The 57,671-nt window shown below is 43.5% G+C and carries 52 protein-coding genes, 1 tRNA gene and 1 other RNA gene (1 of these 54 running past the window's edge); 23 read left to right on the forward strand and 31 right to left on the reverse strand.

Going from position 1 to position 57,671, the window contains the following annotated elements:
• Positions 1–212: 212 nt before the first annotated feature.
• Genes BTW00_RS11610 through BTW00_RS11625 form a run of 4 tightly spaced genes read right to left on the reverse strand, consistent with a single transcriptional unit; the run spans position 213 to position 2,253 of the window.
• Positions 213–533 (reverse strand): hypothetical protein, encoded by a 321-nt coding sequence (locus tag BTW00_RS11610; RefSeq protein WP_075107540.1) that lies wholly within the window; start codon positions 531–533, stop codon positions 213–215.
• Between the two features lie 10 nt (positions 534–543).
• Positions 544–834: a hypothetical protein gene (locus tag BTW00_RS11615; RefSeq protein ID WP_075107541.1), complete on the reverse strand. Its 291-nt coding sequence runs from the start codon at positions 832–834 to the stop codon at positions 544–546.
• A complete protein-coding gene (locus tag BTW00_RS11620; protein ID WP_075107542.1) occupies positions 821–2,026 on the reverse strand; it encodes an Arm DNA-binding domain-containing protein in 1,206 nt (401 codons plus the stop codon). Before BTW00_RS11620 ends, BTW00_RS11615 begins: the two co-directional genes overlap by 14 nt.
• An 11-nt stretch (positions 2,027–2,037) precedes the next feature.
• Positions 2,038–2,253 carry a hypothetical protein gene (locus BTW00_RS11625; RefSeq protein ID WP_075107543.1) on the reverse strand — a complete coding sequence of 72 codons (216 nt, stop codon included), beginning with the start codon at positions 2,251–2,253 and terminating at the stop codon, positions 2,038–2,040.
• Positions 2,254–2,370: 117 nt separating this feature from the next.
• On the opposite strand from BTW00_RS11625, the gene BTW00_RS11630 reads away from it, so the two are divergent.
• Positions 2,371–2,598 (forward strand): helix-turn-helix transcriptional regulator, encoded by a 228-nt coding sequence (locus tag BTW00_RS11630; protein WP_075107579.1) that lies wholly within the window; start codon positions 2,371–2,373, stop codon positions 2,596–2,598.
• 230 nt (positions 2,599–2,828) lie between these two features.
• On the opposite strand, the gene BTW00_RS11635 is transcribed toward BTW00_RS11630, so the two are convergent.
• Positions 2,829–2,905 (reverse strand) — tRNA-Val (locus BTW00_RS11635).
• A gap of 312 nt (positions 2,906–3,217) precedes the next feature.
• On the opposite strand from BTW00_RS11635, the gene BTW00_RS11640 reads away from it, so the two are divergent.
• Entirely contained in the window at positions 3,218–4,195 is a 978-nt protein-coding gene (locus BTW00_RS11640; protein ID WP_075107544.1) for a glutathione S-transferase family protein, read from the forward strand.
• A 123-nt stretch (positions 4,196–4,318) separates the two neighbouring features.
• Here the strand turns inward: BTW00_RS11640 and hemB are convergent, their stop codons facing one another.
• From hemB to BTW00_RS11665, 5 genes are all read right to left on the reverse strand, one after another.
• Complete coding sequence (hemB, locus tag BTW00_RS11645) at positions 4,319–5,326, reverse strand: porphobilinogen synthase (protein ID WP_075107545.1); 1,008 nt, start codon at positions 5,324–5,326, stop codon at positions 4,319–4,321.
• 251 nt (positions 5,327–5,577) lie between these two features.
• Positions 5,578–7,386, reverse strand: a complete 1,809-nt coding sequence (locus tag BTW00_RS11650; RefSeq protein ID WP_083603643.1) for an efflux transporter outer membrane subunit — start codon at positions 7,384–7,386, stop codon at positions 5,578–5,580.
• Complete coding sequence (locus BTW00_RS11655; RefSeq protein ID WP_075107546.1) at positions 7,386–10,613, reverse strand: efflux RND transporter permease subunit; 3,228 nt, start codon at positions 10,611–10,613, stop codon at positions 7,386–7,388. The genes BTW00_RS11650 and BTW00_RS11655 overlap by 1 nt, the downstream gene beginning before the upstream one ends.
• 35 nt (positions 10,614–10,648) lie before the next feature.
• Positions 10,649–12,049, reverse strand: a complete 1,401-nt coding sequence (locus tag BTW00_RS11660) for an efflux RND transporter periplasmic adaptor subunit (RefSeq protein WP_075107547.1) — start codon at positions 12,047–12,049, stop codon at positions 10,649–10,651.
• An 834-nt stretch (positions 12,050–12,883) separates the two neighbouring features.
• On the reverse strand, positions 12,884–13,909 hold the full coding sequence (locus tag BTW00_RS11665) for a polyprenyl synthetase family protein (RefSeq protein ID WP_075107548.1): 1,026 nt from the start codon (positions 13,907–13,909) through the stop codon (positions 12,884–12,886).
• A 568-nt stretch (positions 13,910–14,477) separates the two neighbouring features.
• Between BTW00_RS11665 and rplU the strand changes: the two genes are divergently transcribed.
• The 4 genes from rplU (at position 14,478) to lolA (ending at position 17,061) form a co-directional block, all read left to right on the forward strand.
• Complete coding sequence (rplU, locus tag BTW00_RS11670; RefSeq protein ID WP_058025937.1) at positions 14,478–14,789, forward strand: 50S ribosomal protein L21; 312 nt, start codon at positions 14,478–14,480, stop codon at positions 14,787–14,789.
• Between the two features lie 91 nt (positions 14,790–14,880).
• The gene (rpmA, locus tag BTW00_RS11675; protein WP_058025936.1) at positions 14,881–15,138 is read left to right on the forward strand and encodes a 50S ribosomal protein L27; all 258 of its coding nucleotides are present in this window, start codon (positions 14,881–14,883) and stop codon (positions 15,136–15,138) included.
• A 273-nt stretch (positions 15,139–15,411) separates the two neighbouring features.
• Positions 15,412–15,987: a hypothetical protein gene (locus BTW00_RS11680; RefSeq protein ID WP_075107549.1), complete on the forward strand. Its 576-nt coding sequence runs from the start codon at positions 15,412–15,414 to the stop codon at positions 15,985–15,987.
• A gap of 387 nt (positions 15,988–16,374) precedes the next feature.
• Positions 16,375–17,061: an outer membrane lipoprotein chaperone LolA gene (gene lolA, locus BTW00_RS11685; protein ID WP_075107550.1), complete on the forward strand. Its 687-nt coding sequence runs from the start codon at positions 16,375–16,377 to the stop codon at positions 17,059–17,061.
• 164 nt (positions 17,062–17,225) lie between these two features.
• On the opposite strand, the gene scpB is transcribed toward lolA, so the two are convergent.
• The 9 genes from scpB to mrdA all read right to left on the reverse strand — a co-directional run bounded on the left by scpB (position 17,226) and on the right by mrdA (position 25,948).
• Positions 17,226–17,837, reverse strand: coding sequence for an SMC-Scp complex subunit ScpB (scpB, locus tag BTW00_RS11690; RefSeq protein ID WP_075107551.1), 612 nt, complete (start codon positions 17,835–17,837; stop codon positions 17,226–17,228).
• 70 nt (positions 17,838–17,907) lie between these two features.
• Positions 17,908–18,747: a ScpA family protein gene (locus BTW00_RS11695; RefSeq protein ID WP_075107552.1), complete on the reverse strand. Its 840-nt coding sequence runs from the start codon at positions 18,745–18,747 to the stop codon at positions 17,908–17,910.
• A gap of 5 nt (positions 18,748–18,752) precedes the next feature.
• On the reverse strand, positions 18,753–19,328 hold the full coding sequence (locus BTW00_RS11700) for an O-methyltransferase (RefSeq protein ID WP_075107553.1): 576 nt from the start codon (positions 19,326–19,328) through the stop codon (positions 18,753–18,755).
• A gap of 49 nt (positions 19,329–19,377) precedes the next feature.
• On the reverse strand, positions 19,378–20,448 hold the full coding sequence (locus tag BTW00_RS11705; protein WP_075107554.1) for a tryptophan--tRNA ligase: 1,071 nt from the start codon (positions 20,446–20,448) through the stop codon (positions 19,378–19,380).
• Between the two features lie 108 nt (positions 20,449–20,556).
• Positions 20,557–21,645 carry a lipid A biosynthesis acyltransferase gene (locus tag BTW00_RS11710; protein ID WP_075107555.1) on the reverse strand — a complete coding sequence of 363 codons (1,089 nt, stop codon included), beginning with the start codon at positions 21,643–21,645 and terminating at the stop codon, positions 20,557–20,559.
• Between the two features lie 463 nt (positions 21,646–22,108).
• Entirely contained in the window at positions 22,109–22,495 is a 387-nt protein-coding gene (gene rpsI, locus BTW00_RS11715) for a 30S ribosomal protein S9 (protein ID WP_058025929.1), read from the reverse strand.
• 10 nt (positions 22,496–22,505) lie between these two features.
• Complete coding sequence (rplM, locus tag BTW00_RS11720; RefSeq protein ID WP_058025928.1) at positions 22,506–22,934, reverse strand: 50S ribosomal protein L13; 429 nt, start codon at positions 22,932–22,934, stop codon at positions 22,506–22,508.
• 252 nt (positions 22,935–23,186) lie between these two features.
• On the reverse strand, positions 23,187–23,867 hold the full coding sequence (gene rsmD / locus BTW00_RS11725; protein WP_075107556.1) for a 16S rRNA (guanine(966)-N(2))-methyltransferase RsmD: 681 nt from the start codon (positions 23,865–23,867) through the stop codon (positions 23,187–23,189).
• A gap of 89 nt (positions 23,868–23,956) precedes the next feature.
• Positions 23,957–25,948, reverse strand: coding sequence for a penicillin-binding protein 2 (gene mrdA / locus BTW00_RS11730; RefSeq protein WP_075107557.1), 1,992 nt, complete (start codon positions 25,946–25,948; stop codon positions 23,957–23,959).
• 493 nt (positions 25,949–26,441) lie between these two features.
• On the opposite strand from mrdA, the gene BTW00_RS11735 reads away from it, so the two are divergent.
• The 6 genes from BTW00_RS11735 (at position 26,442) to adk (ending at position 33,466) form a co-directional block, all read left to right on the forward strand.
• On the forward strand, positions 26,442–27,776 hold the full coding sequence (locus BTW00_RS11735) for a hypothetical protein (RefSeq protein WP_075107558.1): 1,335 nt from the start codon (positions 26,442–26,444) through the stop codon (positions 27,774–27,776).
• 303 nt (positions 27,777–28,079) lie between these two features.
• A complete protein-coding gene (locus tag BTW00_RS11740; RefSeq protein WP_075107559.1) occupies positions 28,080–30,110 on the forward strand; it encodes a heme lyase CcmF/NrfE family subunit in 2,031 nt (676 codons plus the stop codon).
• A 1-nt stretch (position 30,111) separates the two neighbouring features.
• On the forward strand, positions 30,112–30,762 hold the full coding sequence (locus tag BTW00_RS11745; protein WP_083603644.1) for a DsbE family thiol:disulfide interchange protein: 651 nt from the start codon (positions 30,112–30,114) through the stop codon (positions 30,760–30,762).
• Positions 30,763–30,827: 65 nt separating this feature from the next.
• The gene (locus BTW00_RS11750; RefSeq protein ID WP_371915074.1) at positions 30,828–31,316 is read left to right on the forward strand and encodes a cytochrome c-type biogenesis protein; all 489 of its coding nucleotides are present in this window, start codon (positions 30,828–30,830) and stop codon (positions 31,314–31,316) included.
• On the forward strand, positions 31,313–32,593 hold the full coding sequence (ccmI, locus tag BTW00_RS11755) for a c-type cytochrome biogenesis protein CcmI (RefSeq protein ID WP_075107560.1): 1,281 nt from the start codon (positions 31,313–31,315) through the stop codon (positions 32,591–32,593). The genes BTW00_RS11750 and ccmI overlap by 4 nt, the downstream gene beginning before the upstream one ends.
• A gap of 216 nt (positions 32,594–32,809) precedes the next feature.
• A complete protein-coding gene (gene adk / locus BTW00_RS11760) occupies positions 32,810–33,466 on the forward strand; it encodes an adenylate kinase (protein WP_071001977.1) in 657 nt (218 codons plus the stop codon).
• A gap of 242 nt (positions 33,467–33,708) precedes the next feature.
• Here the strand turns inward: adk and secB are convergent, their stop codons facing one another.
• From secB to rsgA, 4 genes are all read right to left on the reverse strand, one after another.
• Complete coding sequence (secB, locus tag BTW00_RS11765; RefSeq protein WP_058025921.1) at positions 33,709–34,161, reverse strand: protein-export chaperone SecB; 453 nt, start codon at positions 34,159–34,161, stop codon at positions 33,709–33,711.
• Between the two features lie 178 nt (positions 34,162–34,339).
• Positions 34,340–34,603 carry a glutaredoxin 3 gene (gene grxC / locus BTW00_RS11770; protein ID WP_058025920.1) on the reverse strand — a complete coding sequence of 88 codons (264 nt, stop codon included), beginning with the start codon at positions 34,601–34,603 and terminating at the stop codon, positions 34,340–34,342.
• Positions 34,604–34,899: 296 nt separating this feature from the next.
• Positions 34,900–35,355: a rhodanese-like domain-containing protein gene (locus tag BTW00_RS11775; protein ID WP_075107561.1), complete on the reverse strand. Its 456-nt coding sequence runs from the start codon at positions 35,353–35,355 to the stop codon at positions 34,900–34,902.
• 161 nt (positions 35,356–35,516) lie between these two features.
• Positions 35,517–36,620, reverse strand: coding sequence for a ribosome small subunit-dependent GTPase A (gene rsgA / locus BTW00_RS11780; RefSeq protein ID WP_075107562.1), 1,104 nt, complete (start codon positions 36,618–36,620; stop codon positions 35,517–35,519).
• Between the two features lie 217 nt (positions 36,621–36,837).
• Here rsgA and orn point away from each other — a divergent pair, with 217 nt between their 5' ends.
• Positions 36,838–37,425, forward strand: coding sequence for an oligoribonuclease (gene orn / locus BTW00_RS11785; RefSeq protein WP_075107563.1), 588 nt, complete (start codon positions 36,838–36,840; stop codon positions 37,423–37,425).
• A 145-nt stretch (positions 37,426–37,570) separates the two neighbouring features.
• Here the strand turns inward: orn and BTW00_RS11790 are convergent, their stop codons facing one another.
• Complete coding sequence (locus BTW00_RS11790) at positions 37,571–38,458, reverse strand: UDP-2,3-diacylglucosamine diphosphatase (protein WP_075107564.1); 888 nt, start codon at positions 38,456–38,458, stop codon at positions 37,571–37,573.
• Positions 38,459–38,581: 123 nt separating this feature from the next.
• Positions 38,582–39,097 carry a peptidylprolyl isomerase gene (locus BTW00_RS11795; protein WP_058025915.1) on the reverse strand — a complete coding sequence of 172 codons (516 nt, stop codon included), beginning with the start codon at positions 39,095–39,097 and terminating at the stop codon, positions 38,582–38,584.
• A 314-nt stretch (positions 39,098–39,411) separates the two neighbouring features.
• Between BTW00_RS11795 and BTW00_RS11800 the strand changes: the two genes are divergently transcribed.
• The 4 genes from BTW00_RS11800 (at position 39,412) to BTW00_RS11815 (ending at position 44,414) form a co-directional block, all read left to right on the forward strand.
• On the forward strand, positions 39,412–41,151 hold the full coding sequence (locus tag BTW00_RS11800) for a glutamine--tRNA ligase/YqeY domain fusion protein (RefSeq protein WP_075107565.1): 1,740 nt from the start codon (positions 39,412–39,414) through the stop codon (positions 41,149–41,151).
• A 431-nt stretch (positions 41,152–41,582) separates the two neighbouring features.
• Positions 41,583–42,221 carry a peroxiredoxin gene (locus tag BTW00_RS11805; protein WP_075107566.1) on the forward strand — a complete coding sequence of 213 codons (639 nt, stop codon included), beginning with the start codon at positions 41,583–41,585 and terminating at the stop codon, positions 42,219–42,221.
• Between the two features lie 257 nt (positions 42,222–42,478).
• On the forward strand, positions 42,479–43,141 hold the full coding sequence (locus BTW00_RS11810; protein WP_075107567.1) for a glutathione S-transferase family protein: 663 nt from the start codon (positions 42,479–42,481) through the stop codon (positions 43,139–43,141).
• A 334-nt stretch (positions 43,142–43,475) separates the two neighbouring features.
• On the forward strand, positions 43,476–44,414 hold the full coding sequence (locus BTW00_RS11815) for an META domain-containing protein (RefSeq protein ID WP_075107568.1): 939 nt from the start codon (positions 43,476–43,478) through the stop codon (positions 44,412–44,414).
• A 142-nt stretch (positions 44,415–44,556) separates the two neighbouring features.
• Here the strand turns inward: BTW00_RS11815 and ruvC are convergent, their stop codons facing one another.
• Positions 44,557–45,141: a crossover junction endodeoxyribonuclease RuvC gene (gene ruvC / locus BTW00_RS11820; RefSeq protein ID WP_071001968.1), complete on the reverse strand. Its 585-nt coding sequence runs from the start codon at positions 45,139–45,141 to the stop codon at positions 44,557–44,559.
• 153 nt (positions 45,142–45,294) lie between these two features.
• On the opposite strand from ruvC, the gene BTW00_RS11825 reads away from it, so the two are divergent.
• The gene (locus tag BTW00_RS11825; RefSeq protein ID WP_075107569.1) at positions 45,295–45,918 is read left to right on the forward strand and encodes an FxsA family protein; all 624 of its coding nucleotides are present in this window, start codon (positions 45,295–45,297) and stop codon (positions 45,916–45,918) included.
• Positions 45,919–46,031: 113 nt separating this feature from the next.
• On the opposite strand, the gene ssrS is transcribed toward BTW00_RS11825, so the two are convergent.
• A non-coding RNA gene (gene ssrS, locus BTW00_RS11830) (6S RNA) lies at positions 46,032–46,227 on the reverse strand.
• A 234-nt stretch (positions 46,228–46,461) separates the two neighbouring features.
• Here ssrS and gpmI point away from each other — a divergent pair.
• Together gpmI and BTW00_RS11840 are read left to right on the forward strand one after the other, a co-directional pair.
• The gene (gene gpmI / locus BTW00_RS11835; RefSeq protein ID WP_075107570.1) at positions 46,462–48,126 is read left to right on the forward strand and encodes a 2,3-bisphosphoglycerate-independent phosphoglycerate mutase; all 1,665 of its coding nucleotides are present in this window, start codon (positions 46,462–46,464) and stop codon (positions 48,124–48,126) included.
• Between the two features lie 232 nt (positions 48,127–48,358).
• Positions 48,359–49,834, forward strand: a complete 1,476-nt coding sequence (locus tag BTW00_RS11840) for a S41 family peptidase (protein WP_083603646.1) — start codon at positions 48,359–48,361, stop codon at positions 49,832–49,834.
• An 82-nt stretch (positions 49,835–49,916) separates the two neighbouring features.
• Here the strand turns inward: BTW00_RS11840 and BTW00_RS11845 are convergent, their stop codons facing one another.
• The 3 genes from BTW00_RS11845 to BTW00_RS11855 all read right to left on the reverse strand — a co-directional run bounded on the left by BTW00_RS11845 (position 49,917) and on the right by BTW00_RS11855 (position 54,215).
• Positions 49,917–51,623 (reverse strand): sigma-54 dependent transcriptional regulator, encoded by a 1,707-nt coding sequence (locus BTW00_RS11845; RefSeq protein WP_075107571.1) that lies wholly within the window; start codon positions 51,621–51,623, stop codon positions 49,917–49,919.
• 171 nt (positions 51,624–51,794) lie between these two features.
• A complete protein-coding gene (locus BTW00_RS11850) occupies positions 51,795–53,543 on the reverse strand; it encodes a PAS domain-containing sensor histidine kinase (protein WP_075107572.1) in 1,749 nt (582 codons plus the stop codon).
• Between the two features lie 36 nt (positions 53,544–53,579).
• Entirely contained in the window at positions 53,580–54,215 is a 636-nt protein-coding gene (locus BTW00_RS11855; RefSeq protein WP_058025905.1) for a response regulator, read from the reverse strand.
• 434 nt (positions 54,216–54,649) lie between these two features.
• Here BTW00_RS11855 and BTW00_RS11860 point away from each other — a divergent pair, with 434 nt between their 5' ends.
• Both BTW00_RS11860 and BTW00_RS11865 read left to right on the forward strand, forming a co-directional pair.
• A complete protein-coding gene (locus BTW00_RS11860) occupies positions 54,650–55,726 on the forward strand; it encodes a serine hydrolase (protein WP_075107573.1) in 1,077 nt (358 codons plus the stop codon).
• 87 nt (positions 55,727–55,813) lie between these two features.
• Positions 55,814–56,485, forward strand: coding sequence for a thiamine phosphate synthase (locus BTW00_RS11865; RefSeq protein WP_075107574.1), 672 nt, complete (start codon positions 55,814–55,816; stop codon positions 56,483–56,485).
• Positions 56,486–56,511: 26 nt separating this feature from the next.
• On the opposite strand, the gene BTW00_RS11870 is transcribed toward BTW00_RS11865, so the two are convergent.
• On the reverse strand, positions 56,512–56,841 hold the full coding sequence (locus BTW00_RS11870; RefSeq protein ID WP_075107575.1) for a TraR/DksA C4-type zinc finger protein: 330 nt from the start codon (positions 56,839–56,841) through the stop codon (positions 56,512–56,514).
• A gap of 442 nt (positions 56,842–57,283) precedes the next feature.
• On the opposite strand from BTW00_RS11870, the gene BTW00_RS11875 reads away from it, so the two are divergent.
• A protein-coding gene (locus BTW00_RS11875; protein ID WP_075107576.1) for a phosphoglycerate kinase crosses the window boundary here: on the forward strand, positions 57,284–57,671 show its start. The gene runs 827 nt beyond the window's last position; the window shows 388 of its 1,215 coding nt (coding positions 1–388); it begins with the start codon at positions 57,284–57,286; its stop codon lies off the right edge, out of view.

Below are 57,671 nucleotides of genomic sequence, written 5' to 3' on the forward strand. Positions count from 1 at the left end.
CTGCTTTAAATCGCTTTATGATTATGTTTGATGACCGTATCAGCAAGCATTTAATCTAAACGGCAGTTACACAGAATCTGGGATGGGCTCGAACTTTGTTGACAAAACAATATTTAAAAGGACTTTGACGACAACAGATGTCGTTAAAGTTTTAAAAGGCAATAAAAAACCAGACAACCTAAGTTGTCTGGCAATAAATTATTTTCAAAAACCTATCTATCTACAATAAGCTGTCCACCAGAAAAGCTAATACACCCATCACAAAACCAAGAATTTAACCTCCTTGCATAAGGTACATCTGCTGGGACATCTAGTTGATAGGGACGACCACAGTACTCACAGTGTACGTCATCTAAATAAACCTGACATTTTGCAAGCGTAGCGAACAATTCATCAAACTCTATGTTGTGGTCGTAAAAAAGCAGTTCCAAATGCGCTATATAATTGCTGGGCGACACATAGGACCAATATTCATGGCACAAACGCTTTGCTGCATCCTCTAGAGCTGAATCAAAGACGAAGTTCAAACTCATAACATTCTCCTTAGTATCCATAGCCAGTTTGAGGTAGTAGCTCGTAAAGCTCACTCTGTAGCTGACTACACATATCATCAACGACATAGTCAGGATTGACATCTAAGCGCGTCTGAACCCATATGCGCAGCGCCATATGATTATCAAAGCAGCTATCAATACTCAGGAACCTAGCCAAACCAGTACCCGACTGAATACAGAGCTCACAGATAAGGTAGTTAGCAATATTATCTGCACCATTACTGATATAGCCACTAGGTTTAAACGTCGCATGCAGCTTATCGTAATCAATCATTTTCATTGTGAGGCCCCTTATCGGTAGATACTTGAGCAATCTGACTGCGATTGACCAATGCTTCAAATGCACTACCATCCTGCCGAGTCATATTCGGTACGTAACGGCTATACGTGTTGAATAGCATCTTAGTTGTCGCATGTCCCATTTGACTCGCTATCCATTCAGGGCTTTCACCAGCTGCTAACCAAAGTGTGGCCGCAGTATGACGCGTCTGATAAGCATTGCGCTTCTTAAGGCCTAAAATCTTAAGAGTAGGGTGCCAAACACGTTTATTCACGTTGTTGTAATCAAGTGGCTCACCCGTATGCGCGCAAAACACATAGTCAGATCGCTTATAAGTGATGGCCTGCTGTTCCTTCAGAGCATCGTAGACCCAAGGTGACATTTGAATCGCACGGTAAGACTCTTGAGTCTTAGGGGGAACAATTTTGCCTTTGACATAAGCTTGTTTGATTACAATCTCACGTCGGTCAAAGTCAATGTTCTCCCACGTTAGCCCGTCAATCTCACTGGTATGCATACCTGTAAAAAAACGTACTAGATAATAATTGCGATAGTCTGCTCTCACCCCATTAATAAACGTCCAAACCTCACTTAGTGTGAATGGTTGGATATCTGTTTTAGGTTGCTTGAGCGCATTGATATCGTAGTAAGGATTATCAAATTTATAGCGTTTAGCTGCTTCTTTTAGTATCATACCTAAAGGTACCATTATCGAATTGATGCGTGCCGCTGACAGATGTTTGTTAGCTTTTCCGTACGTTACTTTGGCGAGCGATGAACGGAAGGCTAATACATCTGTCTTTTTTATGAGATGAATGGGTTTAGTCCCAAACTTAGCAATCAAGTACATATCAATAATCTCCTTTATTTTGCGCTTATAGGTATCGCGCCATTCAATTTCTTTTTCAGAGAACCATAATTCTGCAAATTGTTCAAAAGAGGGCGTATCGGTATTAATACATTCCTTGCGATCGTTTAACGCTACCATCTGTGCCGCTTTATCACTTTTTGGAAAGTACTTAGCGTAGTTGAACAGTCCTAAGATGATTTCTGCTTCCATCTTCTCGATCACTTTTTCAAGCTTCTTACGATTCGTTGGTGTGTCTGTTAGGTTTGTCGTCTCCCGACAGCGTATACCCATGTAATAAAAATCTACAACCAGCTTGCCGTATCTACTTCTGATACTAGCCATTCTATTTCTCCTTATTGAAGTGCCATGGCATTGACGCTACCGGCAATGCCAGTGCGCATATCTTTTTCAATCTCTTCCCAAATGTACAGAATCTTACGACCACCAAATGGACGTATGTAATGAATACCCTCGATAAGCACACTATCCTTGAGTTCATTGCGGATAGTACGAGGGTTATATTTGATAAGCTCAGAAAGCTCTTGGGTAGTCAGGTAGGTATGTGACATAATATGTTCCTTGTATAAAGTTTAACCATAATGGTACTTTTAAACACCATAGTTGTAATTTACCATAAATTTATAACTATGCAAGTACTTTTTATAATTATAATTGGAGTTTATAGGATGATAGTTAACCATCTTCCAACTTTGTTAGCTGAAAGAAGGCTAAAGGTAGCGGATGCCGTACGAGCAACAGGGGTAAGCAAGACGACATTACATAAAATATATAACGATCAATCATCTAGAATTGATTTCGACACTATAGATAAGCTTTGTGAGTATTTAGAAGTAGAGGTAGGGGATATTTTTGAATATGTAAAAGAGGATAAAGAGAAAAATACTCAGAAATAGGTTTTAGCTTAGAATTTGAAGTAGAGGTCAAAAAGAGGGTTTTAATTTTAATGGTTTTCAAGGGTCGGTCACGTTTTGGTCACGTTTTGGTCACCGTCAATTTTTTAGATGATTTAAATCTAATTGTATAATCATGACTATGAGTCGATGTAGGCAAGTATTTTTCGCTACAGCCCTTATATTACAAGCATAAAAAAAGCCCCAATCTTAAGATTGGGGCTTTTCGAATCTGGTAGGCGTAATCGGATTCGAACCAACGACCTCTACCATGTCAAGGTAGCGCTCTAACCAACTGAGCTATACGCCTATTTAGGCCATGCATTTTAGCAAGTTTTTCAGACTTTGCAAGCCTTTTTTATAATTATCTTATTTTATTATCATAATATTTGACGTCACGCGTTATTATCAAATACTACAGTATGTTTTTTATGTATATTTTCTAAATATTTATTTTAACCAGTTTAGTTTTTATTGTTAATAATAGGGTGAAACCTAATGGATCAGCGCCTATAACTGGTATTATATCTCTCTAACAAATGCGATGGTCATAGTACGATGACGCAAAGTCATTTGTATTAAACAAGCATTTAATGAAAACTAGAATTAGTCGGAGGATAACATGGGCTTATTGGTCGATGGTAAGTGGCAAGATAAATGGTACGACACGGAAGAAAATGGTGGTCGATTTGAGCGTGAAGATGCCGGGTTTAGGAACTGGGTAACGGTAGATGGCAGTGCAGGTCCTACAGGTGTTGGCGGATTTAAAGCTGAACCTGATCGCTATCACCTATACGTGTCGCTAGCCTGTCCTTGGGCACACCGCACTTTGGTTTATCGTAAGCTCAAAGGTTTGGAGCAGATCATTCCGATATCTGTGGTTCATCCCTTTATGGGAGAGCACGGCTGGACGTTTGCAGAGGGCGAGGGCGTAATCCCTGATCCGCTTATCCATGCAGATTATGCTTATGAGCTTTATATTAAAGCAAAACCCAACTATACGGGACGGGTTACTGTTCCGATTTTATGGGACAAAAAGACCAATACGATTGTGAGTAATGAATCATCAGAGATCATTCGTATGTTTAATTCAGCTTTTGATGAGGTTGGCGCACTAGCAGGAGATTTTTCGCCAGCATCGTTATTGCCAGAAATCGATGATATTAATGCGTTTGTCTATACGACGATTAATAATGGGGTGTACAAGGCTGGATTTTCGACCACACAAGAGGCTTACGAAGAGGCGGTGATTGAGCTGTTTGCTGCATTAGATACACTGGAAGCGCGCCTAGCAGATAAGCGTTACCTCACAGGGAGCACTATCACCGAAGCGGATTGGCGACTGTTTACCACCTTAGTTCGTTTTGATGCGGTCTATGTTGGGCATTTTAAATGCAACCTACGCCGCATTATCGATTATCCAAACCTGTGGGGCTATCTGCGTGATCTATACCAAGTTCCAGGTATCGCTGAGACAGTGAATATGGAGCACATCAAGCAGCACTATTACACCAGCCACGCCAATATCAACCCCACTCGTATCATCCCTATTGGCCCTGCTATTGATTTTACGACAGCACATCATCGTGATCAGCTATAGACATGTTTGCTTTATACATGTGAGCAAAAACGGCTAAGCATAAATAGAATTTCAATAAAAAACACCCCAGCGACTATGAAGCAGCTGGGGTGTTTTACAATGTAAAAGGCATTTTAATTGATATTAACCATTGTTTAGCTGACGGGCTGCCTCTAACGCAAAGTAAGTCAAAATACCATCAGCACCAGCACGGCGGAAACCAATCAGAGATTCTAAAATCACAGCATCACTGAGCCAACCGTTTTGGATAGCAGCCATGTGCATGGCATACTCACCAGAGACTTGATAGGCAAAGGTCGGTACACCAAAGGTGTTTTTGACTTCACGAATGAGGTCTAAGTATGGCTGACCGGGTTTGATCATGACCATGTCAGCGCCTTCATTGATGTCCATCGCCACTTCATGCAAGGCTTCTGCACGATTGCCAAAGTCCATCTGATACTGTTTTTTGTGGCCGCCTTTTAAGTTACCAGCGCTACCAACAGCATCACGGAACGGACCGTAGTAAGCAGAGGCATATTTGGCTGAGTAGGCCATGATCGCGGTATTGAAAAAGCCTTCTGCTTCAAAGGCATCACGCATGGCTTTGATACGTCCATCCATCATGTCACTAGGAGAGATGATATCAGCACCAGCACGGGCATGCACAAGGGCTTGTTTGACCAATACTTCGGTGGTTGCATCATTGATGACATAACCACTGTCGTCGAGCAGACCGTCTTGACCGTGCGATGTATAAGGGTCTAGTGCGACATCAGTCATGACGACCATCTCTGGTACGGCATCTTTGACCGCTTTGACTGCGCGTGCGGTAAGACCATCCTCGTCGTAAGCGGCTTTGCCATCAGGGGTTTTTAATGCGTTGTCAATGACAGGGAAGATATCGATGGTAGTGACACCCTCTGCCAAAAGCTCTTTGGCATAATTAATAAGCAAATCGATTGATAAACGCTCAACGCCCGGCATGCTAGAGATCGTCTCGCGCTGATTGTCGCCTTCTAATACAAAGACAGGCGCGATAAAGTGCTTGGGATGCAGTTCGACTTCACGAATCATTGCTCGTACATTGTCGTTATAGCGTAGACGACGCAAGCGAGTGGCGGGGTATTGGCGGTTAAACGTATAGCTCATAATAATTCCTTACTATCATTTTAATAGTTATGGTGTTGCTCGAGTGAAAATTATTTTATAAGTCGTTTTTTATAGTGTCATGCTTTATGGCACTGGCTTATCAAAAAAACGACTTATAAAACGATTTTACTATAACTAAAAGGCTCAAAATAAAGCAAAAAGCCCTACCAAGTTAAGTCGGTAGGGCTGGTGATACTTATCGACTATCAACGTGAAGATACGGTTACGTCACGAGATTATGAGCCCATCATTTAAGGCTCAACAATCTGTGTCACAGGCACCTGTTCAACGCTCGCATCATTGAAGCGAGTCTCTTCAGTTACCACACCGACGGCTGCATCTTTTCTACCATCATCATTCACATCGACGATGGCGGTGGGTTCAAAAGTGGTGGTTTTTGTCGTTTGAGATTGCTTGATTGCTAAGGCCTCTTGTGGAGACACAACAGGTGCTGAGCCAGCTGCTTGAATAGCATTTGTTGCTTTGGCTTTTGCACTTTTGGCAGATCCAGTGACGATTTGGGCTAAGTTGGTGTGCTGCGGTACAGGAATCACTGCTGGCACATCAAGGTTGGCACCGCCACCGAGGGCTTGATACAGCTCAACTTGACTGGTGATTTTCTGTAGCTCTAAATCCAATATACCTTGCTGAGTAGAGAATAGAGAACGCTGAGCATCAAGTACGTCTAGATAGTTATCAAGACCGGCTTTGAAGCGGGCATCTGCAATTTGATAAGTCTGCTCAAAGTTATCTTGCAAGCGATACTGCGATTGTAGCTGCTCACCCAAAGTAGCACGCGTAGCCAGTACGTCTGACACTTCACGGAAGGCGGTCTGAATAGCGCTCTCATAACTTGCCAATGTTTGCTTGCGTTCGATTTGCGCGACATCATAATTGGCATCCAAGCGACCAGCATCAAAAATAGGCACGCTAATGTTAGGACCAAACGACCAACCAACCGCGCTGTTTTTGAACAAATCGCTCAGGCTGCTACTGCTCACACCAACACTACTGGCAAGACTGATCGAAGGATAATAAGCAGCACGAGCCACTTCGATATTGGCACCAGCCGCTTTTAGGTTATATTCTGCTTGTAGCACATCAGGACGGTAGCGTAACAGCTCGCTTGGTAATCCTGCGCTAAATATCTTTTGAGTAGTGATATTGCTGACCGCAGGCGTTGGGATCAGCTCATTCGGTATAGCGCCGCCCACCAAGTACTGCAAGGCATTGCGTGACTGCAGAATACTGCTTTGCGCGCGCAGTACCGCCAGCTTAGCATTCTCAAGTGAAGCGCTGGCTTGTAGTGATGGTAGCTTGGGATCAATACCTGCCTCAAAGCGCTTATTAGCGATAAACAGTGACTGCTCACGGCTCTGTACGGTAGCTTCTGCCAACTTTAACTGTGCCAGACTGTAACTGAGATTGGCATAGCTTTGAGCAATATTACTAATCAGGCTGATTTGGGTGGCATCTTTGGCAGCAGTGGTTGCCAAGAAGCTTTGTAACGCTTGATCTTTTAAACTAGCGATGCGACCCCAAAAGTCTAGCTCATAGCTGGCAAGACCAAGCTGTACGTTATAGCTACTGTTTGGGCTAGTGCTGACACGGTTTTGTGCCTGACGAGTATAGCCTGCGCTGCCGTTGATGGCTGGGGCGTCATTGATATCGGTAATTTGATACTGCGCGCGTGCCTTTTCAATTGCCAAACGCGCACTTTCAAAGTCTTTGTTCTTCTCAAGACCCAGCGCAATAAGTCCTTTTAAGCGCTCATCGCTATAGAAATTTTGCCAACGCTGGGCCGCAATACTTGGCTGCTCAGGAGTGCTGATTGTTTCTTGATCAAATGCCCCATAGGTTTGCTGCATCGGGATATTTGGCTCTGCCAAAACAGGATTCATATCCGCTTTTGGGATGGTGTTACAAGCGGCCATGCTCATTGCTAAGGCAGTTAAACCGAGCAAGCGACTGCCGTTTTTACGCAAGCGTGAGATAGCTGGCTGTGCAGCAGATACTGGTACTGCTGCTGAATTGGTGATAAACATATTTTGAGCACTCATTATCTGTTGTCTCCAAGGCTTGCAGGCTGATAGGTATCAGAAGACGTTGGGTTGTACGAGTCAGGCGTACCATTGCCATCATCTTTATCGTTTGGTTTATTGTTCTCATATTTATGCGGGAACGCACTACGGACCCAAATATAGAACATAGGAATAAAGAAGATGCCGAGGAAGGTAGCGGTTAAGACACCACCGACCACACTGGTACCAATAGCATTCTGACTGCCTGAGCCTGGACCGTTCGCTAAGAATAATGGCACAACACCCAGTCCAAAGGCAAGTGAGGTCATGATAATTGGACGCAGACGTTGACGTGCTGCGGTCATGACGGCCTCTGTCAGACTATAGCCTTCTTCTTGGTGTTCTTTGGCAAATTCAATAATCAAGATGGCGTTTTTGGCGGACAAACCAACGACGGTGAGTAGACCCACTTGCAAGTAGATGTCGTTAGCAAAACCGCGTAACCACGTAAATATCACCGCACCCAATACCCCAAGTGGAATAACCAATAGGACAGAGAAGGGGATAGACCAGCTCTCATATAGTGCCGCCAAGCACAAGAATACGACTAGGATCGAAAGCGCATAAAGCATCGGCGCCTGGGCACCTGATTTTTGCTCTTCCAATGACATACCCGTCCACTCGTAACTGATGCCTTCAGGTAATTTGTCTATCATGGCTTCCATTGAGCTCATGGCTTCACCAGTACTCAAACCTGGTGCTGCGCTACCTTGGATATTCATTGATGGTAAGCTGTTATAACGCGTCAGACGCGGTGAGCCTGACTGCCATTCACTGCTAGAGAATGCATCAAATGAAATCATATCATTCGTCTCGTTTCGTACATACCACTTACCAATGTCATCAGGGTTGGTACGGCTGCTGGCTTCACCTTGTACATAGACACGTTTGATACGGCCACGATCGATAAAGTCGTTGACGTAGCTTGAGCCCCATGCAGTCGAGATGACGCTATTGATGTTACTCAATGATAGACCATAAGCGGCTGCTTGCTCTTGGTTGATATTGACCTTGAGCTGCGGTGAGTCTTCTTGTCCGTTAGGACGCACACCAGACACTTGATCGTTCTGTGCCGCCATTCCTAAGAGCATGTTACGGGCTTCAAGTAATCCGTCGTGCCCGAGGTTACCACTGTCTTGTAGCATCAAATCAAAACCACTGGCATTACCAAGCTCAGTAATGGCTGGCGGTACAATGGCAAATACTTGAGCTTCATTTATCTGAGTAAAGAAATAACCCATCGCACGACCAGCAACGGCTTGCGCTGTGTTTTCATCACCAGAACGCTCCTCCCAATCTGATAAGCGCACAAACGCCAGACCCATGTTTTGACCTTGACCAGCAAAACTAAAGCCTGCAACGGTAAAGACAGAGGCAATGTTGTCAGTCTCTTGAGTATCATAATAGTTTCTAACTTTATCCAGTACGTCTTGCGTCTCATCTAGCGTAGAGCCCGCAGGAAGCTGAACCAAGGTGAACATAATACCTTGGTCTTCTTCTGGCAAAAACGAACCTGGAATACGCAAGAAGACAACGGCCATAATACCGATAATGGCTGCATAACCAATCATATATAGCCATTTGAAACGAATACTTTTGCCGACGAAGTTTTCATAAGAGCGGCTTAGCTTAAAGAAGCCACGGTTAAACCAACCAAAGAAACCTTTTTGTTGTTCAGTACTGCCTTTTTCGTGACTTTTGCCACGTTTTAGCAAAGTCACACATAGCGCAGGCGTAAAAATAAGTGCGACCATGGCTGATAGCACCATGCTCGTGATCAAGGTGATAGAGAACTGACGATAAATAACCCCTGTTGAGCCACCAAAGAACGCCATCGGTACAAATACGGCAGACAAAATCAGCGCAATACCAATAACGATCTTACTGATCTCGCCCATCGACTGAACGGTTGCATCTTTGACCGAAATATCAGGGTCTTCTTCTAATATTCGCTCTACGTTTTCGACAACAACGATCGCATCATCGACCAGCAGACCGATGGATAACACCATAGCAAACATGGTCAATACGTTGATACTAAAGCCCGCAACGTATAGCACAGCAAACGTACCTAATAGAACAACAGGTACGGCAAGCGTTGGAATGATGGTTGCACGCCAGTTCTGTAAGAAAATGAACATGACGATGAATACTAAGACAATAGCCTCAATAAGCGTATGCACGACTTGCTCGATAGAAAGCTTCACGAAAGGCGTTGTGTCATAGGGAACAACTGATGCTAGACCAGATGGGAAGTTTTGCTCCAGCTCTGCCATACGTGCACCAACAGCCTCACGAGTTTCAAGCGCGTTGGCACCACCAGCAAGTGAGATACCTAGACCAGCTGCTTCTTGTCCATTATATAAGGACACAACGCTATAGTTTTCACTACCGATTTCGACGTCTGCTACATCGCCGAGACGTACTTGCGCACCAGAGACATCAGTTTTCAGCAGAATGTTTTTAAACTCTTCAGGCGTTTGTAGATAGCTTTGAACCGTAACGGTTGCGTTGATGACCTGTTGATCTGTATCAGCAGGTGCCTGTCCTAACTGACCGGCAGATACCTGAGCATTTTGCGCTCGTATCGCATTGACGATATCAGATGGCACCATGTTATAACTGCGTAGGCGTGCAGGATCAAGCCAAACGCGCATGGCATAGGTAGAACCAAATACCTGAACTTCACCCACACCTTCAACACGACTGATCGAATCGAGGACATTTGAGTTGATATAATCGGCAATATCGGCCCGATCCATACTGCCGTCTTCAGAGATGAACGCCTGTACCATCAAAAAGCTACTGGATGATTTGTTGACGTTGACACCTTGACGCTGTACTGATTCAGGCAATGAGCTCATCGCAGCTTGCAGTTTGTTCTGTACTTGTACTTGTGCCGTATCAGAGTCCGTACCATTTTCAAAAGTCAGCGTGACTGATGCACCACCATTCGAAGAGCTCGATGATGACATGTACATCAGGCCATCTAGACCTTTCATACGTTGTTCAATGACCTGTACAACGGAGTTTTCAACGGTTTGCGCATTAGCACCAGGGTAGCTTGCACTGACCGAAATCGTCGGTGGCGCAATACGTGGATACTGTTCAATCGGTAGGTTAAGAACCGATAACACCCCGATGAGCATGACCAAAACAGCCAGCACCCAAGCAAAAATAGGGCGATTAATAAAAAAACGTGACATAGTATATCCCTAAGTCTTCTAGTCTTTGAATGGAATTAGTTAGCAGCGGCTTCTGTTGATTTTTCACTAGAAGTGGCATTGCTAGCTGGCTTTTTATCCATTGTTTTTGCCGCTTGCTGCGGCGTCTTAGCATTGGGTGCACTTTGTGCAGATGGCGCTGGATTTGCGCTCTCTAGTGGCTTGGCAACCACCTCTTGCTCAGGTTTAACCTTGGCACCGCCTATCACAACTACTTTGTCACCTGCTTTTAAGCCATCAGTAACAACCCACTGACCATCATAAGTACCGTTGATAGTGACTGGACGTACTTGAATCTTGTTGTTTTCATCAACGATATAAACTTGCGTCTCGCTCTTAGGCGTACGCGTGACAGCACTTTGAGGAACTAGTGCTGCGTTGGTAATGACGCTTTGAGTTAAGCGAGCTGTCACGTACATACCCGGTAGCAAAATATTGTTGCTGTTTGGGAAAATCGCACGCAAGGTAACCGCACCTGTTGATTCATCCACTTTTGCTTCAGACAAGGCAAGCTTGCCACGCACGGGATAGACTGAACCATCCTCTAGCACCAACTCAACTGAGTTCATGCCTGGCTGAGCTGAGCCGTCTGCTATTTGCTGACGTAGCTTGAGCAGCTCAGATGATGACTGACTGATATCAACGTAGATAGGATCTAAGCGCGAAATGGTAACCAAAGGATCCGCCTGACCGGCGCTAACCAGCGTACCAGCAGTTACGCTTGAGCGATCCGTACGACCGGTGAGAGGCGCACGCACGATAGTACGGTTCAGATCCAATGTGCTAGCATCAAGACCAGCTTGCGCGGTTTGAATGCCTGCTTTGGCACTTTCAATACCCGCTTGTGTCTGACCGACAGCAGCTGCGGCACTTTGCACCGCTGCCTGCGCGGTACGTACGGCAGTTTGAGCTTGCTCATACTGCTGTTGTGAAATAGCATTGATACTGACCAAGCCTTGCAAACGTTGTAAGTCATTTTGCGCCTGAGCCAATGACGCTTGGCGGCTGGCAAGCTCAGCTTTTGCATTGGCATTATTTGCCAATGCTGTCTGGTAGTTCGCCTGTGATTGCTGTACGGCTGCCTGACCACTGCTTACCGAAGAGGCATAGTTATCAGTATTAATGCGATAAAGTGGCTGACCTTTTTTGACATTGCTTCCCTCACGGAATAACACTTCGTCAATGACGCCATTTACTTGTGGGCGGACGTCGGCAGTTTGATAAGCTGCAGTACGTCCAGAAAAAGTCTGTACTTGGGGGATGGTGTCGAGAGTGACAGTCTGAACGTTGACCACCGCAGGCGGCATTTGCTGCTGTGCGGCTTGCTCACCAGCGGCGTCATCGTTTTTGTCACAGCCAACCAGTACAGCTCCAGATAGTACAGATGCTATTACAAGCGCAAGAGTAGAGTGCTTCATCAATGTCCTCGGCAATAGATATAAAATAACGACAGTATAAAAAGTTAAACAATAAATTTTGATGTACGAACTATCGAGGGTCTACTTATTCTGCACATTCATGCCAGTACGGCATACTCAACCTTTGAGTCAATGGATTTAATAAAAATCGCTAGTAAGGCAGCCAGTAGCGAGTTTGATTGAGACGCGATTTGGTAAATGTGATATTAGAAGTGTAGGCAGACCACAAAGTAGGTTAGTAAATTTAAAGAGTTATTATAAACTATTGGGGTAACCCCACAGTCAAGTGGTTCACGATAGGAAAGCTGACAAAAACTGACCGCACTGTGCTCGCTGAGTAAATAAAATCCCGCCATAGTAACCGCTACACCAACTAGCAGCTAATAAGAAGACATACAACCTACTATCGAAATTTATTGTAATTTTTTGTTATAATCGTAAAGCCTTAGTAGTATTAAGGTCTTAAAACAGCAGAAAACCTGCTTTGTAAACAATTCAACAAATTTATCAACCCCTAATTATGACCTTTAAAATATAGCGACTTAGAGCAGTCAGTAGCCTCTAATGAGCGTGGTCAAATATCATCCAACCTTCAAAAATCCTTACATGATTATAGTACTGCAAAGATTTATAAAACTTAAAGAAAGGTAACTATTTAACTGGTACGTTGGTTTTGAAGAGAATAGGTTTTTGAAGAGTGGCGCTTTTAAGTTATGGGATTGCTGTTCATTGATTGCTAAAAGCACTGCTAAAAAATGAGTCGTCTTAATCAGCTGGTTGTTTTAATTAGCCGATTGTCTTAATTAGTCGATAACATAGACGACTCATATTTAATTATACCAATCGTGCGCTAGCAAGCTCAGTCAATTGATACAAACCTGTACGATAGCGATTGTCAGGCAGTGTGCTGAGGGCTTGTTGCGCCAGTTTGGTTTCTTCCAACGCGCGTTGCTTGCAATAATCTAATGAGCCTGAGCTACGTACTAACTCAATCAGTTGCTCAGCATTTGGTGTTTTACCCGTTTGCACAGCGATTCGTAGCTGCTCATAACCTTCGTTGTCACTGTCTTTTAGTAGTTCGAGTGCTTTGATAGTTGGCAGAGTAGGTTTACCTTCTGCAAGATCATCGCCTAGGTTTTTGCCCATTACGTCGCTATCGCCACTATAATCAAGGATATCATCGATAATTTGAAACGCATTACCAAAGTGCTGCCCAAAGTCGCCTAATGCGGCCATATATTCTGTTTTGTCTTGCAAAATAGCCGCGCCTTGAGTTGCCATCATAAATAGGCGTGACGTTTTGCCATCGATGATGCGCAAGTAGTCGTCTTCTGTTGCGGCAGGGTTGTGTTGATGCTGCAACTGCAAAACTTCGCCTTCAGCGATATCACAGGTACCATCAGAGAAGACTTGCAACAATGGCAAGCTTTGAAAACCAACCAAGAGATTAAATGCGCGCGCTATGAGATAGTCACCGACCAATACGGCAGTGGCATTGTCCCATGTGGCGTTTGCCGTCGGTTTACCGCGGCGCTGTCCTGATTCATCGATCACATCGTCATGCACTAAGGTTGCGGTATGTAGCATCTCAGTAATGGCGGCTAGGTGCATCGCTTTTTCTGATGGATTGTCGTCAAACATACGCGCACAAAGCAGCGTAATCAGTGGGCGCATACGCTTACCACCAGCGTTGATCACATGCTGAGAGACGCTCATGACCAGTTGTACTTTCGAGTTGAGACTACCAAATACTTGCTGGTCCATCACCTCAAAATCACTGGCCACGATACTTTGAATATCAGCGTAGCTGAGCGTTGATTGAGAAGTGGAGGCGGTGTTACTTAAAGAGGTAATAGTCATAATAAATAGTCATATTGATAAGAATAAAGAGAGTTTTTATAACCTTGACTTCAGCTATTCATAGATAAGGTATCGTTTTGCTTATCATAACATAGCTGCCTTTGAAAATTGTTGGTTAAAGTACACCATAAGGGTAGCTCAGAGGTCGCTTGTGCGCCTATTATCATGCATAGAAGGCAGGGCAAACTGATGAAAGCGTTCAATAATTTGATGGTAAGAATGTTAACTTATCACGAGGTTTTGTCGTCACATAAATGATAGATAAAAGGCTGTAAGTAACTGATTATATAAGTTATAATAGCCCCCGTTAGGCTCAAACCATCATTTATAACCATTGTTATGCTGCTTTTATGAGTATCGTCGTCTACGACGGGCTGATAATTTGTAGCGTATATAACAATGCAGATGATGGTGATTTAGTGTAACCACCTTGCAAAAACAAGACGCCCGGCTTGCTTTTATAAGCAAAAAGCCGTAAAATCTTGCCTTTAATTTTTCCCTGTCGTGTTTGTTATTGAAGCGTAGGTATAATATCTACCACGGCACACGGGTTAAACGGAGTCATACAATGTACGCAGTAATTAAAACTGGTGGTAAGCAGCACCGTGTAGTCGTCGATGAATTGCTTAAAGTTGAATTGCTAAAAGCAGAAAAAGGCGAAACAATCAAATTTGAAGACGTATTGATGGTTGTTGACGGCGATGACGTCAAAATCGGTCAGCCTGTCGTTGATGGCGCTAGCGTAGAAGTTGAAGTTGTTGAGCATGGTCGCGGCGAAAAAATCCGTATCATCAAGCACAACCGTCGTAAGCATTATCACAAAGAGCAAGGTCACCGCCAATGGTACACCTTGTTAAAAATCAAAGCCATTAATGCCTAATTACCCGTTTAGCAATGTTTGCTAAATAGCGCACTAAATGCTTAAGAGTTGTCGCATAAGCGATAAGTCACATTAACAAGGAGATTTTCTCATGGCACATAAAAAAGCTGCCGGTTCAAGCCGTAACGGTCGTGATTCAAACCCAAAAATGCTAGGCGTAAAAATCTTTGGTGGCCAAGCTATCACAGCTGGTAACATCATCGTTCGTCAACGTGGTACAGAATTCCACGCAGGCGAAGGCGTTGGCATGGGTCGTGACCATACTTTATTTGCACTAAATGATGGTGTTGTAAAGTTTGAGACCAAAGGTAAATTTAACCGTCGTTATGTGACGGTTGAAAACGCATAATTATCCGCCTAAATTTTCTCATTGTTAAATGAGAGGATCGGATAATCAAAAGCCCCTATTGCCTGATGGTAGTAGGGGCTTTTTGCGTTTGTAGGGTACCATGAGTTAATGATAAGGATTAAGGAATGGTATTTTGAACAATATCACTCAACGCTAGCTCTTAAAATATACTATTTCAACAATCTTAACTAATATCTTTTTATGAAAGACGGATAGTTTGAATAAAAGATTTGAAGAGGTAGTAAATGAATCGTGGATAGGTTTGAAGAAAAAATGAAAAAACAGCACTATATTTCTCATAAGACCATGCTAAATATCCTTAATGACTTATCACCTTTTAAATACATCTATCTTTATGGATTCGTGTTCGTGTTTTTTACGCCGTTAATGTTTGGAAATTATTTCTCAGATTTTACGGGAATAACACCCTTCGCTCAATCCATGGAGCTAGCCTCGGGTAGAATAAGACTGTTGAATGACCTTACAGTCTTGTACTTCATAATAATTTTCATTGCTATAACAGCTGCTTATTTTTTAAAAGGATTGTCATTCGAGGTTGTTAGAGAATTCAAATTAGCTGCCAGAAATCCAGATAAGTTGAATCATGAAGTGGGAGAAAATCCCAAAAGATCTATCTTTATAACTGCATCGCTACTTATCGCTATCAACTTAGGCTGGATTTGGTTTTTTGGTTTTACGTCAGCGGGTAACTCTAAAGTAATGAGAAGTTATTTAGAGGGAACTGAAACTTTCATCATCATGGCTATTTTTTTAGGATTTCTAGCAAATTTTTATCTATTAATTTATGCATTATTAATGATGGAAGGCAGAAAGCACGTTATCTTTTAAGGAAACCATTAGTCTTAATAATGAAACTGCTTACCAAAATTGAGATGAGCATTCGGTTGTAGCAGACATATTTCTTGCTCTTTTATACTGTTAACTTACCTACTTAAAGGTTTAGCTGTATTCATTACCTCGGTTTTGCTAACTAACGATGCTAAATGCAAACTTTTACCGTGTAACTGTCTTGGTTACAAGTGTGTATGGCAGCCGTAGTAAAGATTGCAAATCATGACTAGGCGCGTAATAAAAAAACTGGCACACTGTTGCCATTGCTGATGGTTACCAGTTTTAGCTCGGTAAAAGCAGTATTTATAGAAAACAAAAATTTCAATAGAACATTTTATTTTTAGCAACAACTTTAAAGCGATTATGCTTTTTTAGAGAGGATTTATGATGAACTTATCTACGAAAAAATCAACCAAACAGAAGATGATGAGTGGTGCTTTAGCAGGTGTATTAATGACATCGTTAGGTATCGCAGCGCCAATGATGGCATTGACTCAAACAGCCACAGCAGCTCCTGCTGATAACCTAACAGCTGCTAAACGTTTGAACAAATTGCTGACCAATACCAAGAGTATGACGGCTAATTTCAGTCAAACGACTAAAGGCGCGAGCAGTGGTACGTTTAAAGGCTCTATGAGTGTACAGCGTCCCAATAACTTCCGCTGGGAAACCAAGTCACCGTCAGATCAGCTAATCGTTGCCAATGGCAACTCTATGTGGATCTATGACAAAGATTTGGAGCAAGCGACTAAGCAGAACGTCGATAGCCAAGTAGGCAATACGCCAGCACTGTTATTATCAGGTGATCCAAGCAAGATTGATCAAAACTTTAAAATCACTCAGCCATATAGCAATAAGAACTACTATGTGTTGTACCCAAAATCTGATAATGCCAGCTTTAAGAGCTTATCAATGAGCTTTAGTGGTGGCAAACCTGTGATGATGGTATTGAATGATACGCTAGGTCAAACGACCTCTATTAAGTTTAGTGGTATCAAAATGAATCCAAGTATCGGCAGCAGTCAGTTTAAGTTTACTCCACCAAAAGGTGTTGATGTTATCAATCAATAAGGACGAGCTAATTGATGAAGCAGATTATGATGCTTTGCTATTTATCTAAGGTTGAAAGCCTCTAAGAGTGACAACCCCTAAGAGTAATAGCCAAATAAAAAGGACAGATCTTATATGATCTGTCCTTTTTTATGAGCGTAATGATAGTTTGGTCAGCAGAAAAATTAAGACATAGCTCGTATGGAGTCCATATCTGGCATTGGTGGTAGCTCATCTAAATGACTCAGCCCAAATGCATCCAAGAATTGTGCGGTGGTGTGAAGGAGCGCTGGGCGGCCTAAGGTCTCCTTAAAGCCTTTTTCAATGATCCACCCTTTATCAAATAGCTGGCGTAGTATATTGCTTGATAACGTCACACCGCGCACTTGCTCGATGTCACTACGTGTCACAGGTTGCTTATAAGCAATGACGCTCAAAGTTTCAAGTAAGGCTTGGCTCAGACGCTCTTGACGCTGCGGAAAAACCTGCTGAATTAAGCCGCTATAGGCATCGGAAATTTGTAGTCGGTAGCCGCTGGCTGTCTCATGTAGGTTCAGCACACCGGTCTCTAACCGTCGCTCTAGCACCTCTAAGGCTTGCTTTAATTCCTTAGTAGATAATGATAAATGTTTTCTTAACGCGTGAGCTGTCAGCGGCGCTTCTGAAGCATGTAAGAGAACTTCAATGTGCTTGCTCACATCTTCAAGAGACGCCTGATTTGCCCCAATAGAGGCAGCTGTAGCGGTGCCTGTAGTTTCGGCTTCAATAGGCTGCTTTGAGTCGTCAATATCTACCATCTAAAGTATGCTCTTATCTTAATATTATGTATTCAATAACGGTCAAGCTAGGAAGTTAATCTAATGATTGCTATGCCAACCACTGTAGGGTTAGCTCTTGGGATTGATTGTCTATATCGGATGGATCGGTATCATGCTTCATTAACGTGCTTGTATCATTATTGGATTCTGTATAGACCACACCAACCAATTGACGCTTAATCAGTTCAAGTACAGCGACAAAGCTCACGACCACGCCTATCTTACCCTGTGCTTTGTCTAGTAGCTCATAAAAGGAGCGGGCACCATCAGTACTCAGTTGCCTGCTAATACTAGCGATACGATCAGAAAGTGGTACGGCATCAATTTTGATGGTATGCATTTGATAGTCTGGCTGTAGCTGCATTTTGAACAAGCTATCGATCAGCAGAGTAGGCGAGTAGCTAGGCAGCTCAGCATTCATGACATCTTGACTAGGCATACTGACCATTGCTAAAAAAACATCACGCTCTAAACGTACCAAATCATCTAAGCGCTGACTGGCCACTTTGATTTGCGCATACTCTTCTAGGCGCTCAATCAGCTCGGCTTTTGGATCGCGTTCGTCGGTTGGGGTGTCAGGGGTAGGCAATAGTAATTCGGTTTTGATCGCAATGAGCGTGGACGCCATTAGCAGATAATCGCCTGCCAACTCAAAGTGTACAGTATCTAACTCACTGATATAAGCCAAATACTGCTCAGTGATTGGTAGAATCGGCATTTGTGTCAAATCAACATTATTTTTTTTGACCAAATATAATAAGAAATCTAAAGGACCTGCAAATTGCTCTAGCCAAATCGCAAACGCTTGTGGCGGAACATAAAGATCGTCTGGTAGATGCTGTACTGGCGTCTGATAGATGCGTAGAGCAGTCGTGTTGGATGTATCCATAATACTTAATGTTCCTGGCGCACTGCCATAAATAGTCCAGCACCAACATCTAACGTATGACAAATATAACGAGAATCATTGGTGAATTCTGCCAAGAACTCGCTCACCTCATCACGATGAGAGATGACATTATCGACAATAAGTACACTACTGACGTCTAATGCGTTATACAGACCTTCGATATAATCGATATAGAATTGCCGCTCTGCATCCAAAAATACCAAGTCAAAGACATCTTCATTGCTATTTAAAAAAATAAAGGAGTCTTGTACGATTAATCTAACAGAGTCAGATAGCCCCGTATTTTGCAGATGCTGGCGAGCAGCATCACTGCGGCTTTTATCGATGTCTAGCGATATAAAGTCACATTCAGCCTGATGCCGTAGACCATAAGCCAGCCACAATGTCGAAAAGCCCGTTGAGGTAACAATCTCTAGTACCTTTTTGGGCTGTCTGATCGTGGCAATATTGGCCAAAAACTGCGCCGCATCTGGTTCGACATGGCGATGACGAGCCAGCCGATTGGATTGTTCAGAGTCATACGTACTGTCAGCCTCGTATATAAAGACTGACAGTAAGATAAAAAATGGCTTGGATTAAATGTCGGCATTATAAACGATCAGAAGTCATTTATTTAAGCTTCGCTAGTGGGCGAATACCAATGGCACGGCGGGCTTTATCCAGCTGCTTACGGCTATGACGACGGGCTTTTTCCGCACCCATTTGTAGGATTTCTTCTAGCTCTTTTGGATTGGCCATGAGTTCTTCGTAACGCGCGCGGAACGGCGCAACCTCATCATTAATCTTGTCAAATAGTGCTTGCTTAGCATCACCCCAGCCAATACCTGCTGCGTATTGCGCACGCATATCAGCGATTTCTTTAGGCGTGGCGAATGCTTTATATATCTCAAACAGAGCAGAGTCATCAGGGTCTTTTGGCTCATCAGGCAACTGTGAGTTGGTGACGATTTTCATGATGGCTTTGTGCATTTGTTTTTCAGAGCTAACTTGCGGATTCGGCTCACCAAACAATGGAATGGTGTTGCTATAGCTCTTACTCATCTTGCGGCCGTCTAGGCCAGTAAGTAGTGGTATATCATTGTCTACAACCGCTGACGGTAGGGTAAAGAGCGTTTTATAACGATGGTTAAACGTACCAGCCATGTCACGTGCCATTTCAATGTGCTGGATTTGATCGCGGCCAACAGGTACATGCGTGGCATTAAACATCAAAATATCAGCAGCCATCAACACAGGGTAGCCAAACAACCCCATGTTAATCCCTTGGTCAGGATCAACGTCTTCTTTTTCCATATTGGCATCGACCGCTGCTTTGTAGGCATGAGCGCGGTTCATAAGTCCTTTGGCACATGAGGAGCTCAAAATCCATGACAACTCCAAAATCTCAGGCACATCTGACTGACGATAAAAAGTCACACGCTCAGGATCGAGACCACAAGCGAGCCATGTCGCGGCAATGGCTTTGGTTGACTCGTGAATGATCGCAGGATCATGGCAACCAATAATACTGTGATAATCCGCTAAGAAGAAAAAAGCGTCGCTATCGCTGTTTTGAATAGACTGGATGGCCGGACGAATCGCGCCAACGTAGTTACCAAGATGCGGAATACCTGTGGGTTTGATCCCTGTCAAAATGCGTTTATGTGGGGCTGCTTGTCCAGAACTGTGATTGTCGCTCATGAAAAATCCGTTATTTTGTTTGTCAAATTATTATAATGCGTGACTAAAAGTGCAAAATAGCAGTCACAAAGTATAGCAAATTTTATCAGACCTTTTGAAAATAAAGGCCTACTTATAGATATCCGTACGACCATTTGGCCCATGCTTAAAGCGGCGATGGAACCACATCCACTGAGTAGGGTCAATACGTATGAGTCCCTCTAAAACTTCATTAACCCGAGTGGCATCCGCAACCTCATCACGACTTGGATAGTTGTCAAGCTCTGGGGTGATGGTCAAGTGATAATGAGGTCGCTTACCACGTGGTAGATTATCTGGGGTTTGCCGATAGGTATGTAGCGCCATCACGGCGGGTGGATGCGTTTTGCTGCCTAATTTTGCCATACGGCGTGATGCGGTAATCGTTGCTGCCGGCACCCCAAAAAATGGCGCCATGACCCCTTGTTTGAGACCATAGTCCTGATCGGGGGAATACCAAATCACATGCCCCGCTTTGATAGAGGTGACTAGGCTTCGCATATCGCGGCTGGAGATTTGTTTACCGAATATATTGGTACGACCATTATAAATAAACCAATCGAGTAGAGGGTTATTCTGTGTACGATACATACAATCGACAGGGAAAAACTGCGCGCACAGTAAGCCGCCCAAATCCAGCATCGTATAATGCGCACCCAATAGAATAACCGGACGCTGCTCGTTTTGCGCATTAACAAGATGCTGTAATCCCGAAATAGATACCGTTCTAGTAAATATATTTGGACGGAACCAAGCACATAGGGTTTCAAACACCCCAATACCTTGATTGACAAAGACTTGCTTTGCCATCAATTCACGCTCAGCTTCTGGCTTTTCTGGAAACGCCAGCTTTAGATTAATCAGAGTGTCACGCCTACGTGAGCCTGCAGCTTTATAAATCAATATGCCGAGCTTACGACCTAGCCAAAACTGCCAACGCAGTGGCAAATATATCAGGGGTAACATCACCAAAAACAACAACCAAATACCCCAATACTTTGGCAATAAAAACTGCCATTGAAAGGGCTTGTTTTCTGCTTGCGCGGTACGTTTATGGTTCTGCGTAATCGTTGGCGTACCAGCAGGTATAGCAGGCGACTTAGCCGACTTTTTCATGCTAGGCGGTACGCTATTATTATTTGATGGTTTGCTGGGATCGTATTGTTCTGGCGCTTTCATAATATCCTTCTGCCGCACCGTGTATCACATTGCAGCTAATGATGAAAAGTTATTGATATGATGGGGTAGGCTCAAATGCTTTGCAAGTGAGAATGTTTATAAGGTTCTTAATTTGCAGTGCTAATATAAAGTACGTATATCGATAGCTATTGCAATGAGAGATATAGTGAAACCATTATAAAAATGGTATAGCAAGATTAAACGCTATTTTTCGCAGCCTCTGGAGACGCAGTCACAGCAAGCAAGAAAAGTAGCGTTTAATCGAGCGCGTTTCCTATGCTGTATCAATTTTATTGAGGTTCTACTATAGCCACACTACCTATAGGCCAATCAGCAGGCATAAAAAAACCTTATAAGCTGTGACCAGCTTATAAGGCTTTGCAAAACGCTTCTCTTATTTGAGTTTGCTACCATCGCTCCGAGAAAAAGACAACAGTAGCAAAAAGATAAGAGCGGGCTTTGATTAACGTTTTGAGAACTGTGGACGTTTACGTGCTTTACGTAGACCCAGTTTCTTACGTTCAACTTGACGTGAATCACGAGTAACAAAACCAGCTGCTTTTAGGGCAGGCTTCAAAGTTTCGTCAGCTTCGATCAATGCACGTGTGATGCCGTGGCGGATTGCGCCAGCTTGGCCACTGATACCACCGCCTGCAACAGTGACATATAAGTCATATTGGTTAGCAGAGTCTAGTAGTTCTAATGGCTGACGAACAACCATGCGTGAAGTTTCACGGCTGAAGTATTCGTCTAGTGGCTTACCGTTAACAACAATGCTACCAGTACCTTTTGATAAAAAGACACGAGCAGTAGACGTCTTGCGGCGACCAGTTCCGTAATTGCGTTCCATAAGTATATCCTTAGATGTCTAGTTCTTTAGGTTGCTGTGCAGTATGTGGATGTTCAGTACCCGCATATAGTTTCAGCTTCTTGATCATCGCATAGCCAAGAGGGCCCTTTGGAAGCATACCCTTAACTGCTTTGTGTAGAACATCTTCAGGCTTATGTGCAATCAGCTTTGTGAAGTTGGTTTCTTTAATACCACCTGGGTAGCCACTGTGACGATAGTACTTTTTGTCTTGCGCTTTCTTACCCGTTACCGCGATTTTTTCTGCGTTGATGACAACAATGAAGTCACCAGTATCTACGTGCGGAGTATAAGAAGGCTTGTGCTTGCCACGTAAGCGAGTTGCGATTTGAGTGGCTAAGCGACCAAGGGTTTTGCCGTCAGCATCTACGACATACCAGTCATGGGTCACTTCAGCTGGTTTTGCACTAAGTGTTTTCATGATAAAACCTTAAAATTAGAATTCGTTGAGAGTTTAGCTGGGAACGGGGCTCTCAAAAAACAGACTGCACATTATAAGCAGTAGCGCCTACGCTTGCAAGCTGCATTGGGGTTTATTTTCGCCTTTGTACATTAAACTGCAGCGTTTGGCCAGTTTTTAAGCGGTTTTAAACATTTTTACAGGTATTGAAGGGTTTATTAGATATTGCTTAACAAATAATTGCTAATGATGCGCTTAGCAATTAGGGTGTAATTATGACGGTGACAGCCGATAAAGTCCAGCGACAACTTGTCCAACTTTGGTTTGCTTTAAGCATTCAAAGCATATCGTTGTTGTCTCTAGTTGGGCGTCGCGATTTTCATTAAGCTGCTCTTCTAGTTGCTCAAGCTGAGGTGTTAAATCTTTATCCGCTTCTAAGTAAATTAGCGTTGATTGGTCAATCAATGCATTGGTAATCAGCGTACTCAAAATAGGCTGCCATAGATCCTGAGCATAAGGGGGATCGATGAATACGATATCAAACGGGTGCTCAATCGGCTGGTGTTGGCTCAGTACTTGTTCAGCCGTGCCAGTGATAACCGTGTAAGCTGCGGTATCAAGGCGTAATTGCTCAGCACTTTGACGTAGCATGTTGCTTTGTGCCGTATTAACTTCAATAAAAGTGGTGTGAGCTGCGCCGCGGGACAACGCCTCAAACCCTAATACGCCACTGCCTGCACAGCTATCGAGTACGCGTGCACCGTGAATATCGGCCAATAACCAGTTAAATAATGTCTCTCGCAGGCGGTCGGGCGTTGGACGCAGGTCATCTGCATCGATGAAGCTGACAATACGGCGCTTGAACTGCCCACCAATGATACGCACATCACCGGCTGCGGCACTTTTTGCTTTAGGGTTCTTTTTTGCTGTGCGCCCGCTCGTGGGTTTTTTCATGCTAGAGTCTCTTTTATTATCTTTTTTTTGAGGCATCTCTACTTATTAGACATGACGGGTAATGGTTAGAGATGTCTATCAAAATGTCGCTATTCAGAGGTGGCTGCTGCTGTTTGCGCCTCTGCTTCTGCTGCTTCCTGTTCTGCTAACGCCTTTGCCTCTTTTTCACGCAATGCGTCTTTCATGGCTTTTTCAAAAGCCTTTTGGCGCTTGATGATTTTTAGCTCATCAGCGGACGGCGGCAATATCGGATCAGTTTTGCGTTGTAGCATCCAGTAGTCAAATAGAGCACGGCCAATAGGCGCGGCAGTCGTACTACCACCGCCACCGTTTTCGACCAATACGGCAAGTGCAATCTGTGGATCTTCTACGGGCGCAAAGCCATTGAACCACGCATGATCCCAATGACGCTTATCGATTGCCGATTTATCATAGCGTTTGCCTTGAGCAATAGACTTGACCTGTGCGGTGCCGGTTTTGCCAGCGATACGATAACGCGGGGTATAGATGCCGCGACCTGTGCCGTTTTCTACCACGCTTTCCATCGCAGCATGCATACGTAGCCAGTCAGAAGGCTTACCGTTGTATTCAATTTTGCCATCTGGTTTAGTGATCACTTTTACCTCTGCCGCGCCGTCGCTGCTTTTTAGCAAATGCGGGGTAATATGATTTCCTTTATTTGCGGTCATGGCTGTGGCGTTGGCAATCTGTAGTGGCGTTGCCAAGAAATAGCCTTGTCCAATACTGACAGAGATGGTTTCACCCGGTAGCCAGTCTTTATCATACGTGTCTTTTTTCCATTTCGGTGATGGCATAATGCCTGATTTTTCATTAGGGAGATCAATGCCTGTCTTATCACCAAAACCAAAGCGCACCATCCAGTCGTGTAGACGCTGAATACCCATCTCATAAGCCAGCTTATAATAGTAAGTATCAACCGACATTTGGATAGATTTCTTTAAATCAACCGTACCATGACCCCCGCGCTTCCAGTCACGGAAACGATGGCTGTCTCCTGGTAAACTAAAATAGCCAGGATCATAAATAGTACTGTTCCAATCTCGCAAGCCGTAGTGAATACCGCCTAAACCCTCAAATGGTTTGATGGTCGAGCCAGGTGGATAGGTCCCTTGGAGCGCACGATTATATAGCGGCTGATCAAGGTCTTCCCGCAGCGCATCATAGTCTTTGAAAGAGATACCTGATATGAAAGGATTTGGGTCATAGCTTGGGTTACTGACAAAGGCCAGCACGTCGCCGTTTTTGGGATCTATTGCGACGATTGCACCGCGGCGTCCATCTAGCTGTTGTTGGGCGATTTTCTGCAGCCCATAATCTAAGCTCAACGTGATATCGTTACCAGAGGTAGGCGGTTTGGTATCTAATTGCCGCAAAATATTGCCGTGAGCATCTGTTTCTACCGATTGATAACCGGGCTGCCCAAGCAAAATATCTTCGTAATAGTCTTCAATACCAATCTTACCGATCAGATCAGTACCTGCATAGCGGTCCTTATCAATACGCTTAGACTCTTTATCGTTAATACGACCAACGTAACCGATCACATGAGCAAATAGCTCATCATAAGGATAATCACGCGTCAGCTTACTTTGGATAGAAACACCGCGAAAGAACGGCTTACGCTCACTAAACTGAGCCAGCTGTGCCTCTGTTAAGTCGATTTTGATGGTCACAGGGTCGTTTTTGTTTTTGCTCAAGCGCGCCAAAATATCTGTGATGTCTTCTTCTGTCAGATCAAAGATAGGGGCTAACAAGTTTAAGGTGCGCTCAGGGTTGTCAATCTCGTCAGGACTCAACATCGCAGTAAAGACTGGCTGGTTATCCGCCAAAATTATCCCGTTACGATCATAAATATAACCGCGGCTAGGCGGTGCAGATATGAGCTTAATGCGGTTATTGTCTGCCTGCGTGGTGTACTTATCATGGGCGTAGACTTGCAAATAACCATAACGGGTTATCAAACCACCCAAACCCAGCAATATTAAAATTCCAAAGATAATAATACGGTTGGTAAAGGTACTGTTGACCTGTTCGGTATTGGGAGTTAGCGGTTTATTCATAGAAAATCAGAGCCCAATCGGTCAGTGAGTCAGTAATAAAGAGGTAAAAGGGCAGGTTAGTTAACTAAAGTGCGGTGAGTCTAAAGGATAATACAAAGGATTTCAATCACATAGCGCTATATGATCTAAAATCAACGCGCATTGATTTGTACGTAGATGGTGTCTATCGTTTGACTACAAATTATAACAGAACAAATGAGAAGGCGCAGTACTCAGCCACTTATTTTGTTGTGACCATACGCTATATAAGCGATGAGCCATATTAATCCCTTTATTATCAGATGCAGGGCATGAAATGTGTCATCTTTAGTCACAACTTGCCAAAGGTCTACATGTGCTAATAAATGGCAAGTATGCTAAAATCAGGCGATTTATTTATAGCAGTTATTATGGGCAGAGCGTCTTTTTGAAACGTTCTAATTTTGCTAATGGCTTGTTATCGGTAACGACAATATTAGCAACGACAATCAACCTGTCAGGAACTAGAGAAGTCATGGACGTAAATTCATTGTGGCAGACGATCGCTGAACACCCAGAGTTTTTTGCCATGCTAACTATTCCACCAGTGACGGCATTTGTTACGTGGGTGCATGTATGGATGGCGCTCAAGATGCTGTTTTATCCCATTAAGTTTTGGGGTATTCGTATTCCAAATTTTCCATTTTTTGGGTTACCAGGTATCGGCTGGCAAGGTATCGTCCCACGCAAGGCAGGCAAAATATCAGGGGTTATCGTTGATCAGACATTGTCAAAGCTCGGTTCATTAGATGAATTTTTTCAAGCGATGGAACCAGAGCAAATGGCGCTATTTGTCACTGATACGGTGGACAAAAATCTTGAGCCGTTGATTGATGAGATTATGCTGGATCATTCACCCGCATTATGGGGTAACCTGCCTTATGCCCTAAAGCGCCGTGTCTATGCCCAAGCCCATAAAGAGCTGCCTAGTATTATGCAGTCGCTGGTGACAGATTTGACGTATCATGTCGAAGATCTGGTCGATATGCGCAAGATGATCGTCAATACGATGGAGAACGATCGTCGTCTGATGGTCAATATGTTCTTGAAGGTTGGGCAAAAAGAGATCAATTTTATCTGGCACATCAGTGCTTTGATTGGCTTGGTGTTTGGTATTATCCAAATGTTTATATTTTTAGTGGTGCCGCAGCATTGGACGGTGCCATTTTTTGCTGCGATTTGGGGATTTTTGACCAATTGGATTGCCATTTGGATGGTATTTAATCCAATAGAGCCGCATTTTATCCCTTATTTGAAGCTTTTTGCGGTACAGGGTCGCTTTCCTTTTATCAAGCCAGTCATGCCTCATATCGCAAGGTATCGTCTGCAAGGTGGCTTTATGAAGCGCCAAGAGGAAGTGTCTGAAGTTTTTGCTGAGATTGTGGTAAAAGATTTGGTTACCCTTGAGAACATCATGAATGAGATGATGTATGGTGATCGCTCAGCGCAAACTCGTGAGCTGATGAAGTCGCATCTATATACGGTGCTTGAGTCACCAGTTATTAGTACGACATTGCGTGTGGGGCTGGGTCGCCGCGATTATGGACAGCTCAAAAACACTATTATTGATAAGTCGATTGTGGCGACTATGGTGCCACTGCGAGATCCTGAGCTAAATGAGAGTCGCGCCAGTAAGATTTTTGGTCTGTTTCGCGATAGAATAAGGGCGCTGACGCCCAGTGAGTTTCAGAATTTGCTGCGTCCTGCTTTTCGTGAGGATGAGATGACGCTGATTATCTTGGGTGGTCTGACTGGATTTTTGGCAGGGTGGCTGCATCTTGTGCTGGTGTTCTTTCCTTCGATGCAGTAATACTGATATCTTGAGTAATAAAACAGTGATAAGTATTTTTAAATGGTAACAAGCAACAATATCTAATAAAGTTTGTACAAATAAAAGAATATAAAATAAACCACAATTAAGCATTTTGTATCAACCATTCAGATTGATACGTCACAATGATAGTAGCGGGTTTTAGGTGCTTCTATAGCTATCGAAACCTCAGTTTTTAACCGTAAACTATGACCGCATAAAGGACTATTTAGCGTTTGCCAGTGGCTTACAATGCCATCGGTGAACCCTTAGTGGTATCCAAGGTAAACAAGGTTAGACCGTATGTTAATCACAGAATTGGGTTATTTTGCCTTGCTGGCCGCTTTTATACTGGCGATTTTGCAGGTGGTACTACCAACCATTGGTGTCATGCGCGATCACGTCGCTTGGCAACGTCTAGCACCAAGTCTTGCATGGGCGCAATTTGCGGCCATGGTCACATCATTTGCTGCACTGATGGCAGGCTTTTATTACAACGACTTTAGTCTCGTCTACGTCACTCAGCATTCCAATACGTTGCTGCCTTGGTATTACAAGCTGTCTGCAACGTGGGGCGGGCATGAAGGGTCATTGCTACTGTGGATGACCATTATGGCCACTTGGTGTGCGCTGGTGTCTTATTTTAGCCGCGGATTACCGCTGTCCATGCGTGCGCGTGTCCTTGTGATATTGGCAGGCGTACAGATGATGATGCTAGCGATGCTGATCTTTACCTCATCGCCATTTGATCGTACCTTGCCCAATTTGCCAGTTGATGGCGCGGATCTAAACCCTGTCTTGCAAGATTTTGGTTTGATTATTCATCCGCCGATGCTCTACATGGGTTATGTGGGTATGGTCGTGCCTTTTGCTTTTTGCATGGCGGCGTTGTGGGAAGGGCGTTTGGATGCGGTGTGGACACGCTGGTCGCGTCCGTGGGCGCTAGCTGCTTGGGGTTTCTTGACGGTTGGTATCGCACTTGGCTCATGGTGGGCTTATTATGAGCTTGGCTGGGGCGGCTGGTGGTTTTGGGATCCAGTAGAGAACGCCTCGCTGATGCCATGGCTGGCAGGTACGGCATTGCTACACTCACTTGCGGTCACTGAAAAGCGCGGTGTGTTCAAAGCGTGGACCATCATGCTGGCAATTTTTGCCTTTGCACTTAGTTTGCTAGGCACATTCCTTGTACGTTCAGGGGTGATCACTTCAGTCCATTCATTTGCTGCTGACCCGACGCGTGGTCTCGTTATTCTAGCCATTCTAGGCGTCATTATCGGCGGTGGTCTGCTGATGTTTGCAGTGCGTGGTTGGCGTTTGACGGTTGAGAGTCAATATCGACTGATCTCACGCGAATCATTCTTGGTGATCAATAACGTCATTATTTTGATTTCGACTTTGGTGGTATTGCTTGGCACGCTATATCCTATTATTGCCGACTCCTTTAACTTAGGTCAGGTATCAGTTGGCCCTCCATACTTCAATGCGCTATTTGTGCCATTGACATGGTTGCTGCTCATCGCGATGGGTATGGGCTCTAATATACGCTGGAAACAAGATAGCCGCCCACTATTGGGTGCTGGCATGGTTATCGCTGTGAGCAGTCTGGTGTTGGCGGCGATTATTGCCTATTTTACGAGTCCATCAGCGATGCTAAATATTGGCGTCACGTTGGCAGTGAGTTTCTGGGTGCTATTATGGATGGTTGTCGACTTTAGAGACAAAACCAAAAATGCACCGAGTCGATTAAACGGATTACGTCAGCTGCGTTTGAGCTATTGGGGTCAACAAATCGCCCATATTGGGGTCATCGTTGCAGTTATTGGGGTGGCCTTTACCAGTACGCTCAGTATTGAGCGTGACGTGGCGCTGGGACCAAATGATAGTGTCAATGTCCAAGGGTATGATTTTACCGTAAAAGGTTTTAGCGAAGTAAAAGGCAGTAACTTTGACGCCACACAAGCCGAGGTTACGGTCAGTAAAAACGGTCAAACGGTGACGACGCTACATCCTGAAAAGCGTAACTATATTATCAGTATGATGCCAATGACCGAGGCGGCGATTGATGCCAGTCTTATGCGTGATGTGTATGTCGCACTTGGTGAGCCAATTGCTGAGGACAGCAACGAATGGGCATTTCGTATCTATGTCAAACCGCTCATTCGCTGGATATGGCTAGGTGCGCTTATTATGGCGTTTGGTGCATTGCTCAGTATGCTAGACAATCGTTACCGTATTAAGAAAACCAGAACACCTGCGCAAATCGCTGCCAAAAAATCAGGCTTTGCTACGGTGGCAGATTTGGAATCGCAAGCTATCAAGACAGGGGATCAGTAACATGACGACCTCAAATAACACACCTGATAAACAGACTCAGCAAAGCAATAAGAATACCAAACGCAAAAAGTCGCTTAAATTAGGTTTTTTGATTCCGCTGGTGATTTTTATTGGTCTGGTTGCTATGCTGTATATGCGCTTGGGCAAACCGACCGATATCGTGACGAACACAGCACTTGAGCGTCCAGTACCCGCTTTTGAGCTGCCATTGTTATCCGATACCAGTCGTATCATGACCAATGATAACCTGCCTGATGAGCCGTTCTTGATGAATATCTGGGGATCATGGTGTCCTACTTGCATCATCGAGCATCCTTTCTTAATGAAATTGGAGGAGCGCGGTGTCAATTTGGTAGGTGTCAACTATAAAGATGATATTGGGGATGCCTTAGGATATTTGAATAAAGGCGGCGACCCGTTTTCGATGTCTATTCAGGATTTATCAGGGCAGTTTGCTTTAGATTTGGGACTGACTGGCGCGCCTGAGACTTTTGTCGTCGATGGTGAAGGGATTATTCGTCAGCATATTATCGGTGAGGTCAATGAGAGCAACTGGCAAAGCCGTATTGCGCCTTGCTTGATGGTGCTTAATGATGCCAATAATAATGGCGTCAGTTTAGAGCCAAGTCAGGTTGAGGAGGCGTGTCAATGATAGCCTGTCACATGAAATCCGTTACGATAAAGTTAGCAAGCTTGCTTATCGCTTGTCTATTCAGTATGGCCAGTTTTGCTGCTATCGACGTCTATGATTTTGACTCTGTACAGCAAGAAGCCCAGTATCGTGGTCTTATCGAAGAGCTGCGCTGTCCAAAATGCCAGAACCAAAACCTAGCAGGCTCTGACGCCCCAATTGCCCAAGACTTAAAGCAAAAAACCTACGATTTGGTCAAAGATGGTCGTAGCGATGGTGAGATTCGCGCCTATATGCAGGAACGTTATGGCGACTTTATCAGCTATAAGCCACCAGTGCGTCCTTCAACGTGGATCTTATGGTTTTTCCCACCATTATTGCTCATCATCTTGTTAGTAGGTTGGTTTTGGCAAAGTAAACGACGTCAGCTTGTTGCCAGTGGTGCAAGCGGCATGACAGCAGATAATACCGCTGAGGCGCTATCTGTTGCCGAAAAAGCGGAGCTTGAGCGCTTATTGTCACGTGCTGATAATAAAGACGTTCACGATATTACAAACCTTGGAGACAAAAAATGATGATATTCTCTACGGTTGGCTTATTTATTGCGCTGAGCTTACTGACCGCTTTGCTACTTGCAGTTATCGCCATAAAACCATGGTTAAAAGCGCCGCGTACGCATAGTAAGCCTTTGGACAATCAGCTATTAGGTATCAACGTTGCCGTATTTCGTGAGCGCTTAGCAGAGCTGAAAACAGATAAAGACAGTGGTATCATTGATGAACATCACTATCAAAACCAAAAGCTTGAGCTTGAACGTCAGCTTTTGGATGCTCAGCGTGAAGTGACACCGATGGTGACCCCTGGTATCAAAAGCCGATTGATCATTGTCTTTTGGGTACCTGTGCTGACTGCCATGGCGTACTTGATGGTCGGGGATCGCACGCCTGTTTTTGAGCTTTGGGCAAGCGAAGACAAAGTTGGTCAAGTGGCGGATGACTTATTGACTGGTAAGATCGATCAACCACCTGCGTGGGCGATTGAAGATGGCAATCAGCTGATTAGTGCCATGCAGACCAATGTCTATCGCCATGCGTACGATTACAATCGTTGGATGCGCCTATCAGAGTTGTTCTTATCATTAGAGGCGACCGATTCAGCACTAGAGGCCTTATCACGTGCTTATCGTTTGTCACCTGATAATGAAGAGATTGCGATTACTTACGCGCAGATTAATTTCTTTGCTAATAAGGGGCAGCTAGACGAAAATAGTCGCCGAGTATTAGAAAATGTATTGGCCACAAATCCTGAGCATGAAGGCGCGCAAATGCTCATGGCAATGGGTGAGGCGCGAGCAAATAACTTTGATCAAGCACAAGGCTGGATCAAACGCTTGCGTGACAGTATTTCTGCCAAACCAGGCGATCATACGCAGGCGCTATCCAGTCTAGATGAGCTCAGTGCCAATGTGACCATGCAGCAGCAACAAGCGTCTGAGGGCATTGAGGTGACCGTCAAGATTAATTCAAGCCTACTGCCATTGGTCAAAGCCGATGACGTGCTGTTTGTGGCGATTCGTGATGTGAATGGTGGCCCGCCATTTGCTGCCAAGCGTTTGCCAATTAGTGCGATTAAGCAGGGCGAGGCTACTATTAGCCTAAGCGATCTTGATGCGATGATGCCAGAGCGTACGCTAAGATCAGCCCGTTCTGATAAGGTTGAGTTGGCTGTCATTGCGCGCATTAGTCACAGCGGCACAGCTATCGCAGAGTCAGGAGATTTATCAGGTAATCCTGTTGTGATTCGTGCCGACCAAAATCAGGCCAATGTAGAAATCAATCAACAAATCCCCTAGTATTAGGGTTGGTTATTGTGAGTATTTTTCATATAAATGCTGTTGACCACAAAAGGCTTAACAGTGTTATATGGAAAGATAAGTCATGGCAACTTATGACCCTAATTAGAAAAAAACTTGAGGTTTGTCAGGTCACAAGGTAAGGTGTCTTGGCAATCAATTAATCCCTAAGTTGTAGTAATCTCAAAATCCCATTGAATTCAGGAGAGTCGTGTAATGATGCGTATTATTTTGCTAGGTCCACCAGGCGCCGGTAAAGGTACTCAAGCCCAGTTTATTTCTCAGGAATATGATATTCCGCAGATATCGACGGGTGATATGCTACGTGCTGCTATCAAAGAAGGCAGCGAGCTTGGCAAAAAAGCCAAAGATATCATGAATGCTGGTGGTCTGGTTTCTGATGACCTCATTATCAATCTCGTAAAAGAGCGTATTGCAAAGCCTGACTGTGCCAACGGGTGTATTTTTGATGGTTTTCCACGCACTATTCCTCAAGCGCAAGCCCTTGCCGATGCTGATGTTGCCATCGATCACGTGGTAGAGATTAGTGTGCCCGATGATGAGATCGTTAATCGTCTGTCTGGTCGTCGTCAGCATCCAGGTTCAGGCCGTGTATATCACGTGCAGCACAACCCACCAAAGGTTGAGGGCATCGATGACGTAACGGGCGAAGCACTTATCCAGCGCGAAGATGATCAAGAAGCGACCATTCGCGACCGTCTGTCGACTTACCATGAGCAAACATCTGCATTGGTTGGTTTTTATCAAGAAAAAGCCGCCGAAGGCGCAGATTCACCAAACTACGATAAGTTTGATGGCACGCAAGATATCGAAGAGGTTAAGCAGCAGATTTTGTCTGCGTTAAAAGGCTAATGTTCGATTTTAGCTAATTAATTTAACCAGTCGATGTGGTCGTTGAAGACCCTGTTTAATAGCAGGGTCTTTTTTATGGCTAATATTTATATATTGGATAATTTTATCTTCTATAAAAAGCATTCAGCATATTGCTGACTCATGATTGAAAATCACCCACAAAAAAACCGCTTACTCATTATGAGTAAACGGCCTTTTATCAAATATACGACTCGTAGAGCTCATATATTTTTGGTTAGCGCTTAAGCATTACCTTGAGCATCAACTTGTGCTTGCTGCTGGCTTTGTGCATAAGCTTGGTCAAAGTTCACAGGTGCAAGCAATAGCTGCGGGAAGCTACCACGCGTCACGATGTCGCTGATGACTTCACGGGCATATGGGAACAGCACGTTAGGGCAGTATGCACCCAAGATTTGACCGATTTGATCTTCTGGGATGTCTTTTAACAAGAAGATACCTGCTTGATGTACTTCAGCGATAAATGCCGCTTCTTCAGCATTTTTTGCCGTGACGCTAACGGTTAGGACGATTTGGTAATGATCGTCATCTAATTTTTCAGCATTGCTAGACAAATTGATATCAAGCTCTGGGTTCCACTCTTTGGTGAATACGCTTGCGCCTGGTACTTCAAGTGACATATCTTTTACATAGATACGCTCTAGTGCCAATTGTGGTTGTGCTTGTTCTTCAGCCATGATAAATCCTCTAAAATTAAATCAAATAATGGGGCAAACTACGATCTTAAAAAAGCATTGTAATATAAACCAAGATCAAATCTCGATGTTTTTTATGGTTACGTCTCACTATGGCTTTTGAGTCTGCCACTGTCCATCTTCAAATCAATAAAGACAGACAGTAAAGCAAGGTAGCAGATTAACCCGCTAATAGCTCGTCAAGTTTGCCTTGCTGGTTCATTTGATTCAGCTCATCAAAGCCGCCGACAAAGGTTTCACCAACGAAAATTTGTGGCACAGTGCGATAGTTATTGGTTTTTTTCATCAGCGCTTGACGATCTTCACTACTCATGTCATGCATGCTGATTTCTTCGTAATCAACGCCTTTGGTTTTTAGTAGCTGCTTTGCATTTGAGCAGTATGGGCAGATAGGGGTCGTATAAACTTTAACAGATACAGTCATGGTAAATCCTTATTTATAAATTTATGAGATAACAAACTTATTATAGACAGCCTGATAAATTATCATAGTCTAAGTATTGATAGAATCTGTTATCAATGAGTAAAGGCAAATGTATTCGATTCTGCTCATACTAAAGTGGGGATGAGCATGACAAATTCAAGCCGTCTTAGTTTAAAACCCTCAGTAGCAGTATAAACAGGATATAAAAAAAGACACCTATTGCTAAGGTGTCTTTTTATTTTGCTATCGTTAATCAGATGCTTTTTTTAGTCAGAAGCTATATTTTAGCCAATCTACTATTTGCTTAAACTAGGCTTGGTCTTAGCTTTGTTTTTTGATTTAGCGTCTTTTACACCAACCAATGGCATACCAGCGCATTGCCAGCCGCCAATACCGCCCTCTAAACGATAGACACTGTCTTTACCAATCATCTGAATCGCAGCGCCTGCTTGCACACCCATATCGCAGATAATAATCACTGGCTGCTCAATCGCACGAATCTCTGCTAAGCGCTCTTTGAGATCAGTGAACGGTATGTTGCGGCTGCCTTGAATATAACCCGATTCAAACTTCTTCTTGGCGCGAATATCGATCAGCTGCGCGTTCTGAGAGTTGACCATCATGCCAAGGGTGTTGGGCGATATTTTTCTACCGCTACGTTTGTTTTCAATGGTAAAAAACAGGATAGCAAGTACGGCTAATATACCAAATAAAAACGGGTGGTTGCCCACAAATTCCAGCGCACGATCCAAACCATACCTCCAAAAAAATAGGTGTTCTATTGAGCTGAGAAGCCAGCCCAATGATAGTGAACAAGGCGCTATTATACCGATAAGGCCATCTATAGTAAACGGGCGATGACACGGTCAATAATCAATCTATCATTTTGCCTTTGAAATGACGTTAATTGGGCTTAATAAGGCTTAGTATCAGCTTCCTCTCGTAGCGTCACGAGATTTTCAACGCGGCGCTGTAATACGGTACCGTCAGCCACGGCTTGCCACAGCGCGCAGCCTTTGCTGTTATGGGTGTGACGACAGTCACGGAATTGGCAACTGCCAGCTAGTGGTGCCAGCTCAATAAAGCCTGAGATGATATCGTCAGGTGTGAGGTGCCAAATGCCATACTCACGGATACCTGGTGTATCAACGATGCCGCCTTGCGTCAAATCCTCGGGGTTAAATGGTAACAATCGGCTTGTCGTTGTCGTATGCTGACCAAGCTTAGAGTTTTGCGAGATGATATTGACGCTTTGACCAGACTCGGGAAGTAGGGCGTTAATAAGGCTGCTTTTGCCAACACCAGACTGCCCTGCAAAAATGACCAGCTTTTTGTCTATGTAGCGTTTTAGCTCATCGAGACCTTCTTGCTCGTCGCTTTCGGCGATATTTTCGGGGCAATCGACTGAGGTCAGAACACTTTCATAACCAAGTGCGGCATACTGTGCCAATAATTCACTCGTATCGACGCCGTTTTCTTGTGCCAACAGATCGGCTTTGTTAAGGACGAGCAGTGGTTTGACGCCCGCGTGATGGCAGACGACCAGATAGCGATCGATCAAAGTAGGAGCGGCGGCAGGCAATGGCGCAAAGACGATGGCCAGAATATCAACATTGGCGGCAACAGGTTTGAGCTTATGATAACGGTCAGGGCGAGAGACCAATGAGGTACGCGGTTTGACGGCTTCAATACGCCCAAAGCCTGTGTTGGAGTCGGCACTCCAGCGCACTTGGTCACCTGCCGCAAGCATAGGCAAGTTAGTGCGTACATGGCAGCGCCAAATATCGCCGAGCTCAAGCGTTTGCCAAAATGGCTCTGGATCATCAGGGGCAATCTCTGGCTGCTCAGGTATCACCGCAGGTAGGCTTGTGACTTGTACTTCTAATTGCTTACCGTAATGCGCCATGACCACGCCATCCATCAAGCTGTCATCGATGCTGTCTTGACTTAACAATTGCTGCTTGTCGATGCGACGAATCTGTTGTTTGGTCAGTTTGCGTTGCCGGATTAATGCCATGGGTTTTAACCTATTATAAAAATATTGCTAAGTGTAGCGTGAAAATTTGCTAACATACAGCCTAAAGCGTCTGCGTCAGACAGGGGTTTTGTAATATGAGAGCTGTTTTTAGATGCTCCGAATCAATCCTTTTATTATAATAGCTTCTGATCAGAGATATTCACGTGTAATACGTTTTTTTAAACTGTACCAACATTTAATGACCATAGGATACTGTATGACTACCGGTGACCATCCCAATAAGATTAAAATCAAAAATCAAGGCAAAAAAGGGCTGGTGTGGATTGATTTAGAAATGACCGGACTTGATACCTTAAACGATGAGATTATCGAAATTGCCACTGTCGTGACTGACGAAGATTTGAATGTGCTTGCTGAAGGGCCTGTGTTTGCGATCAAGGTATCGGATCAAGTCTTAAATAAGATGGATGACTGGAATACCAAGCAACATGGTCAGTCAGGATTGGTCGACCGTGTGCGTCGTAGCACGGTGACATTGGCGGAAGCGGAAGCTGAAACCATCAAGTTTCTGAGTAAATGGGTCGATAGTGGTAAATCGCCAATGTGCGGCAACTCTATCTGTCAAGATCGCCGCTTTATGGCGCGCCAAATGCCAGAGCTTGAGCGCTTCTTTCATTATCGTAACCTTGATGTATCGTCAATTAAAGAGCTGTGTTTCCGCTGGCGTCCTGACATTCTAAAGAACTTTGAAAAAGGGGGCAGTCATTTAGCATTGGATGATATTCGCGACTCTATTCGTGAGCTAAAGCATTATCGTCAGCATTTCTTTAAATTGATGGATTAGATAGCGAGCGATAAGCAGTTCAAGATTGTAGTAAACGTAAAAAGGGTCTGTTGAACTATCAACAGACCCTTTTTGAACTGAAGAGATATTTTTTAAGATGCATTGTTTAAAACGCCATTAAGTTTAAAGCGCCATTAAACGCATTTTAGCGAATAAGACATTCAAACTCATATAACTCAAACTCAGTATCATTACTGCTTAAATTGTTACTATTCAAACGGTCATCTAAATGCTGGTCATCTGTCACTGCACCAATCACAGCGCTTACTTTCGGCTGGCGAGTGTCTTTATCTAGCAAGCGCCAATCACCAAGCACGTAGCGCTTTTTATCAGCAGTCGCCTGATGAATATCTGGACGATGCGTATGTCCGTGCAATAAAGCATCGCTGTCAGTAATGGCCTGACGTACGGCCTCATCATTCACATCCATGATATAAGCCGCTTTAGTAGCATTGTTCTGCTGGCTTTTTTTGCGCATGTTGTCTGCGATGGCTAAGCGTTTCTCTAACGACTTATTAAGCAGATACCACTGAGTCAGACGATTACGCATAATTTTGCGAAAGAGTTGATATTTCTTATCATCGATACAGAGTGCGTCACCGTGCTCTAAACGATAATTCTGCTGACCAACAGTCAAAGTATACGGCTCGCTTATCAGCTCACCACCGAACAGATTGCAAAACGGCTGTCCTAACAAAAAATCACGGTTGCCGTGCATGACTAATATTTCACAGCCATTGATACGTAGCTGTTTTAGCTTTGCAATCAATGGGGTTAGCCAATGCGCCATCTGCTCGTCTTCTGACCTTTTTCCTTTTAATAGGGATAAATACATATCATCACCCAGCCATACCTCAAACCAGTCGCCCAATATAAAGAGGCGTTTGAGCGCGGGCAGAGCAAGACAGTCATCGAGCAGCGCCAAAAAAGCCTGCACTAAGGCAGGCTCTTGAGGCGATAAATGCAAATCGCTAATCAATACTTGCCGCACTTGATGAGGGCGGGTCGTGATTAAATGATTAAAACGTTGCATTTATCTTGATCCTCGTGACTTATCGTATGGCGAGCATTACTTAGTAAGTTCTACTAGAAAATGCTCGCTCATTCACAGCTATCGCTAAGTAACTACTACTGACTAGCTGCTATTGAATGACTATTACTGAGTAATGATGGTTGCTGAGTTGATAACAACTGGCTCTTTTGGCACATCAGCATGCATGCCGAAACGACCAGTTGGAACGCCTTTCATTTTTTCGATCACATCCATACCGCTGGTGACTTTACCAAATACAGTGTAACCCCAACCTTGCATATTTTTGCCAGAGTGGTTTAGGAAATCATTGTCTTTTACGTTGATGAAGAATTGGCTAGTTGCTGAATGTGGATCTTGGGTACGCGCCATGGCGATAGTACCTTTGTCGTTTTTCAAACCATTATCCGCTTCATTTTCGATAGGCGCGTTGGTTGGTTTTTCATTCATCTCAGCGTCCATTCCGCCGCCTTGAATCATGAAACCATCAATAATGCGATGGAAAATCGTACCGTCATATTGACCAGATTTTACGTAGTTCAAAAAGTTTTCTACGGTCTTTGGTGCTTTTTCTTCGTTGAGTTCGATAACGATCGCACCCATATTGGTGTCAAGTTCTACTACTGGTGGCATGTCTACCATGGGATATTCCTTTTTGATTGCAGCGCCTTAAATGATGCTGTCAAGTGGTGGTTAAAAGTTGGTTGTTAAAAAGTTACGGGTAGTCTAACGGCTTTTTTATCCCGTGTCATGTATCAGGCTGTTAATGCGTTTGCAAAAGCTGATAGAATAACGCAACTTTAGCCATTTTTGATCAGCTTTGACAAATTGTGATAATGCGGTCGCACTATCTGAGTTTTTATATCCCAATTTATTTTAATAATTTATTTTGAACGTTTTGTGATGCGTGATGGCACATATCACAAATTGACAATTTGCGTTAGGAGCAATATCCGATGAGTGAGCACTCAAGCAACAATGCACAAAAAGACGAAGTAAAAAACGACTTTATTCGTAATATCATTCGTGACGATGTCAATGCGCAAAAGTATGAGCAAATTGTCACACGTTTTCCGCCTGAGCCAAATGGTTACTTGCATTTAGGTCACGTAAAATCCATCTGCCTAAACTTTGGTGTGGCCAAAGAGTTCGGCGGTGTGTGCAACCTGCGTTTTGATGACACCAACCCAACTGCTGAGAAGCAATATTACATCGACAATATTAAGAACGATGTGCAGTGGTTAGGTTTTGAGTGGGCAGGCGAGGCGCATCATGCCTCAGGTTATTTTGATCAGTTGCATGCATGGGCAATCCAGCTGATTGAGCAAGGCGACGCTTATGTTGATTTGCAAACTCCTGAACAAATCAAAGAAAACCGTGGTTCATTTAATGAAGCGGGAACACCTTCACCATATCGTGATGCCAGTGTTGAAGAAAACCTAGCGCTTTTCAACGATATGAAAGACGGTAAATACGCTGAAGGAAAGGCTATTTTGCGCGCCAAGATTGATATGGCTAGCCCAAATATGAACCTACGTGATCCTGTTATCTATCGCGTGATGCATCAAGAGCATCATCAGACTGGTAATAAATGGTGCATCTATCCGATGTATGATTTTGCTCATCCACTCTCGGATGCGTTAGAAGGAATTACCCATTCATTATGTACGCTTGAGTTTGAAGATCACCGTCCATTCTATGATTGGGTTATCGAAAAAATTGGCTTTGACGTACCACCACATCAGTACGAGTTTAGCCGCTTAAACGTTGATCATACATTGACCAGTAAGCGTAAGCTGAAGCAACTGGTAGATGAAGGTATCGTCAGTGGTTGGAATGATCCTCGTATGCCGACCGTCGCTGGCATGCGTCGCCGTGGTTACACGCCAGAGGGCTTGCGTGATTTTTGTGAGCGTGTGGGTGTGACCAAAGCGGATAGTGTGGTTGATTTCCGTTTGCTAGAGTTTAGCGTTCGTCAATCGTTAGAGACGACTACTGGTCGGGGTATGGCAGTCCTAAAGCCATTAAAAGTGACCATCACTAACTTTAGCGAAGCGGTCAGCAGCTGGGAGTCGCAAAAAGCCGATAGCGTCAATGCACGTTTTGACGATGCGACGCAGACGCTTTGGTTGACTCAGCCGAACCATCCTAACGTCGATATGGGTGAGCGTGAGATTCCATTCACCGAAACGCTATACATTGACCAAGGTGATTACGAGATTGAGCCGCCAGCAGGCTATAAGCGTCTCTCTCCAGAAAAGCCAGAGATTCGTCTGCGTAATACTTATGTGCTAGCCGTCACTGAACATATCACTGATGAAAATGGCAATGTCGTTGAGCTAAAAGCGACGATTGACCCTGCTACTTTGGGTAACAACCCTGAAGGGCGCAAGGTCAAAGGTGTGATTCATTGGGTATCAGCCAGTCAAGGTGTGCCAGCGACAGTACGCATGTACGAGCAGCTATTCAGTGCTGAGGACCCAAGTGGCGTCGCTGATGTTCATCAAGCGCTAAACCCGAACTCGCTCACTGAGCTAAATGCAGTAGTTGAACCATCTTTGGTCAATGCAGATGCTGGCACGCGCTTCCAGTTTGAGCGTGAAGGTTACTTCATCTCTGACAGCGAAGATCACAGCACTGATAAGCCAGTATTTAACCAAATCGTTAGCTTACGTGATAGCTATAAGCCAGCTTAATTTATGTTGGCTTAGTATTTAAAAGTATGCTTATCCAAATAGATATTTTGAAATAATACTGAACAATAGTAGTTTGCAAGTTAGCCCATTTCTAGTACGCTAGGAATGGGCTTTTTTATGTGCAGTTATAAAGTTAAGTATGATTATGGTGCGAATTTTGCTTATGGGATGCAGGTATGGTGGTTTAATTATTTATCAAAGCTACTTGTCCATAAAATTCATTAAAAAATTTGTCCATCAGCTTAGAGGTAAATGGAATAACCGCATTACAATCCGTCACAAGACATTCATAACCAGTTTGTTAAGATAAAGTCAGTTTTTACGGATGTGCTTTATGTTATATTTGATAGCTGAGCACGTCGATGACAATAATAGAACGCGAGGCCGACGTGTCGATATAAGCGTTCATTCACATAGCTAAGGAATCAAGCATGGCACATTTACGTTTAGGCGATACCGCACCAAACTTTGACGCTGCGACCACAGAAGGCGATATTAATTTCCACGAGTGGGCAGGCGATCATTGGGTGGTTTTTTTCTCACATCCTTCAGATTATACGCCAGTATGTACCACTGAGCTTGGTCGTACCGCAGCACTAGGCGGTGAGTTCCAGAAGCGCAATGTTAAACCAATTGCGCTATCGGTTGATGGTTTAGAAGATCATAAAGGTTGGGTAAGTGACATTGAAGAAACCCAAGGTACTGCTGTCAATTTCCCTATCATTGCAGACCCTGAGCGCAAGGTTGCAGATCTTTATGACATGATTCATCCAAATGCTGACAATACAGCGACGGTCAGAAGTGTGTTTATTATTGATCCTAAGAAAAAAGTACGCTTAACACTGACTTATCCAGCCAGCTGTGGCCGTAACTTTGATGAGATTATTCGTGTGATTGATGCGATGCAATTGTCTGATGAATATAACGTAGCAACGCCTGTTGATTGGAAAGATGGCGACGACGTTATCATTCCTCCAAGCGTGAAAAACGAAGATATCGCTGCTAATTATCCTAAAGGTCATACCGAAATTAAGCCTTATTTACGTACCACACCTGCGCCTAACAAATAAGTTAAATGCATGTGGTATTGATAAGTGATTAAGAATTGCTCAAAAATTAAAAGCCCTATAACGGAATGTTATGGGGCTTTTTGTTATTCAAACTCTCATCAGAACAGCGAGCTCAATAAGGTTTTGCTATGATGAGCAGAGTAGGCTATAACTGTTATATAGCGTGTTGATATTCTGAGCCATACGCTATATGCAATAACCATAATAAAGCCTATCAGCGCTAAGTCGCTTTGAGTCCAACTTACAAGGAGTTTGCCATGAAAAAACTATACGTCACTCGTACTGCCCCCAATCCACGTAAAGCACTTATTCTATTAGCATCGAAAGGTATCGATGTCGATGATATAGATGATATCGACTTAGTAGACATTGACTTTGCGGCTGATGAGCAGATGTCAGATGAATTTACTAAAATGAATCCAATGCAGACAGTGCCGGTACTAACGCTAGATGATGGTACGGTGCTCAATGACTCACAAGCGGTATGTGAGTATCTTGACCGCGTGTATGGCGAGCGCTCGGTGATGGGCAATGATGTGGTGCAGCGTGCGCAAGTGTGCTCTATGCGCCGTATTGCTGAATTTGAAGTGCTGTATAACTTTATGCTGGCGTTTCAACACAGTCATCCATCTAAAGCACAACGTGTTGAACAAGTGCCAGAATTTGTTGCGCCATCAATTGCCCGTGCTGTCAAAGCCATGGGGTATTTTGAGACAATCCTAGAAGGTCGTGAGTATCTGGTGGGTGAGCAATTGAGCTTTGCAGATATCGTGCTATATTTGGGCTTAGATTTTGGTAAAGTGCTCAAAGTTGATCCGAATGAGCAAGGCAAAAACTTAGCCCGTTTTTATCAAATGATGAATGAGCGCTTTAGTATCAAAAACATGGCTAAAGCTAAGCCTGCGGAAATCAATGATTAGATAAAGAGATACATCGCAAGTTCTATTGTTTTTAGATGCTTGCTCATTAAAGATAATATCGGGGATAGCTAATATGTATTAGCTATCCTTTTTTTGTCCATGAAATTAACGACATTAGATAGCAGAGTAATAAAAGAATTTCAAACATAATAAAAATCAACATTTTATTACATAAGCTAATAATGCTCGGTCTATAGTGGTTAATTTAACGTGATTATAATAACGATATTCCAGAACAGTTAATTAAATGTTTCTTCAAAAGATGCAAGACCAGCAAGTATATAGAAATAAGTAATCGAGAAAATTGATATACGCTTACTAAGAGGTTCGTAATATGGTAGGTAGAGCCAAAAAATCAGCACTGACAACGTTTTTATTGCCAAGTATTGTGGCGGTGAGCCTCATACTAGGCGCTTGTCAAAAAGAAAACACGGCTCACGACAATGAAGGATCAGGTATCTCCAATACTGGTGAAAAAGTAGACTCACTAGCGATTGAGGATAGGGCCTCAGATACCAACTCAGCAACTACTGAATCTGGCTCGACGACATTTACTCCCGAAGAAAAGCTGATGAATACTTTGTCTCGTCATCGTTGGAGCTTGGTTAGGGCAACGGATGCCAATGAGCAGCCTATAAGTGAGCTTACAGATATCGATGGTCAGGGGACTCTGGTATTTAATCCAGAAACACTTATCTATAGTGTCGGTTGTAATACAATAAGCGCTGCTTATCAGCTGCAAGGACATACATTGAGTATCGAGGAGGGAATGAGCACCAAAATCTCCTGTAGCGATCTTGATATGGCAGAAAACACATTAAATACATTAATGCTAGGAAATAGTGAGTTAAAAATAGATCAAAGTGACAGCCCAGTATTGACTCAGTTTACCAACGATAATGTCACTTTGGTATGGAATGGCAGACTCACACCACAAGCGAAATACAATAGTAAGGGCGAGACGGTATTTTGGGCAGTGAATGCCAAAGAAGTCAATTGTGATATGAATGGTGAAAAGCAGTGTCTCCAAGTTAGGCCCGTCACTTACAACGACCAAGGTGTCAAAGTTCGTGAAGGGAAGTGGAGAGTATTTGCGGGAGAAATAGATGGATACCAGCATGACGGTATGCACGAAGAAGTATTACGATTGCAGCGCTACCGATTAGAGACTAACGAATTAATAGAGTCAGATGAGACAACAGAAAATGATAATGATGATGAAAAGTATGCATATGTACTCGACGCTGTCATTGAAAGTGCAGTCGTAGAGTAGTCCGCTATAATTTCGTCTTGCAAATGATAAAGTGACAGTGCTGGTACTCATAAAAAAACACGCATCCAATAGCGTGTTTTTTTATTGTCTCACTATTTTAATGCCTATTGGTTTTGAAGCTTGTCTGCTTTAACGCCTATCTTTAACGCAAGTTACCCAAATCTTCTTCGGTCAAACGCCAACGACCCTTTTTCTTAGAGCCACCGCGTCCTCGCATAGAGCTATTAAGTAGTATTTTATTCATAGAATGGCTTGAGTGCGCATGACAAATAGCACAGGCAAGACCATCGGCTGCATCCTGCTGTGGTACGACTTCTAACTGTAGTATGCGGCAAACCATCTCCTGCACTTGCTCTTTAGCAGCAGCACCATAGCCGCACACCGCTTGTTTGATCTGCCGAGCAGTATACTCTGACACTTCTAAATCCAAGGCGACCATCGCTGCAATAGCCGCGCCTCGTGCTTGCCCAAGCTTGAGTGCAGAATCAGGGTTTTCTGCCATAAAGACTTGTTCGATAGCTGTATAAATAGGCTCGTCAGCATATTTTAAATGATGCTGCGTGATGCGGGTCAATCCATTAAAAATACGTTTGAGGCGTTCAGGCATCTCTTTGGTATCTGTGCGAATCGTGCCTGCATCGATATAAGTGAGCTTATCACCCGTCTGCTGGACTATTCCATAACCCGTCATACGTGACCCTGGGTCGATCCCGATAATAATTGCCATAGTATTCCGTCTTGCTTACATTTTGTTTTATGGCTTAAAAATCAGCCGTAAGTTTGATAGTATAGCAACCAATCCCCATATACATCATATGTTAGCCATTTTAATTTGCATGGCGCTCAATTTATTGGTTTTTATTTTATAGGACGACACTTTATGGGTCAGATAGTTGGTATAGCCATCGTTTGGTTTATTATCGAGATGCTACTGTGGTATTTGCTTGCTCAATTCATGAGCGGCTGGTGGGTATTCATGTGGTTTATTGTCGCAGCAGTGATCGGTATCTCTCTTGTGCGTAAAGGTATGGCTTCTTTGAATCCAATGGCTCAGCAGATGAAAGCAGGTGGTATGATGAATCCTGCAATGCGTCCACCAGAGTCCACCATGATTAAGAGCATTGCCATGGCAGTCGCTGGTATTTTGCTACTTATTCCAGGTGTGCTGAGTGATGTGCTCGCGCTACTCGTGATATTGCCACCAGTACAAAAGAAACTCAAAGACTTTGCCAATAACTATGTCATGAACAATCAGCAAAAAATGATGGAAATGATGGCAAAACAGATGGGTGGTCAAATGGGCGGCGGCCAAAATCCGTTTGGTGGTATGGGTGGTCAGAATCCATTCAGTGGCGCAGGCGGTATGAATAACCAAAATCCATTTGGTCAACAACAGCAAAACCCGTTTGGTGACGTATTCAAACAACATACGACTGTTGATGGTACGGCCAAAAACATCCCTAAAGATGTGAAAAAAATTACCAAATCTGCTAATGATGAGTAATGATGATTTATTCATTTATTAGGCATAGAAAAAGCCCCTTCCGTCATTAACGAAAGGGGCTTTTTAGTGGCAGTAAATACACTAATTATAAAGAACATATTTACAAACCGAATGAAACAACCGAAGTGCCGCTGTAAGATGGTGACCCATGAACCGTGAAGTTCAGGGCGGATGCGTCATCATCTCTGCAGGTTTCCTGATACACCGCAAGCGGTGCAGGCATACACAATGAGACGATAGGTACCACATCCTGGTAAAGCATTATCGGCTCAGGGAATAAACATCTACTAGCCAACACTTCAGAATAGATTCATCTTAACCAATGAGATGAATGATTGCAAGTATGATTTACAGATTGATACGCAGTATTGTTACCTGATATCTGTGATAGGTTTTGGGCTTTTGATAACGATACAAACCCCATCATTTTTTAGTGAAAAATTGTCAGTTTTTCAGCTATTTTAAGATATGTGTTAATATAGAGGGCTTTCCATACCCTAACATAGCATTAAAGGCGTTCATTCACTCGAGGAGCGGTAATATATGACCAGTACCCAGCAAGCATCAGAATCTATTGACGACAATCAGGCGCAGCAGATCAGCAGTAAGCAAGAAGACGGCGCACAGAATAAAAAAACGCCGCATGTCTTAATGATATTAGACGGCTTCGGTCATCGTGAAGAAGATAAAGATAACGCCATTGCTGCGGCAGACATGCCAAATCTAGATAGAATTTACCAAAAATACCCTCATGGACTGATTTCTGCTTCAGGAGAAGATGTGGGTCTGCCAGATGGTCAGTTTGGTAACTCAGAAGTTGGCCACATGAACTTGGGTGCTGGCCGTGTTCTTTATCAAGACTCGACTCGCATCTCAAGTGAGCTTGCCAATCGCGAATTCTACAAAAACGAAGCATTGGTTGACGCAGTAAAAGCGGCCAATGAGCTTGGCGGCAACGTACATATTATGGGTCTGCTCTCAGACGGCGGTGTTCACTCACATCAAGACCATATCGAAGGCATGTGTCACTCAGCGTTGGTCCATGGTGCCAAAAACGTCTTTATCCATTGCTTCTTAGACGGCCGTGATACCCCGCCTAAATCTGCGGATAAATACATCAATCGTCTACGTGATTATATCGATAAATTGAATGCTCATTATGAAGGCGGGCGCGTACAGATTGCCAGCATCATCGGTCGCTACTATGCAATGGACCGAGACAACCGCTGGGATCGCGTACAAAAAGCTTATGAGCTGATCACTGAAGGTAAGGCAGATCGCTTGTCGACACGTGCGGACGGTGCTGTCCAAGCGGCTTATAAGGCACGTGAGACTGACGAATTTATCAGCCCGACGACTGTCATCGGACGTGATGAGGTGCCTTATACCGTCGAAGACAATGATGCGCTGATATTTATGAACTTCCGTGCCGACCGTGCCCGTGAGCTTGCCCAAGCCTTTGTTTTACCTGATCATGAGTTTTCAGGTTTTGCCCGTCAAAAGCAGCCAAAACTTGCCGCCTTTGTGATGTTGACCAAGTACTCAGACGTTTTGGCGGATAATCCAAAAACCAGCATCGCTTACTATCCAACGTCTTTGGCCAACACCTTGGGAGAGTATTTGCAGGATCAAGGTAAAACACAGCTACGTATCGCGGAAACTGAGAAATATGCGCATGTGACGTTTTTCTTTAGTGGTGGCCGTGAAGAAGAGTATGAAGGCGAGACGCGTATTTTGGTACCATCTCCAGATGTCGCGACTTATGACTTGAAGCCTGAAATGAGCGCACCCGAAGTCACAGATAAGTTAGTAGAAGCGATTGAGTCTGGCAAATATGATGTGCTAGTAGTCAATTATGCCAATGGGGACATGGTAGGGCATACAGGTATCTTTGACGCTGCGGTCCAAGCCGTAGAAGCCTTGGATGTCTGTGTGGGCCGTGTCGAGTCGGCAGTAAAAGCGGCTGGCGGTGACATGCTTATTACGGCTGATCACGGTAACTGTGAGCAAATGCAAGACTACGAAAGTGGTCAAGTACATACTCAGCATACGACAGAGCATGTACCGCTGATTTACGTAGGCACACAAAAACTACAGGTACGTCGTGGCGGTAAGCTCAGTGATGTAGCACCGACTATTTTGGCACTAATGAATGTTGATGCACCCACCGAAATGACTGGTGAGAGTTTATTGGTTTCAGCATCTTAAGCCAGTTGTCTCAGATTATCCGTACATCGGATAATCTGTAAAGACATGGCTCGTTAGATGAATGATATAAACTAGAAAAGGGAGGGGTAGCTATTACCTTTCCCTTTTTTTATGATGTATTTTGCTTGATGATTTGCAAAACTGCCCTAGTTTGAGAGAGGCCTTTGGTGTTAACTTATACGGTAATACATAACAATAACTTTATACATTCTATTATTTAAATGAGTTTTTTATGCATCCTATCTCTTTTGTGTGCGCATCTTTGTCTAAACAATTAGACCAACGAGTGATGAAGTCGTCGCTAGCGACCATTATGTCCAAACCCGTATACTTCAAGTTTATAGGCTTTAAGCCCAGTCTAGCAATAGGTTTGCTTGGATTGTGTGTTGTCAGTATGGACGCGCAAGCAGCAGTGACCTCAGTCGGTGATGCTAGTCCGACATCAAGCCTACAGCTTATCAGTTTGAATGCCGATGATATAGTGGCTGAAGATGATACTGAGATGCTGAATGCTGCCGACGAATCAGATGACTCAATAGACAGTATGCCAGACGAAAGTGCGGTAATGGACGATGATGATAATATCGATACTAGTATTCCATCAGAGGTTGCGCAAGTATCATTGAATGCAATTTCTCCTGAGACATTAAAGACCTTTGTTGCTGTTGTTGATTTAGTGCGCCGTCAGTATGTTGACGCGGTCAATGATGAGGAGTTATTTAATAATGCAATGAGCGGTATGTTAACTAAGCTCGATAGCCATGCTGAGTTTTTGGATGCGGAGGCCTATGAAAACCTACGCGCTTTTACCGAAGGGGACGTAGGTGATATCGGTATCCAAGTTACTTATCAGCCAGAGGTGGGCTATTGGGTCATCACAGAAGTTATTGATGATTCGCCTGCAGATGAAAAAGGCATCGCGGTAGGCGATTATTTACACCAAGTTGGTGAATTCAAACTTGACGAAAATCGGCAAAGTAATGACGTTGAGCAGCTATTAACAGGGATTGCTGGTACCCAAGTAGATATCATCACTTCTAAAGCGGGTCGCCGCAAGCACACGACGACATTGCAGCGGAATAATAGTCACCCTCAAATTGTCGAGACAAAACTCGTCGATGGCATTGCGATTGTTAAACTACCTGCATTCCAGAACAATAGCCGTGAAAAGCTGTTGGAAGGTTTGATTAATTTAGATGCACCTATCTCAGGTATTTTACTTGATTTGCGTGACAATCCGGGCGGTGTTCTTACATCGGCGGTGAGCGTTGCCAGTTTATTTATGAATGATACCGATGTGGTACAAGTACAAGCACGTCAAGACAAATCGCGCGTACTAACTACCCAAGGGGATGCGATACTTAACCCTCTACCTATGGTTGTTCTACAAAATCGCTACTCGGCATCAGCGGCAGAGGTTTTGGCCAGTAGTTTACAGGCACAAAAACGCGCTACTATCATCGGTGAAGTAAGCTATGGTAAAGGCTCAGTACAGTCAGTCATACCACTCAATGACGAGCAAGCAGTCAAGTTGACAGTAGCTAACTATATGACAGCATCAGGCAGGCAGATCGATGTCATCGGCGTTGAGCCTGACATTACTTTGTCAGGAAGTGAGAGCTCATGGGAGCAGCAGGCGCTGGATTTATTAAAACCCCGCGCGCTCGATTCTGGCATCCGCTTCATTCGAAAGACTACTGCAAATTAGTATATTGTTGATAGATTTAACAATATACCGTCAGGCAGCCATTGAATCTCTGAAATAAAAATCCAATGGCCCGATAGAAGACTTACTCAGATTGATCTTCTGCAATTTCTAACTTTTTCATACGATAACGTAATGAGCGAAAAGTCGTCCCAAGTAGTTCTGCTGCTTGGGTTTTGTTCCAGCCAGTTTGTTTGAGGGCTGTGATGATTAATTGCTTTTCTTGTTCCTGTAGATAATGCTCCAACCCTTGGGCTGGCAATTGACCATCAAGCGGTTCTTGCAGGCTTGTAGTCTCATTCTCTTTTGGTTGAATAGGACGATGGAGGGGTACTTTCTCATTCGTATCACTTGAGCTGGTTGATGGTTCTGTATTATTGGGCACTGAGCGCTGTATCATTGAAGGGTAGTGTTGGGTATTAGTACGATAAGGGTGCAAGTTGGTTGTTTCTTGCTTGTGCTTTACCGCCGTTATCTCACTGTCAGATTGAAGAGTCTGTTCACGGTTTTCTATTGCTTTAAACATTGTTTGGGTCGTTGGTCGAGATTGTTTTTGCTCATTTGCGTAATGGTTAGATTGTTGCGCATTGCTGTGAGCTTGCGTATCTTTAAGGTCGTGACTAACATCAGGTAGGCCTAAATGACTGATATCAATGTCCGAAGTTTCCGCCAACGTCACTGCACGCTCAAGTAAATTACGTAGTTCACGAACGTTACCGGCAAAGTCATGACGCTGCAAACGTTCGCTGGCTTCACGCGTGAGAGATGGGGGTATCTCTAGCTGCCACTCAGCAGAAATCATGGCTAAAAAATGCTCTGCTAATACAGGTATGTCATCACGTCGATCATTCAATGTCGGTAGCTTAAGCTCAATCACATTGATACGATAATACAAATCTTGTCGAAATGCGCCATCCTGTACCAAGCGGCTCAAATCTTTATGAGTAGCGGATAAAATGCGGATATCTACTGGTACTTCTTTGGTGTCACCAATGGCCCTCACGGTCTTTTCTTGAATAGCACGCAACAGCTTCACCTGCATCGCTAATGGTAAGTCTGCCACCTCATCTAAAAATAAAGTACCGCCATTGGCTTGCTGAAACAATCCCTGCTTGTCAGCCACAGCCCCTGTAAAACTGCCTTTTTTATGACCAAAAAACTCTGACTCCATCAGCTCAGAAGGTATTGCACCGCAGTTCACTGGTACAAAGCTGCCATCTCGTCGCGGACTTAAATCATGAATCAGTCTAGCGACGACCTCTTTACCTGTACCAGACGCACCAGATAAAAAAACAGGTGCTTGTGAGCGTGCCAATTTTAATATGGTGTTTTTAAGAGGGTGCATGACCGCAGAATCACCGATTAGCCTAGCGTCCAGCATCTTTTGCTCAGGTGAGGATTCAGGCGTGGCTTGTGCCCCATTATCCTGATGAATAACCTTTAGAGCGTTTTCTACCAATTGACGTAATCTTGGTAGCTCAAGTGGTTTATTGACAAAATCAAAAGCACCAAGCTTCAGTGCTTCAATGGCCAGATCCATACTTCCATGAGCAGTGATGACGGCTATCGGTGTATTCGAGCTGTTGCTGATTTCTTTGACCAGCTCCAACCCTGAGCCGTCAGGTAGTTTCAAGTCAGTGAGGCAAAAATCATAAGTATTGTCTTGCCAGTATGATCTTGCTTGCGCCAAAGTATAGGCTACATCACTTTTGATGCCCATTTTAGTCAAAGTGATTTGCATCAATCGGCATAGATCCACTTCGTCATCAACGACTAGCGCGCTTGTTGTCATACATTATCTCGTCAAATTCAATGGCTGCAAAGTATTAATAGCTAGGTCTAAATAGGGGTAAACTTCTTTTACAAAAAAAATTGTAAATCACTCATGTACGGTGGCTATTAACTACCAATATGTAATGTTCAAACATTTGTGATTAAGTAGTATTTTGATTTATGACTGGGATTAATAAAGATTTTCTTCCACGGCTTGAAAGATATTTTCAGAGTCAATAGCAGGCGAAATAAAACGAAAACACGTTTTTTCATGTTCAGGAATATAGAGCAAACGTGCCTGATTGGCTTCACAAAAGGCTTGCGATAAATATAGTCCCAAGCCCGTGCCAGCTTTGTCTGTTGTAAAAAACGGATTAAACAAATGTTTTAAATCCTCAGTTTTAATACCATCACCATCATCCAATATGTCAATTATAACATCGCTGTCTGCACAGTAAATCTCGATTTCTACGTAAGCGTGAGGATGGCTATAGCTGCTATAACGCAAGCCATTGTTGATCAAATTAATCAAAATTTGTTCTAACTGGTGAGGATCAAATGATATGGTTGGTTGGGTTTTTACATGCAGAAAAATGTCGTGCCCTTGAAAATAATTATCCAAAAATACTGGCATCCACTCAGCCAAAACAATGGCTTGCTGAGAGGCCGCTTGCTGGCGAGACAGTTTTAAAATATCTTCAATAATACGGTTGACGCGTTTGGTTTGTGAAAATATCATTTCATAGAGCTCATGATTGCCCGTCATGTTGACATTTGATGCATTTGCCTCAATTTCGGTCAAGTCTTCCATCAGTAGTTGGCTGGCTTGTGAGATGGCAGCTAGAGGATTTCTAATTTCATGAGCAATACTGGCAGTGAGTTGTCCTAACGACGCCAGTTTTAATTGTTGGGCGCTGGCCTGCTCACGGCGTAAGTCTTCCAATAGGATTAATTTGCTATCATCTTTTAGCGGGATGATTTGTACGCGTAGCTTACCAAATATCGAAGCGTTTGCCACCTCAGGCACATCGTACGTAAACGTACGCGATTGTCCTGTTGCCACTGACAAGCAAGCTTGGAGTAGCTGAGAATGCTGTTTGCTAAGTTGTTGTTTAAAGTTAGATAGAATGGCATGAGGCGTATCGCCTCTCATTTCTTTTATATCGGTTGAAGTGCTAGATGCAGGCAATGATGAATCTTGTGTGATACTGAGCAGTTGGTGGGCCGCAAGATTTGCAAGGACGATATTCTGTTTGTCGATGACAATCACACCATTGACCATTTGTGTAATCACTTCTTGATTGATGACATTGAGTCGTTCAACCTCTTTGGCATGACTTTGTGCAACTTTCTCAAGCTGTACCAAACGTTGTGAGATAGACCAACTCAAACCCCCTACTGCCAAGAAGCTTGCTGACATCAGCAAAGCATCACCCAAATTGGCCAAATTCATACTATTGGCAATGGCATAAAAAAACTGCTGATAGATAACAAAAATAATAGCCAACAAAGTGATAACTAGCGCTTGTGAACCATGCAATAGCATAAAGCTAGCGGCGACAACGACCATATAGAGCATGGTCAGTTGTAAGTCCGGCTCACCTGCTGTATACAGCAATAAGCTTAATATAATAACGTCTAATACGAGCCCAAACGCTAACTGTCGGCGCATCTGCTTTGTGACAACGTAAAACAGCCCGAGCAAAATCAAGCTCAGCATCACATAAAAGCTCAGGGCTGTTTGCTGTAAAAAACTGGGGAGAGACGCGCTATCACCGGCGCGTGCAGATATATATACCATCAGCATAGAAAATATACTGACGACAAAACGATAACTGCTGTAAATAATGCCTAGTCTGCGCAGCTGCGGCAAAGGAAGTGTATCATCGTGGTGTAAATAGCGACTGATGGCAGAAATGATGGTGGTGGCAGGTTTCATAAATTGACCATGATGACAAAGGAGATACTAAGCAACTTATGGTTGAATCAAACCATGGCGAATGGCCAAATGCGTTAATTTTACATCACTATCAACGCCAACTTTTTCATAAATACGATAGCGATACGTATTGATGGTTTTGACGCTGACAAATAATTGGTCAGCAATCTGCTGCGGGCTTTGGCAATTGACCACCATCATAGCCACTTGCTTTTCTCTATCACTTAACAAATCAAAAGGCGAGCTGGCATTATCAGACAATAAGACGTCCGCCAATTGTTCAGCAACGTCTTGGCTAAAATAACGACCACCTTGATAGATTTTTTTGACAGCGCGTATCATCTCATCAAGTGGCGTACCTTTTGTGATATAACCATTTACACCAGCTTTGATGAGCATTGAGGGATAGGGCTGTGCAGACATACTACTAACAGCTAAAATCTTGATACCCATATCGAGCTGAATCAAGCGTTTGGTCGCTTCAAGACCACCAATATTAGGCATGTTGACATCTAGCAATACCACGTCAGGACGTAACTGCTTGGCCTGCTTGATTGCCATATCACCGCTATCTGCTTCCCCCACTACTTCGATATCGGGGCTGTCTGACAACATACGGCTAATACCCATCCGTACTAAATCATGATCATCGACCACCAACACTTTAATCATAACCATACTCTTTATCGTTTGTCAGAATGAATGTTTTTACAAGGATTAAATAACAGAAAAAACAAAGTTAACATAAGCCGTTTTTTGATTTTAAATACAGTTTTTTATTTTAAATACATAGGATACGGCTAATATGCTGTATCAATATCTTCATTTAATATAATAAAGTACAAAGAATCATAACATTCTAAGTTAAGTTATATTGCTGTATTGTTAATCAGTGTTTCTAAAATATAAATCAGTTGTATCAAAGTTTGAATGAAGCTAAAAAAAACCGTTAAATCAGTTTGATAGATTAAACTTAAATGTAAACCATGATACACTAAAAATACAAAAGCTCTATGTGAGTACTTACAAACACATCTATAAACGCTACGTACGTTCTTGGCGTCAGGCAGTATGTAACTGGCGTGATAGCGACAGCAGGAGGCATAATGAAGCAACTACTATTAACCAAACAGCAATTGATCGCTGCTATGATTTCATTGAGTTTGGGCAGTGTTGCACAAGCCGCACTTACAATTAATGGTAGCACTGAGACAGCTTCTAGTGCACGCTTGAGTTGGGGCGGTGCTGATAGCTTGTCTGAAGCGCGTAACATCATGTACAAGTCTAATGGCTCTGCTATCAAAAAAGTCGACAACGGCTATGGTACGACCAATATCACAAATAGCAGCAGTTTTGCTAGCAGTAACAATACCGCTCGATACAATACGACTTATCGCGGCGCATTTGGTAGCAGTGATATGATCCCAATCAGTACAGACTCGCGCAGTGTCGCGGTGATTGATGCTGAAACGGGCGAATCTATCTACGAAAAAGACGCTGACATCGCGCGTCCTATGGCCAGTATTACTAAAATAATGACAGCCATGGTTGTGCTAGATGCAGGTCTCGATATGCGTGAAGAAATCACGCTTGATCCAGAAGACTTTGTAGGGCCTAAGCGCGCCAGCTCACGCCTAAAATCAGGTGACCGTTTAAACCGTGCCGAGATGCTATTGATGGCTTTGATGAAGTCTGAAAACCCAGCCGCAAAAAGCTTGGCACGTAACTATCCAGGCGGCTACAATGCCTTTATCCGTGCGATGAACAGAAAAGCACAAGATCTAGGTATGACTACTGCGTTTTTCGGTGATCCAACGGGTCTTGATAAGCGTAACGTTGCTTCATCGAATGATTTGGTAAAAATGGTTCGTGCTGCTGGCAACTACGATGTGATTCGTCGCTTCTCTACCACCAAGAGCTATGACTTCTTTGTTTCAAACTACTCAAGTGGTAATCGCACTTATAAAGCGAACAACACTAGTAGCTTGGTTCGTGCAGGTGATTACCCAATCGGTATCTCAAAAACAGGTTTTATTAACGAAGCTGGGCGCTGTGTTGTGATGGAAACGCGAGTCAATAATCGCCCTGCAATTATCGTCATCCTAGGGGCAAACAGCTCAGCAACACGTTGGGGCGATGCTAAAAACATTCTAAACAGCTTGGCGACACGTCGTACCGTATAGACGCGCTGTTTTAAATATGTAAAAAAGGCTGTTATATCATATAACAGCCTTTTTATTGTGTTGAGTTTAAGATTAAGGATCTGCCCTATGAACCAGTCATCAACCTCATCTGCGATACCCAAGCTATATTTGCTGACCAATGATGATGAATTTGAATTGTTGTATCAAAAGTTAGATGCCGCCTTATCAACAGGGCTAATCGCATTGTTGCAGATTCGGCGCAAGCAAACACTTAGTCTGCCAGATGGTCACATAACGCTTTATGAAGAAGCCAAACAGATTGTTAAGCTGGCCAAAGCACATGACGTTCCAGTCGTTATGAATGATGATATTGCAATAGCAGCCAAGCTTGGTATTGGTGTACACCTTGGACAAGGAGATGGCAAAATTGGTGATGCTTTGCAGTCTCTTGAATCGACTCAAATAATTGGTCGAACTTGCCATGGGAATATTGAATTAGTCAAAGAGGCAAAGGATGATGGTGCAAGCTACGCTGCGATGGGTGCCATATTTAATTCTACCACAAAACCGAATGCTGATATTATCTCGCGTCAGAAGTTGACTGAAGGCTGTCAACAAGACATACCTATATGTGTGATAGGCGGATTAACTGCAGAAAATATTTCAGAGTTGGCAGGCATACCAATTGCGCTTGTGGCGGTAGTAGGCGATATTATGGATTTGCCTGTAGAAAAAATCGCCGAGCGTTGCTATCAATGGCAGCAGGCACTTTCTAAATGGAAAACACCTGCTGTATAAAATGTGTTCTAGATGAAATTTATTAGCTATTCAGCATGTTCCATACACAAAGTAGCGTAGGGCAGCGCTTCTAAACGTTGCTCTTCAATCGGTTCACCGCAAACCTCGCACTCGCCATAAGTACCATTTTCTATACGACTTAAGGCATTTTCGACATAGATTAGGCTCTGACGCGCTTCGGCCATTAAATTTTTGCGCATATCATTTTGACGATAGGATATAGCCTGATCTTCCCAGTGCTCATTGAGATCATCTTGTGGATTTTGGATATGATCTTCGATTTTGTCAATGCGAGACTCGTACTCATTTTTTAGTTTTAATAGATTTTGCTTTGCAGTGTCTAAGTCGATACTCATTGTGTTCTCCTAAAAAGTTATTGTTATTGTCAACGCTTCTATCATAAAGAGCCTGACTGCTGAGTACCACCACGAAATGTTACTGTTTATTGAATGAGTTCAAAGCTAGCAGTTACAACCGTTTCCTATCAATGCTGGAGTAAAATTACTCACTCAATATTTTCATGTTTTTAAAAATCGTGAAAGTTTGCTTGTGAGCATCTCATAGAAAACTGATAGAATACACCGCCACTGATTTCTACTCACTTATCTGTTCCAGTAACTTGGTGTGATAGTTAGTATAAAGACTCAGTGATGAAGACATATAAAGATAGCAAGTGTGCAGTCTAATAAGGCTCATTGTTAGAGCAGATATAGTAAATGATAGTTAAAAAATTATCAGTCATATCAATCATGATAGTACTCGTAAATTAATAGATATATTGATGCATAGGAGCAGGCAATGAATTTTTTGCGTATGAGCGAGCTGAACTTAACCGACAAAGTGGTATTGATCCGAGAAGATTTAAATGTCCCTATTAAAGACGGTAAAGTCACCAGTGATGCTCGCTTACAAGCAAGTCTACCTACTATTGAGATGGCGCTAGAGAAGGGTGCTGCTGTTATTGTTTGTTCACATCTGGGACGCCCAACAGAAGGCAATCCTGAGTCTATTTATTCATTGGCACCAGTTGCTGATTATTTGACAGACAAATTGGGCTCGCAATTAGCGTCACCAGTGCGCCTGAATAATGACTACCTGACTCAAGGCGCTGCTGTAAAATCTGGTGAAGTCGTACTACTAGAAAATGTGCGCTTTAACGATGGTGAAAAGAAAAACGATGCGACGT

It is taken from the genome of Psychrobacter sp. C 20.9, assembly GCF_001921765.1.
GTDB lineage: Bacteria > Pseudomonadota > Gammaproteobacteria > Pseudomonadales > Moraxellaceae > Psychrobacter > Psychrobacter piscatorii_B.

What these genes read in the sequence shown, in the direction of transcription:
- rplU (WP_058025937.1), top strand. Translation starts at nt 14,478, where the DNA reads ATGTACGCAGTAATTAAAACTGGTGGTAAGCAGCACCGTGTAGTCGTC.
- rpmA (WP_058025936.1), top strand. Translation starts at nt 14,881, where the DNA reads ATGGCACATAAAAAAGCTGCCGGTTCAAGCCGTAACGGTCGTGATTCA.
- BTW00_RS11845 (WP_075107571.1), bottom strand. Translation starts at nt 51,623, where the DNA reads ATGACAACAAGCGCGCTAGTCGTTGATGACGAAGTGGATCTATGCCGA.
- BTW00_RS11840 (WP_083603646.1), top strand. Translation starts at nt 48,359, where the DNA reads ATGCATCCTATCTCTTTTGTGTGCGCATCTTTGTCTAAACAATTAGAC.
- BTW00_RS11815 (WP_075107568.1), top strand. Translation starts at nt 43,476, where the DNA reads ATGGTAGGTAGAGCCAAAAAATCAGCACTGACAACGTTTTTATTGCCA.
- BTW00_RS11610 (WP_075107540.1), bottom strand. Translation starts at nt 533, where the DNA reads ATGAGTTTGAACTTCGTCTTTGATTCAGCTCTAGAGGATGCAGCAAAG.
- BTW00_RS11625 (WP_075107543.1), bottom strand. Translation starts at nt 2,253, where the DNA reads ATGTCACATACCTACCTGACTACCCAAGAGCTTTCTGAGCTTATCAAA.
- rpsI (WP_058025929.1), bottom strand. Translation starts at nt 22,495, where the DNA reads ATGGAACGCAATTACGGAACTGGTCGCCGCAAGACGTCTACTGCTCGT.
- rplM (WP_058025928.1), bottom strand. Translation starts at nt 22,934, where the DNA reads ATGAAAACACTTAGTGCAAAACCAGCTGAAGTGACCCATGACTGGTAT.
- adk (WP_071001977.1), top strand. Translation starts at nt 32,810, where the DNA reads ATGATGCGTATTATTTTGCTAGGTCCACCAGGCGCCGGTAAAGGTACT.
- hemB (WP_075107545.1), bottom strand. Translation starts at nt 5,326, where the DNA reads ATGAGCTATACGTTTAACCGCCAATACCCCGCCACTCGCTTGCGTCGT.
- BTW00_RS11855 (WP_058025905.1), bottom strand. Translation starts at nt 54,215, where the DNA reads ATGATTAAAGTGTTGGTGGTCGATGATCATGATTTAGTACGGATGGGT.
- BTW00_RS11695 (WP_075107552.1), bottom strand. Translation starts at nt 18,747, where the DNA reads ATGGATACATCCAACACGACTGCTCTACGCATCTATCAGACGCCAGTA.
- rsgA (WP_075107562.1), bottom strand. Translation starts at nt 36,620, where the DNA reads ATGGCATTAATCCGGCAACGCAAACTGACCAAACAACAGATTCGTCGC.
- BTW00_RS11745 (WP_083603644.1), top strand. Translation starts at nt 30,112, where the DNA reads ATGACGACCTCAAATAACACACCTGATAAACAGACTCAGCAAAGCAAT.
- orn (WP_075107563.1), top strand. Translation starts at nt 36,838, where the DNA reads ATGACTACCGGTGACCATCCCAATAAGATTAAAATCAAAAATCAAGGC.
- BTW00_RS11800 (WP_075107565.1), top strand. Translation starts at nt 39,412, where the DNA reads ATGAGTGAGCACTCAAGCAACAATGCACAAAAAGACGAAGTAAAAAAC.
- BTW00_RS11870 (WP_075107575.1), bottom strand. Translation starts at nt 56,841, where the DNA reads ATGAGTATCGACTTAGACACTGCAAAGCAAAATCTATTAAAACTAAAA.
- BTW00_RS11735 (WP_075107558.1), top strand. Translation starts at nt 26,442, where the DNA reads ATGGACGTAAATTCATTGTGGCAGACGATCGCTGAACACCCAGAGTTT.
- BTW00_RS11795 (WP_058025915.1), bottom strand. Translation starts at nt 39,097, where the DNA reads ATGGTAGACATGCCACCAGTAGTAGAACTTGACACCAATATGGGTGCG.
- BTW00_RS11620 (WP_075107542.1), bottom strand. Translation starts at nt 2,026, where the DNA reads ATGGCTAGTATCAGAAGTAGATACGGCAAGCTGGTTGTAGATTTTTAT.
- BTW00_RS11655 (WP_075107546.1), bottom strand. Translation starts at nt 10,613, where the DNA reads ATGTCACGTTTTTTTATTAATCGCCCTATTTTTGCTTGGGTGCTGGCT.
- BTW00_RS11810 (WP_075107567.1), top strand. Translation starts at nt 42,479, where the DNA reads ATGAAAAAACTATACGTCACTCGTACTGCCCCCAATCCACGTAAAGCA.
- ruvC (WP_071001968.1), bottom strand. Translation starts at nt 45,141, where the DNA reads ATGGCAATTATTATCGGGATCGACCCAGGGTCACGTATGACGGGTTAT.
- BTW00_RS11630 (WP_075107579.1), top strand. Translation starts at nt 2,371, where the DNA reads ATGATAGTTAACCATCTTCCAACTTTGTTAGCTGAAAGAAGGCTAAAG.
- BTW00_RS11665 (WP_075107548.1), bottom strand. Translation starts at nt 13,909, where the DNA reads ATGACTATTACCTCTTTAAGTAACACCGCCTCCACTTCTCAATCAACG.
- BTW00_RS11650 (WP_083603643.1), bottom strand. Translation starts at nt 7,386, where the DNA reads ATGAGTGCTCAAAATATGTTTATCACCAATTCAGCAGCAGTACCAGTA.
- ccmI (WP_075107560.1), top strand. Translation starts at nt 31,313, where the DNA reads ATGATGATATTCTCTACGGTTGGCTTATTTATTGCGCTGAGCTTACTG.
- BTW00_RS11790 (WP_075107564.1), bottom strand. Translation starts at nt 38,458, where the DNA reads ATGCAACGTTTTAATCATTTAATCACGACCCGCCCTCATCAAGTGCGG.
- gpmI (WP_075107570.1), top strand. Translation starts at nt 46,462, where the DNA reads ATGACCAGTACCCAGCAAGCATCAGAATCTATTGACGACAATCAGGCG.
- BTW00_RS11865 (WP_075107574.1), top strand. Translation starts at nt 55,814, where the DNA reads ATGAACCAGTCATCAACCTCATCTGCGATACCCAAGCTATATTTGCTG.
- BTW00_RS11680 (WP_075107549.1), top strand. Translation starts at nt 15,412, where the DNA reads ATGAAAAAACAGCACTATATTTCTCATAAGACCATGCTAAATATCCTT.
- secB (WP_058025921.1), bottom strand. Translation starts at nt 34,161, where the DNA reads ATGGCTGAAGAACAAGCACAACCACAATTGGCACTAGAGCGTATCTAT.
- rsmD (WP_075107556.1), bottom strand. Translation starts at nt 23,867, where the DNA reads ATGAAAAAACCCACGAGCGGGCGCACAGCAAAAAAGAACCCTAAAGCA.
- BTW00_RS11850 (WP_075107572.1), bottom strand. Translation starts at nt 53,543, where the DNA reads ATGAAACCTGCCACCACCATCATTTCTGCCATCAGTCGCTATTTACAC.
- scpB (WP_075107551.1), bottom strand. Translation starts at nt 17,837, where the DNA reads ATGGTAGATATTGACGACTCAAAGCAGCCTATTGAAGCCGAAACTACA.
- grxC (WP_058025920.1), bottom strand. Translation starts at nt 34,603, where the DNA reads ATGACTGTATCTGTTAAAGTTTATACGACCCCTATCTGCCCATACTGC.
- BTW00_RS11805 (WP_075107566.1), top strand. Translation starts at nt 41,583, where the DNA reads ATGGCACATTTACGTTTAGGCGATACCGCACCAAACTTTGACGCTGCG.
- BTW00_RS11740 (WP_075107559.1), top strand. Translation starts at nt 28,080, where the DNA reads ATGTTAATCACAGAATTGGGTTATTTTGCCTTGCTGGCCGCTTTTATA.
- BTW00_RS11825 (WP_075107569.1), top strand. Translation starts at nt 45,295, where the DNA reads ATGGGTCAGATAGTTGGTATAGCCATCGTTTGGTTTATTATCGAGATG.
- BTW00_RS11705 (WP_075107554.1), bottom strand. Translation starts at nt 20,448, where the DNA reads ATGAGCGACAATCACAGTTCTGGACAAGCAGCCCCACATAAACGCATT.
- BTW00_RS11640 (WP_075107544.1), top strand. Translation starts at nt 3,218, where the DNA reads ATGGGCTTATTGGTCGATGGTAAGTGGCAAGATAAATGGTACGACACG.
- BTW00_RS11660 (WP_075107547.1), bottom strand. Translation starts at nt 12,049, where the DNA reads ATGAAGCACTCTACTCTTGCGCTTGTAATAGCATCTGTACTATCTGGA.
- BTW00_RS11615 (WP_075107541.1), bottom strand. Translation starts at nt 834, where the DNA reads ATGAAAATGATTGATTACGATAAGCTGCATGCGACGTTTAAACCTAGT.
- BTW00_RS11750 (WP_371915074.1), top strand. Translation starts at nt 30,828, where the DNA reads ATGGCCAGTTTTGCTGCTATCGACGTCTATGATTTTGACTCTGTACAG.
- BTW00_RS11860 (WP_075107573.1), top strand. Translation starts at nt 54,650, where the DNA reads ATGAAGCAACTACTATTAACCAAACAGCAATTGATCGCTGCTATGATT.
- BTW00_RS11710 (WP_075107555.1), bottom strand. Translation starts at nt 21,645, where the DNA reads ATGAAAGCGCCAGAACAATACGATCCCAGCAAACCATCAAATAATAAT.
- lolA (WP_075107550.1), top strand. Translation starts at nt 16,375, where the DNA reads ATGATGAACTTATCTACGAAAAAATCAACCAAACAGAAGATGATGAGT.
- mrdA (WP_075107557.1), bottom strand. Translation starts at nt 25,948, where the DNA reads ATGAATAAACCGCTAACTCCCAATACCGAACAGGTCAACAGTACCTTT.